Below are 54,929 nucleotides of genomic sequence, written 5' to 3'. Positions count from 1 at the left end.
CGCGCACCACACGAGGGGGGCGGCACACCGCCGTGAAGAGGATGTTCGTGGCTCCGGATCCGGGGCGTCTGAGACTCAGGAACGCGGCCCGCGCGGTGATCGGCGTCGCCGCCGCCGTCGCCCTCGCCGAACTGTGCGGTCTCTCCCTGAGCGCCTCCATCACCGGGGGACTGGCGGCCCTGCTCGCCCTCTTCACCGTCACCGACGCGACCGTCCGCCGCCAGGCCGTCACCACCGCCCTGCTCCCCGCCGCCGGATTCCCGGTCCTCACCCTCGCCACCGCCCTGCACGGGCTGACCCCCGCCCGCGACGCGGCCTTCGTGCTCGTCGTCTTCTGCGGGGTCTACGCCCGCCGCTGGGGCCCGCGCGGACACGCGCTCGGGATCTTCGCGTTCATGAACTTCTTCATCACGCAGTTCCTGCACGCCGTCCCCGCCCAGCTCCCGGAGCTGTTCGCGGCCGTGGGCCTGGCCCTGGTCGCCGCCGGCGCCGTACGGTTCCTGCTCTGGCCCATCGAGCGGCGCACCCCGCCGCCCGCCGCCCCGGCACCGCTGCCCGGCCGGGGCCTGGCCCGGCCCACCACCCGCCAGGCCTTCCAGGCCACCGCCGCCTGCGCCGTCGCCCTCGCCATCGGCCAGGCGCTCTCCGAGGACCGCTGGTACTGGGCCGTCGGCACCGCCTGGTGGATCTTCGTCAACACCGCCTCGCGCGGCGAGACGCTCGTCCGGGGCTTCCGCCGGGTGCTCGGCACCGTCATCGGCGTGGCCGCGGGCGTACTGATCGCCATCCCGCTGAACGGCGCGCCCGCGCCCACCGCCGTCCTGGTCGCCGCCTGCGTCTTCGCGATCTTCTACACGGCCGCCGTCTCCTACAGCTGGATGATCCTGGCGGTCACCCTCATGGCGGGACTGCTGTACGGCCTGCTGGGCGTGCTGGACCCCGGCCTGCTCGTGCTGCGCCTGGAGGAGACGGCCGTCGGCGCGGTGTGCGCCGCCCTGGCCGTGGTCCTCGTGCTGCCGGTCACCACCCACGCCACGAACGACGCCTGGATCCAGCGCGCCCTGCACTGCGTGCACGCGGCCACCGCCCAGGCCGCCGCCCGCCTGGCCGGCTCCCCGACGGCCGACCCGGCGCCCCACGCCGCCGAGCTGGAGACCCTGCTGGCGCGGGTCCGGATGGCGCTCGCGCCGCTGGTCCACCCGCTCAGCCCGTTCCGCGCGCGCAAGGCCCGCGCCGGACAGGTCATCGCGCTGCTGGACGACTGCGCCCGCGAGGTGCGCGGCCTGGTGGCCGTCGCCGCCGACCCGGACGCGAGCCACGACGCCCGCCTCGCCGCGGCCTGCTGGCGCGTCGAGGCGGCGGTGGAGGCGCTGACCGCCGAGGAGCGGGGCGCGAGCGGGCCCGCCACGGCCCGTGAGACCGTGGCGCACACCGCCGCCTCCGGGCCCGCGCTCGCCCACCTGCACGGCCTGGAGCGGGCCCTCGCCGAACTCGCCGCCCCGCTGGGCAGCGACCCGCGGGCGCCGTTCGTCGTCAGCGCCTGACCAGCCCCCGCGCCGACAGCGCCAGCCCCGCCGGCAGCCGGCCGGCGGAGTGCACCACGCCGAGGGTCTGGGTGGCCCGGGTCAGCGCCACGTACAGGTCGCTGGGCGGGAAGTCGGCCGGCTCCACCACGACCACCGTGTCGAACTCCAGCCCCTTGGCCTGGCGCGGATCCAGCAGGACGACCTCCCGGGTCAGATCCGGCTCCGCGCCCTCCCGTACGCCCGGCAGTACGGCGGCCAGCGCGGCGTGCAGCGCCCGCGGCGCGATCACCGCGAGCCGCCCCTCCGCCGGCCGTTCCCGCTCCACGGCCTCCGCGACCGCCCCGGCCGGATCCCCGGTGGCGCGCGCCCACGGCCGTACCCCGGTCGTCCGTACCGAACGCGGCGGTTCGAAGCCGGGATCGCGCTCCCGCAGCACGGCCGCCGCCACCTCCATGATCTCGGCCGGCGTGCGGTAGTTCACCCCCAGCCGGACCAGCTCCCAGCGCTCGCCCACGTACGGGGAGAGGATCCGCTCCCAGGAGCCGCAGCCCGCCTCGTCGGCGGTCTGCGCGGGATCGCCCACCAGCGTCATCGACCGGGTGGGGCAGCGCCGCATCAGCAGCCGCCACGCCATCTCCGACAGCTCCTGCGCCTCGTCCACGATCACGTGCCCGAAGGCCCAGGTGCGGTCGGCCGCCGCCCGCTCGGCGGCGCTGCGGTGGTCGGCCTCCTCCTGGCGCTCGGCCATCCGCTCGGCGTCGATGATGTCGTGGGCCGCGAGGAACTCGTTCTCCTCGTCCTCGAACTCGTACGACTGCGAGCCCTCCGACAGGTCCAGCACCCCCTGCGCGTACGCGATGCGCTGCTGCCGCTCCCGTTCCTCGGCGGCGCGCCGGGCGCTGTCGTCCTCCCCGAGCAGCTCGGCCGCCTCGTCCAGGAGCGGCACGTCGGCCGGGGTCCAGTCCGGCCGCGCCGAGGGCGCGCGCCGGATCAGCCCCGCCTCGTGCGCGGACAGGTGCGTGGGGTCCGCCAGGAAGTCGCCGACCAGCTGCTCGGGGGTGAGCGAGGGCCACAGCGAGTCGATCGCCGCGTGCACGGCGGGGCTCATCGCGATCTCCTTGCCGAGCTGGGCCACGTCGTCCGACCCGAGCAGGTTCGGCCCGCCGTACGGATCGGCGCCCAGCCGGTCGGCGAGCTGCTCGGTGAGCGCGTCGATGATCCGGAAGGCGAAGGTGGGGCGCGCCTGGTTGTGCGGCAGCCCGGTGGCGCGGGCCCGGTCCCGCGCCTCGTACGCCATCGTGCGGTCCAGCAGCAGGGTCCCGTAATCGTCGTGGTCGATCTCCAGCGCGGGCTCGGGGACCGTGTCGTACTCCTCCCCGGTGCCCGCCGGCACGGTCTCCGGCAGGGCCTGCCGGTCGGCCACGACCCGGGCGAGGACCTCCGCCATCGCGGCCCGCCCCTTCACCGCGGCGGCCCCGGGCCGGTCGGTGCCGGTGGCGTGCACGCCCGGGAAGAGCTCGCCGGGGGTGGCGAGCAGTACGCCCGTCTCGCCGAGGGCCGGGAGCACCTCGCCGATGTATCCGAGGAAGGCCGGTCCCGGCCCGACGATCAGCACCCCGCGCTTGGCGAGCAGTTCCCGGTGGGCGTACAGCAGGTACGCGGCGCGGTGCAGCGCGACCGCGGTCTTCCCGGTGCCGGGTCCGCCCTCCACGACCAGCACCCCCCGGTGCGGGGAACGGATGATCCGGTCCTGCTCGGCCTGGATGGTGCGCACGATGTCGTGCATGCGACCGGTCCGGGCGGCGTCGAGCGCGGCGAGCAGCACGGCGTCCGCGTCGGCGCCCTCGTGCCCGGTGCGCTCCGCGTCGGTCAGGTCGAGGATCTCGTCGTGCAGGGCGGTGACCTCGCGTCCCCGGCTGCTGATGTGCCGGCGGCGGCGCAGCCCCATGGGGGTGTGGCCGGTGGCGAGGTAGAACGGGCGGGCCACCTCCGCGCGCCAGTCGAGCACCAGCGGTGTGCGTTCCGCGTCGTCCGCGCGGATTCCGATCCGGCCGATGTGGTGGTCACGGCCGTCGGAGAACTCCAGACGGCCGAAACAGAGGCCGTTCTCGCCCGTATTCAGCGCGGAAAGCAGGCCGGACTGCTCGGCGACCAGGACATCGCGTTCGAGGCGCGCCTGATACCCGCTCCCCACGTCGCGCAATGCCCCTTCGACCGCACGTTCGGCCTGGTCGCGCAGGTCGTCGAGGCGCCGATAGAGATCGGTGACGAATTGCTGCTCTTTTCGGAATTCCTCGGTTGACAATTACACTCCCACCGCGATACAGTGTCCTCGTAAGGTTCCTCGTGGCTTCGTTTTCCGCGAAGTCACGAACCAGCAAATATACTCTCTTGCATCCCTCGGCAGCGAATTCGGCCGGGGGATTTTTTGCGTACGGTGGATCCCATGACCACCGCACACGGCTCCGCCGACGGAATCGTCTACCGCCTCGCCCGCCCCGAGGACGCGGGCGCCATCGAGGCCCTGGACAGCTCCTTCACCACCGCCACGGTCTTCGAGGTGGCCGCCGCCGAGGACGGCTTCGGCTTCCGGCTCCGCGAGGTCCCCGTGGAGCCGCCCCTGTACAAGGTGTTCCCGCCCGAGGAGCACGACGAGCAGGGCTTCGGCGGCGCCGCGGGCCGGGACGCGGACGCGCGCACCTATGTGGCCCTCGACGGCGGCGAGGTGTGCGGGTTCGCGGCCGTCGGCTACGCCGCGTGGAACCGGCGCCTCACGATCGAGGACATCGAGGTCGCGCCCGGCCGGCGGGGCCGCGGCATCGGCCGCGCGCTCATGGAGTGCGCGGCGGAGTACGCCCGTGAACGGGGCGCGGAGCACCTGTGGTTGGAGGTCAGTTCGGTCAACGCCCCCGCCGTGCACGCCTACCGGCGGATGGGCTTCGAGTTCTGCGGCCTCGACACCATGCTGTACGGCGGTACGCCCGCGGCCGGCGAGCAGGCGCTCTACATGAGCCGCCCCTGCCGCTGAACCCGCGCCTGCGCCGGATCGTACGCCCCAACTCCCCCTGTCCGCAGGCCGATCGTCGAAGATCACTCAGAGGAGTGTTCCGACCCCTCCTGCCGCACATCGCTGACCTGCGGCATGTACAACGGGTAATTGTTTACTGCACATTCATCCGGCACGTACAGGGTGGATCTGGTCGGACAGGGGGTAACCGCCCGGAATGGAAATTCTTCAACAGCGCTCCACCACCGCTCAGGTGTGGGAAGCGGCCGAGGAGTTCATCCGACTCTTCCACCGGGAGACCAAGGGCGCGGGCGATCCGCGCGCCCGGCTCGCCGCCGTCAGGGCCGAACTGGCCCTGACCGGCACCTACGTGCACACCCCCGAGGAGCTGGCCCACGGGGCCCGCGTGGCCTGGCGCAACAGCAACCGCTGCATAGGCAGGCTCTACTGGAACTCGCTGCGGGTCCGCGACCGCCGCGGGCTCACCGACGCCGACCGCATCGCCGCCGAGTGCTTCGACCACCTGCGCGAGGCGACCAACGGCGGCAGGATCAGACCCACGATCACGGTCTTCGCCCCGGACACCCCGGGCCGACCCGGCCCGCTGATCTGGAGCGAGCAGCTCATCAGGTACGCCGGGTACGGCGACCACCCCTCCATAACCGTCGGCGACGCCCGCAACGCCCCGCTCACCGAGGCCCTGCTCCGGCTCGGCTGGGCCGGCGGCTCCGGCAGCCCCTTCGACCTCCTCCCGCTGGTGGTCCAGGGCGTCGACGACAAACCCCGCTGGTTCGACATGCCCGCGGACGCCGTCCTGGAGGTGCCGATCGACCACCCCGACGGCGACGGCTGGGCGGACTGGGGGCTGCGCTGGCACGCCGTACCCGCCATCTCCAACATGTGCCTGGAGATCGGCGGCATCCACTACCCGGCCGCGCCCTTCAACGGCTGGTACATGGGCACCGAGATCGGCGCGCGCAACCTCGCCGACACCGATCGGTACAACCTCCTGCCGGCCGTGGCCCGCCGCCTCGGTCTGGACACCTCCACTGAGCGTTCCCTCTGGAAGGACCGCGCGCTCGTCGAGCTCAACCGGGCGGTCCTGCACTCCTTCGACCGCGCCGGCGTCGCCATCGCCGACCACCACTCCGAGTCCCGCCGGTTCCTGTCCCACATGGAGCGCGAGGAGCGCAAGGGACGCGAGGTGGGCGCGGACTGGTCCTGGATCGTGCCGCCGATCTCCGGCTCCGCCACCCCGGTCTTCCACCGCACCTACGAGGACAGCCCGAGCAGCACCGCGTACGTCCACCACCCCGGCGCGCAGGAACGGGCCCAGGGGCGGGATTTGGTCTAGACCTTCTGTTACCGTCGGCTCCGAACGGATCCGAGAGCGGTGAGAGGGGCCTCGTGTGGGCGGCGCTGACAGTACGGACCATCACGGCGAACACCGGGCCTACATCGGCTCGTTCACCTCGGGGGGCGGCCGCGGTGTCACCACCGCGGCCGTGGATCCGGTGACCGGAGCGCTGACCGCGCTCTCGGTCGCCGCCACCGAAGACCCCTCGTACCTCGCTCTCGCCCGGGACACCGGCGTGCTCTACGCGGTGAACGAGACCGAGGAGGGCGCGGTGACCGCCTTCCGGACGACCGCCGACGGCCTCGCCCCCCTCGGCGCGGCCTTCCGCGTCGGCGGCTCCGGCCCCACCCACCTCAGCCTCGGCGGAGGCCGGCTGCTCACCGCCAACTACACCTCCGGCAGCGTCAGCAGCCTCCCGCTCGCCGCCGACGGCAGTCCGGCCGGGCCCGCCCACGTCCTCCCGCACGAGGGGAGCGGCCCCGACGCCGACCGCCAGGAGCGGCCGCACGCCCACCAGGTGCTGCCCGACCCGACCGGCCGCTGGGTCCTCAGCGTGGACCTCGGCACCGACTCGGTGCGGATCTGCGCGCCGGACCCGGCCACCGGTGCACTGCGGGTGCACTCCGAGACCGCGCTGCGCGCCGGGACCGGGCCCCGCCACCTCGTGTTCCATCCGGAGGGCGCCGTGCTCTACGTCCTGCACGAGCTGGAGCCGCAGGTGACCGTCTGCCGCTGGAACGGAGCGTCCGGGCAACTGGAACCGGTCCGCGAGGTTCCGGTCGCCTCCACGGGCGCCTCAGGGGCCGTACGGGCCTACCCCTCGGCGGTCGTCGCCTCGCCGGACGGGCGGTTCGTCTGGGTGGCCGTCCGCGGCGCCGATGTCATCACCACGTTCTCCCTGGCCGACGGCCCCGAGGAGCCGCGGCTCACCGGCGCCGTGGACTGCGGCGGCGACTGGCCGCGCGATCTCGCCGCAGACCCCTCGGGGCGTCGGCTCTACGCGGCCAACGAGCGCTCCGGCGACGTCACCTGGTTCGACGTGGACCCGCTGACCGGGCGGCCGCACCGGGCCGGCTCGCTGGCCGTACCCGCGGCGACCTGCGTGGTCCTCGGCTGACACGCGTACGGGCCTCCGTACCGGACATCCGCAGGGGTTGTCCGTACGGGGCCACGGGGAAGGCCCCCGGCGAGCCCTGGAGACCAGGGTCGGCGAGGGCCTTCTCCGTCACGGACGGACGGTTCAGTGGGCAGCGGCGCCCTGGGCGATCCCGAGGGCCGCGGCGTACTGGGCGACGGCCAGCTTGCCGAGCGCCGGGTAGGCCCCGAGCACCTCGGCGGTGGCGCAGTCGGCTTCCTTGCAAGCGGTGTCCAGCAGTCCGTCGGCCGCCTCCGGGCCGATCAGGTACGGGGCGAGCGCGAGCTGCGTGGAGCCCTCGCCGCGCAGCTGCTCGGCGACGGCGGCCACCGAGCCCTCCTGGTCCAGCGCGGCCGCCATCACGGGCACGGCGAGCCGGGCGGCGAGCAGCATGCCCGTGATCCCGGCGGCCTGCACGGCCTCCTCGCCACCGGTGGTGGCCAGGACGATGCCGTCGGCGGCGGTGGTCACGGTGAAGAGCCGGGCGCGGTCGGCGCGGGCCAGGCCGGCCTCGGACAGCCGCACGTGCAGGCCCTCGGCGAGCAGCGGGTGCGGGCCGAGCACGTCGGCCAGCTCGGCGGCGGCCGAGGAGTCCATCAGCGCCTGGCGGATCCGGCGGAGCAGATCTCCGTCCGGACCGGCGAGCAGCGGCACGACCACGGCGTCCGGGCCGGTCGGCGCGGGCACCTCGTGGCCGGCGGCGCGGGCGAACTCCGCGCGCGCGGCACGCTCGGTCGCGACGGCGGTCAGTACGCCGGACAGGGACGGGAACTCGGAGGCGTCGTCACCCTCGAGGAAACCGATGCGGGCGTCGAGGCCCGGCAGCTCGGAGCGGCCGATGCTGATGATCTCTTCCGCCAGCTGCCGCGAGGCGGCCGAGGGGGCACCGGGCACGGCGAGCACCAGCGCGGGCGCGCCCTCGGGCGCCGCCGCGGGCTCGGGCCGGCGGTGCCGTCCGGTCTGGCGGGGTCGCGGCATTCGTACGGGCAGGCCATTTGCGGGCCCAGTGGGGGAGCTCATGGCGCCGCATGCTACTGGCTTATCGGAACAAGGTGTTCGGGCAGGGCCTTCTCAGGCGGCATCTGTCCGCATTTATCCGATGAAGAGCAGATACCGTCAACTGACCGACGGTAGGCGCCCGGCCACCCTGTTGGACCAGTAGAGTGACACAGCGTGGCACCACGACCTTTGAATGAACTCGTTGAAGCAGGCTGGGCGAAGGCCCTGGAACCCGTGTCCGGACACATCGCGGCCATGGGGAACTTCCTCCGCGAGGAGATCGCCGCGGGCCGGACCTACCTGCCGGCGGGCGCGCACGTACTGCGCGCCTTCCAGCAGCCGTTCGACGACGTCCGCGTCCTGATCGTCGGACAGGACCCCTACCCCACACCGGGGATGGCCATCGGCCTGAGCTTCGCCGTCGCGCCGGAGGTGCGCAGGCTGCCCGGCAGCCTGGAGAACATCTTCCGGGAGATGAACTCCGACCTGGGACTTCCCCGGCCGTCCAACGGGGACCTCACCCCGTGGACCCGGCAGGGCGTGCTGCTGCTCAACCGGGCCCTGACGACGGCACCCGGAAAGCCGGCCGCGCACCGCGGCAAGGGCTGGGAGGAAGTGACCGAGCAGGCGATCCGGGCACTCGTCGCCCGGGGCACGCCCCTCGTGTCGATCCTGTGGGGCCGCGACGCGCGCAACCTGCGGCCGCTGCTCGGAGACCTGCCCGCCGTCGAGTCGGCGCACCCCTCGCCGATGTCGGCGGACCGCGGCTTCTTCGGCTCGCGCCCCTTCAGCCAGGCGAACGACCTACTGGCCCGCCAGGGCACCCAGCCGGTCGACTGGCGGCTGCCCTAGGGGGCTGGGGGGCCTGCCGATCGGGCCGGCGTTGGGCTGCCCGGCCCTGTCCGCATCCGTTCCGGGCGTGAACGGGGAAGGATGGGCGAAGGGGACCCGTCCGGCGCCCGCCGGCCGCCGTCCCGGGACGCAACGATCGGAGCACAGGCCGTGAGCACGCATCCCCGGAACCCGACCCCCACCCCCACTCCCGCCCCGGTCACCGGACTGCGCTGCCTGGTCACCGGCGCGGGCGGCTACATCGGGGGCCGGCTCGTCCCCGAGCTGCTCGACGCCGGACACCGCGTGCGCTGCCTGGCCCGCACCCCGGCCCACCTCAGGGACCACCCGTGGGCCGGCCGGGCCGAGGTGGTCCGCGGTGACGTCACCGACGCGGAGAGCCTGCGTCCCGCCCTGCGCGACGTGGACGTCGCCTACTACCTGGTGCACTCCCTGGGAGCCGGGCGCGACTTCGAGGAGACCGACCGGCGCGCGGCCACGACCTTCGCCGCCGAGGCCCGCGCCGCCGGGGTCGGCCGCATCGTCTACCTCGGCGGCCTCACCCCGCGCGACGTGCCCGAGGAGGAACTCTCCCCGCACTTGCGCTCGCGGGCCGAGGTCGGCCGGATCCTGCTCGCCTCCGGCGTGCCCACGACCGTACTGCGCGCGGCCGTCGTCATCGGCTCCGGATCGGCCTCGTTCGAAATGCTCCGCTACCTCACCGAACGGCTCCCCGTGATGGTGACGCCGAGCTGGGTCGGCACCCGCGTCCAGCCCATCGCCGTACGGGACGTGCTGCGCTACCTCGTCGGCAGCGCCCGCATGCCGCAGGACGTCAGCCGGGTCTTCGACATCGGCGGCCCCGACCTGCTCACGTACCGGGACATGATGATGCGCTACGCGACCGTCGCCGGACTGCCCAGGCGGCTCATCCTGCCCGTCCCCATGCTCACCCCGCGCCTGTCCAGCCACTGGATCGGCCTGGTCACGCCCGTGCCCGCCGCCCTCGCGCGGCCGCTCGCCGAATCGCTGAAGTACGAGGTCGTCTGCGCGGAACACGACATCCGCCGGTACGTGCCCGACGCGCCGGGGACGCCCGTGCCCTTCGACCGCGCGCTCACGCTCGCCCTGGAACGGGTCAAGGAGGCACGCGTCACCACCCGCTGGTCCAACGCCTCACTGCCCGGCGCCCCGAGCGACCCCCTGCCCACCGACCCCGACTGGGCGGGCGGCAGCCTCTACACCGACGAGCGCGAGCAGTCCGTCCCGGCGACCCCGCACCAGCTGTGGCGGGTCATCGAGGGGGTGGGCGGGACGAACGGCTGGTACTCCTTCCCGCTGGCCTGGGCGGTACGGGGCCAGCTCGACCGGCTCGTCGGCGGCGTGGGGCTGCGCCGGGGCCGACGCGACGCCGACCGGCTGAGGGTCGGCGACACGCTCGACTTCTGGCGGGTCGAGGAGATCGAGCGGGGACGCCTCCTGCGGCTGCGCGCGGAGATGCGGCTCCCCGGACTCGCCTGGCTGGAGATGCGCGTCGAACGCGACGCCACGGGCGGCACGCTCTACCGCCAGCGGGCCCTCTTCCACCCGCGCGGCCTGGCGGGACAGCTGTACTGGTGGAGCGTGGCGCCGTTCCACGCCGTCGTCTTCGGCGGCATGGCGCGGAACATCGCGCGCACCGCCGAACAGACGGCGGACGAACCGGTGCGGGAGAGCGCTGTGGGAACAGCGGGGCCCGTGGTGCATCCGGGAGGCGACGGCGGGCGGAAGTGAGGGCGGCAAGTCCGCACGCAGCCCACCCGCCGCCGCCGCGCGCGCCCGCCGGGTGGCCGATCGCCGGGAGTGGCGCCATGAACTCCGTCGTCCTTTTCACCTCCGACCTCCGCCTGCACGACCACCCTGCCCTGCGCGCCGCCCTGGCGGCGGCGCACGACGTGGTGCCGCTGTTCGTCCGGGACCCCGCCGTGGACCGCTCGGGGTTCGCGGCACCCAACCGGCTCGCCTTCCTCGCCGACTGCCTCGCCGACCTCGACGCCGGCCTGCACGACCGCGGCGGCCGGCTCGTCGTGCGCACCGGGGACACGGTCGCCGAGCTGCACGCCGTGGCGCGGCAGGCCGATGCGGACGAGGTGCACATGGCGGCCGGGTGCTCCCGCTTCGCCCGCGACCGCGAGGCACGGCTGAGGCACGCCCTGGAGTCCGACGGCCGCCGCCTCTACGTACACGACGGGGTGACCACGGCCGTGCCGCCCGGCGCCGTCACCCCGCAGGGATCCGACCACTTCGCCGTCTTCACCCCGTACTTCAGGCGCTGGGCCGCCGAGTCGCTGCGTACGCCCCTCGCCGCCCCCCGGGCCGTTCGGGTGGTCCGCGGGGTGCGCTCCGAGGCGCTGCCGTCGCGGGCCTCCGCGGGGGACGTGTCCGAGGGTCTCCCCACGGGTGGGGAGCGGGAGGGCCGCCGGCGGCTCGGCAGCTGGCTGTCGCGGCTCGCCGACACCTACGAGGAACGCCACGACGACCTCGCGGGCGACGCCACCTCCCACCTGTCCGCGTACCTCCACTTCGGCGCCTTGTCGGCCACCGAGGCCGTCCACCGGGCCAAGGCCCGCGGCGGCGCGGGCGCCGGCGCCTTCGTACGGCAGCTGTGCTGGCGGGACTTCCACCACCAGGTGCTCGCCGCCCGGCCGGAGACGGCCACCGCGGACTACCGGCCCCGGCAGGACCACTGGCGGCGGGGCGCCGAGGCGGAGGCCGACCTCCGCGCCTGGCGGGAGGGACGGACCGGCTACCCGGTGGTGGACGCCGCCATGCGGCAACTGGCCCACGAGGGCTGGATGCACAACCGGGGACGCCTGATCGCCGCGTCCTTCCTCACGAAGACGCTGTACGTCGACTGGCGCGAGGGCGCCCGCCACTTCCTGGACCTCCTCGTGGACGGCGACGTGGCGAACAACCAGCTCAACTGGCAGTGGGTGGCGGGCACGGGGACCGACACCCGGCCCAACCGGGTCCTCAACCCCGTCCTCCAGGGCCGGAGGTACGACCCCCACGGGGCCTACGTCCGCCGCTGGGTCCCCGAGCTCGCGGGCCTGCCCGCCGGGACGATCCACGAGCCGTGGAAGCTCACCGGCCCGGAGCGGGACGCCTGCGCGTACCCCGACCCGATCGTGACCCTCGCCGACGGCCTGGCCCGCTTCCGCCACGCCCGGGGCCGGGACTGACCCGCCCTGCCCGTCGGCCGCGCCGGAGCGCAGGACGACGCACGAACGATGCGAGTTGAAGCGTCTCCTTCCCGCGCCGGAGCCTGAGGGGGCGGGAGCGGCCGAGCTCCCGGCAGCGGCGAGGAGGCGGAGTCGTCATGAGCGCAGCAGCCGGCACGACCGAGGCGCTTTCGGCCGGGGTCCCGGCCGGGGGTTCGGGCGCGCTCCGGGAGCCGCTGTCGGACGAGGAGATCGGCCGCGGGATCGGGCGGGGCGACGCGGACTGCTTCGCCCTGGCCCACCGGCGCTGGAGCCGCCTCGTGCACCACCTGGCCGCCCGCACCCTCGGCGACGCCCGGGAGGCCGAGGACGTCACCCAGCAGGTCTTCCTCGCGGCGTGGTCCGGCCGCGCCGGCTACCGCCCCGAGCGCGGGCCCGTCCCCGCCTGGCTGGTCGGCATCGCCCGCCGGAAGATCGCCGACGCACTCACCGCCCGGACGCGCAGGCTCGACCTGGCCGCCGCGGCCGGAGCGGCCCTGCCACCGGCCGCCCCGGCGCCCGACGGGTGCGAGCGGGCCCTCGACCGGCTCCTCGTCACCCGTGAACTCGCGCGCCTTCCGCGCGTCCAGCGCGAGGTGCTGGCCCTCACCTTCTACGCCGACCTGACCCAGGTCCAGATCGCCCACCGCACGGGCCTGCCGCTGGGCACGGTCAAGAGCCATGCCCGGCGCGGCCTCCAGCGGCTGCGCCTAGCCGCCTTTGTAGAGGCGGGAGACGAGGTCGAGCGCCTCCCGCAGACCACCGGGGCGCAGCGCGCCGGGACCCGGGGCGCGGCCCGCCCAGCCCGGGCCGGCGAGCACCATCACGGGGTGCGTCCGCGCCCCCTTGACCCCGAAGGCGCTCTCGGCGACGTACCGGGCCAGCGCGTGGTCGGCGGTGGACCGGGCCTGGGACCAGAGCACGACGGCGGCCGGTCCCGTGCGCCGCACGGCGGCGTCCAGCGCCTCGGCGGGGACGGCCGCGCCGAACATCCGGGCCGGCAGGCCGCGTTCGCCGAGCCCCGCCGCCAGCGCCTCCAGGGGCAGCGTGTGCTGCTCGGCCGGAACGCAGGCCAGCAGCACCGGGGGAGCGGAGGTCCGCCGTGCGGGGGCGGGCGGCACGCGCCGCAGCGCGGTGGAGACGTGCCAGGACAGCAGGTGCTCCACCTCGACGTAACGGTCGCCGGAGGACTGCCACTTGCGCCCCACGGCGTGCAGGGTCGGCACCATCACCTCCTCCCAGACGGTGACGAGCCCGTGGCCCGCCATGAGGTCGCCCAGCAGCGTGTCCAGGGCCGGGCCGTCGAGGCGTACGGCGGCGCGGGCCAGCCCCCGGCTCTCCCGGAGCACGTCCCGCTCGTCCGGCCCGTCCTGCCCGCGCGGTACGGCGCCGGGGCGCACGAGCCCGTCGGCCGGTCCGGGCGGGCGGGGCGGCCCGGACCGGCCCACCGGACCCGCCCCGGGCTCCTGACCCGCGACCGCGCCGGGGCGCCCGCCCCGGACCGCACTGACCGCCCGCGCCGCCTCGGCGGGCGGCACACCGGAGGCGGTGAGCCGGCACATCTCCTCCAGCATCGCGATGTCCCCGGAGGTCCAGCGGCGGTGCCGCCCGTCCTCGCGCGCCGCCGGGCCGATGCCGTAACGCTGGTCCCAGGACCGCAGCGTGGTCGGCGACACGCCCAGGTGGCGGGCCACCGCGCCCGTCGTGATGCCAAGTGTCGTCTCGGACATGCCCTCACCGTACGACGCACGAACGACGCGGGTTCACCATCACCCGCCGATGGTCGCCGCCCGTACGCACAGCACGTCCGGGAGGTGCTCGGCCAGCAGCTGCCAGCTCTCGCCGTCGTCGTGGCTGGCGTACAGCTCGCCGTTGCGGTTGCCGAAGTAGATGCCCGCGGGGTTCGCGTCGTCCGTGCACAGCGCGTCCCGCAGGACCGTGCCGTAGTGGTCCCCGGAGGGCAGTCCCTTCGAGAGCGGCTCCCAGCTCTCGCCCGCGTCCCGGGTGCGGAAGACCCGGCACCGGTGCTCGGCCGGGACGCGGTCGGAGTCGGCGTTGAGCGGGAAGACGTAGGCGGTGTCCGGCCGGTGCGGGTGCGCGGCCACCGCGAAGCCGAAGTCGGAGGGGAGCCCGCCGCCGATGTCGGTCCACCGGCCCCCCGCGTCGTCGCTGCGGTAGACGCCCCAGTGGTTCTGCAGGTAGAGCCGGTCGGTGTCCCCGGCGTCCTGGGCGATCTTGTGCACGCACTGGCCGTACTCGGGGTTCGGGTCCGGCAGGAACACCGCGGAGACCCCGTCGTTGGACGGGGTCCAGCTGGCCCCGCCGTCCTTCGTCCGGAACACGCCGGCGGTGGAGACGGCCACCGTCACCGCGTCCGGGTCGCCGGGATGGGTGATCACCGTGTGCAGACCCTCACCGCCACCGCCCGGGACCCAGTCGCCGCGGCTCGGGTGCTCCCACAGCGGGCGGACCAGCTCGAAGGACTCGCCCCGGTCCGTCGAGCGGAACAGCGCGGCCGGCTCCGTCCCCGCGTACACCACGTCCGGGGCCTCGGGCCCGGCCGGCTGGAGCTGCCAGACCCGCTCCAGCGAGGCGCCCGTGTCCTTGGGGAACTTCACGGCGGCCGTGGCGGGTTCGCGCCAGGTGGCCCCGAGGTCGTCGGAGCTGAAGACGGACGGCCCCCAGTGCGTGCTGTCCCCGCCGACCAGCAGCCGGGGCGCCGGCCCCCGCCGGTCGACGGCGACCGCGTAGACGGCCTGGGCGTTGAAATGCGGCCCGTCGAACCTCCACGGGCCGTCCCCTCTCCGACGGCCGACGAAGAGTCCCTTCCGGGTTCCCACGAGCAACAGCACATCAGGCATGGCCGGCACCTCCGGACCTCGTGAAGCGTCTTTCCGGCCAGTCTGCACCCACCCTCTGACAGCGGCCCGGCGGACGGCACCGACCCTTTCCATAGCTGATCGATACCGATCATTTACTCTCCGGAAATCGTTGCTACTTGAACGTAGGCGTTCGGAGTGGGTTGACTTCAAGCCACTGCATTGCTGCCGTCGCCGCACGCGAGAGGACCTACGTGGCCACCGAGCACCTGTCACCGCTCGACCTCGCCTTCTGGCGGATCGAATCCGCCGCCCATCCCATGCACCTCGGCGCCCTCGCCGTCTTCTCCGCAGCCGGGTCCGCCGCCGGACCCGGCGGCGCCGACCCCGGAGCCGCCGAGCGCGCCGCCGCACTGCTCGCCGCCCGCTGCGCCACCGTGCCGGGCCTGCGTCGCCGGATCCGCGACGTGCTGCTGCCGGTCGGCGCGGCCGCCTGGTCGCCGGACCCCGGTTTCGACCCGGCGCGGCACGTCTTCCTCGTACGGACCGACGCGGCGGACCCGCACACCGCCGCCGGCCCGCTGATGGCCCGGCCCCTGGACCGGGAGCTGCCGCCCTGGGAGGCCCACGTGCTGGCCGGGCCGGACCCGGACTCCTTCGCGGTGCTCTTCAAGTTCCACCACGCCCTCGCCGACGGCCTGGGCGCGCTGGCCCTGGCGGCCGCGCTCTTCGACGAGGGGCCGGCCCCGCGCACCCCGGCCCGCCCGGTCCCCGAGCAGCGGGCCGGCTCGGCCCTGCGCCGGCTCCCCGGAACCCTGGCCGCCCGGGTCCAGGACGTCGGCCAGGCCCTGGAGATCGGGGCCGCCGTGGCCCGCGCCGGGCTGCCGCTCGGCGTCCCCGCGGCCCTCACCGCGGACCCGGCCGGTCCGGGGACCCGGGCCGTCGCGGGCCTCGCCCTCGACCTGGACGAGGTCAACCTGGTCCGCAAGGCCGCCGGCGGCACCGTCAACGACGTGCTGATCTCCGTGGTCGCGGGGGCGCTGCGGCGCTGGCTGGAGGAGCGGGGCGATCCCGCGCCGACAGGGCCCGGCCCGCGCGCGCTGATTCCCGTGTCCCGCCGGGGCCGGCGCGGGGCCGGCGGCGGGAACCGGCTCTCCGGCTACCTGCTGCGGCTGCCGCTGGCCGAGCGCGACCCGCTGCTGCGCCTGGACCGGGTCCGCGCGGCGATGGACCGCAACAAGGACGCCGGGCCCGCGCGCGGCGCCGGGGCCGTCGCCCTGCTCGCCGACCACGTCCACCCGCTGGGTCACCGGCTCGGCGGCCCGCTGGTGGCGCAGGCCGCCCGGCTGCTCTTCGACATCCTGGTCACCAGCGTCCCGCTGCCCGGCTTCACCTTCAGCCTCGGCGGCAGCCGGGTCCGCGAGGTCTACCCGCTCGCCCCGCTGGCCTGCGGACAGTCGCTGGCCGTCGCGGTGTCGACGTACAAGGGGACCGTCCACTACGGGCTGGTCGCCGACGCGGCGGCCGTCCCGGACCTGGGGGCCCTGGCGGGAGCGCTGCGCGCGGAGCTCGACGCGCTTGTACGAGAGGTCTCGTAGTACGAAGGAATTCGTAGTACGGTGAGTCTCGAACTCAGCCGCCGATCCCCGGCGCGCCCGGTGACCCCTGGAGCCCTGATGAGTGCTGCCCCCGCCGCCCCTGCCGCCTTCGCCGCCCTGTTCACCCCGTACGGCCTCCGCTCGGTCACCGTCCCGAACCGCGTGTGGATGGCGGCCATGTGCCAGTACAGCGCCGAGGCGTCCGGCCCGAACGCGGGCGTGGCGAACGACTGGCACTTCGCGCACTACGCCGCCCGCGCCGTCGGCGGCACCGGCCTGATCATCCAGGAGGCCACCGCGGTCTCCCCGGAAGGCCGGATCACCCCCTACGACCTCGGCATCTGGAACGACACCCAGGTCGAGGCGCTGCGCCGGATCACCTCCTTCCTCAAGGCCCAGGGGACCGTCCCCGGCATCCAGATCGCGCACGCGGGCCGCAAGGGCTCGACGGACCGCACCTGGAAGGGCGGCGGCGCGGTCGGACCCGAGGCGCACGGCTGGCAGCCCGTCGCCCCGAGCGCCGTCCCGTTCGGCGAGGGCAGCCACGTGCCGCACGAGCTGACGGTCGACGAGATCGCGGAGATCACCGCGCAGTTCGCGGCCGCCACCGAGCGCGCGCTCGCGGCGGGCTACGAGGTCGTCGAGATCCACGGCGCGCACGGCTACCTCATCGGGGAGTTCCTCTCCCCGCACAGCAACAAGCGGACCGACGCCTACGGCGGCTCCTTCGAGAACCGGACCCGCTTCGCCCTCGAAGTCGTCGACGCCGTACGGGCCGTGTGGCCCGAGGAGCTCCCGCTGTTCTTCCGGATCTCCGCCACCGACTGGCTGGAGGAGGGCGGCTGGACCGCCGACGAGACGGTACGGCTGGCCCGGCTGCTCCAGGAGCACGGCGTGGACCTCCTCGACGTCTCCACCGGCGGCCTCGCCCCCGGCGTGTCGATCCCGGTCGGCCCGGGCTACCAGGTGCCCTTCGCCGCCCGGGTCAAGGAGGAGACGACCCTCCCCGTCGCCGCCGTCGGCCTGATCACCGAACCGGAGCAGGCCGAGAAGATCCTGGCCAACGGCGAGGCCGACGCGGTCCTGCTGGCCCGGGAGCTGCTGCGCGACCCGTACTGGGCCCGCCGCGCGGCCGCCGAGCTGGGCGCGGAGATCCGTACGCCCGAGCCGTACCACCGCTCCTGGTGACGACGGTGCCGCTCCTCCGCCCGCGGCGGAGGGGCCGCACCCCGTTCCCGCCGATTTCCGCGCGTGCCCCGACTTCTTCGACGACTCTCGTACGATGGGGGCCCGCAGCAAGCCGAGTGAGTGGAGCAGGGACATGACGGAACGGGACGCCGGCCGTACCCTCGCCCACCCGGAAGCGGCCGAGATCAGGCTGGAGGGCGTGCTGCACGCGCTCTCCGACCCGGTCCGGCTCTCCATCGTCCTGGACCTGGCCGCCTCGGCTGCGGACCTGGCCTGCTCGTACTTCGACCTGCCGGTCACCAAGTCCACGACCACCCACCACTTCCGCGTCCTGCGGGAGAGCGGAGTCGTGCGCCAGACCTACCGCGGCACCACCAAGCTCAACGCCCTGCGCCGCGAGGACCTGGAGGCCCTCTTCCCCGGCCTCCTGGACAGCGTCCTCACGGCCGCCGAAGCCGAGTCGGCACGGCTCACCGGCTAGCCGTGGGTGTGTTCTCGGCGGTCGCCGTCACGCCTTCGGCGATGTTCTCCTCCGTCAGTACCAGTGGGCCGAACACCGGGTTCAGGGGCAGGTCGTAGCCGGGCGAGGCCTGGGTCTCCAGCCAGTAGTAGACGCCTGTCGGCAGGGTGCGGGTGCACGTGCCGTCGGCTGCCGTGGTGCAGGAGGAGCCGATCGGGGTGTCCGGGTTGCCGCCGGTGGTCTGGAGCCCCGGGATGCCGTTGGTCTCCTCCCAGAGCTCGAAGACGGCGCCGCCCAGCGGGTCGCCGGTCTGCCCGTCCTCCTTGATCACCGTGACCTCGCCGAGGAGGATGCCGGGGCCCTCGCAGACGGGAGGCCCCGCATCGCACTGGGGCGGGGGGCACCACCCCGGGCCGCCGGGAGCGGAGGTGGACGCGACGCCCGAGCCGTGGCCGCCGGCCAGGGCGTGGTCCGGGCAGGGGGCGGTACTCCCGGCAGCCCGGTTCCCGATGCCCGGGGGGTTCCGGACGGCCGCGCCCGCCCCGGCCGCCGCGGCGTACGACGGCGTCGAAACCAGCAGCGCCGTCATCGCCGTCCCGAGGACCCAGGGCCGCCACCGGTCCCGTGACCGGCGCAATCCGTTCGGTTCCATGACACTCCATCCGCATGCTGCTCTGGGGCTTCGGTCCAGCGACATGATCGGCCCGCGCACGAGGGCCGGCCCGGCGACACTCGCACATGCGGGCATTCCGGCCGGACGACCACCCGGACGTACTCACGCGGAGGGACGGCGCTCTGCTAGGTCGTGGCGTCCCAGCGGTGGAGCAGTCCGCCGTCCGGGCCGAAGACGTCCATGCGGTAGCCGTGCGGCAGTGTGACGCCCTCGCTGAGCGTCAGGTACGCGGTGATGGACGCCGCCTGCCGCTTGAACCGGGCGTCGTCCGTGTCCGGGTCGTGGGTGTGGACGACGAACAGGGGCGATGCCCCGTCCGGCCCCGGCACCTGCTCGATGCCGTACACGTCGGCGTCCCCGCCCGCCTGCCGGTAGCGCTCGGCGAGGGCCGCCGCATCCCGGGGAGCGGCCGTACTCGTCACGGTGGGGCCCGGCGCGGGTGCGGCGGCGGCCCGGTCGGCGCCCTCGTCCGAGCACCCCGACAGGGCGGCGCAGGCCGCGACGGTCACCGCAAGTACCAGAGTTCTTCCGCGCATCACCGCAGCACTCTAATGCGCGACGCCCCCTACGGGAGCCCCGCGGCGCCCAACAGCCCCGCCCAGTCGGGGATCTTGACGGAGCGGCGGCCCAGGGAGCGGCCCAGATCGGACTCGGCCGTCTCGATGGCCTGCCAGCCCGGCCATTCCACCGGACGCAGACCCGCCGCCCGCAGGGCGTCCAGCGGGTCCCCGGGCAGCTCCCGCCGGGCCAGCACCGCCGCGTCCTGGAGCAGGGAGGACACGGTCTCCTTCGCGCACGGCCGGTTCGTGCCGATCACCCCGGTCGGGCCGCGCTTGATCCAGCCCGCCACGTACTCGCCGACCGAGGCCCGGCCCGCGCGGACCACCCGGCCCGCCGCGTGCGGGACCGTCCCCTTCGCGGGGTCGAACGGCAGCCCGGCCAGCGGGACGCCCTTGTACCCCACCGAGCGCAGCACCAACTGCGCCTCGACGTCCTCGTGGACGCCCGTACCGGTCACCCCGCCGTGCCCGTCCGGGGCGGTCCGCTCGAAGCGCATCCCGGTGACCCGCCCGTCGGGCCCGCCGAGGATCTCCACCGGACGCAGGTAGAACCGCAGCGCGATGCGGCGCGGCTCCGCGCCCGGATCCGCCTCCGCCCAGCCGCGCAGCACCTCCAGGTTCCGCCGCGCCACCGCCGGTAGCGCCGCGGCCGCGCCCGGATCCGTGTACACGGGGTCGAGCGCCAGTTCGGCGCGGTCCGCCCGGACGTCCACCCCCGGCAGAGTGCCCAGCTCGCGCAGCTCCTTGGTGGTGAACCGGCCTTGCGAGGGGCCGCGCCGGGCCACCATCGTCACCGTGCGCACCCCGCTGTCCGCGAGCGCGCCGAGCGCCGGCTGCGGCATGTCCGTCGGCGCCAGTTCCGCCGTGCCGCGGGCCAGGATCCGGGTCACGTCCACCGCGACGTTGCCCGCTCCGACGACCACCGCCGCATCCACCCCGGGCAGGTCGAAGACCTCGTCGACGGCATCGGGGTGGCCGCTGTACCAGGACACGAAGGCCGTCGCGGAGTGCACCCCGGCCAGCTCCTCACCGGGGATCCCCAGCAGCCGGTCCCGCGCCGCGCCCACGCAGTACACCACCGCGTGGTACAGCTCCAGGAGCCGCTCCGTGGACAGCTCCGCCCCGCCGACCTCGACGTTCCCGAGGAAGCGGATCCGCTCGTCCTCCAGGACGGTGCGCAGGCTGCCCTGCAGCGACTTGATCTTCTCGTGGTCCGGGGCGACCCCGTACCGTACGAGCCCGTACGGGGCGGGCAGCCGGTCCAGCACGTCGACACGGACCCCTGGCACCTCGCGCTGCTGGACCAGCGTCTGGGCCGCGTAGACCCCGCTGGGGCCCGATCCGACGACGGCGACACGAAGCACGGCGGAGCTCCTCCCGCAGGTGGTCCCAGCATGACACCGGGCCCCTCCGCCGTCAGCCCATCGCGCGCATCCGGTGGATCTCGGCGCTCTGCGTGGCCACCACCTCGGTGGCCATCTCCTCGACCGCCACGTTGTTGCCGGCGGCCAGCACCTCGCCGGCCATCTTCACGGCGCCCTCGTGGTGGGCCGTCATCAGTGTCAGGAAGAGCCGGTCGAAATCGGTTCCCCTCGCCCCGGTCAGCTCCTTGAGCTGCTGCTCCGTCGCCATGCCCGGCATGGCGACGTGGTCGTGCCCGCCGTCGTGTCCGCCGGATTCCCCCGACGGGGCCGGATGGACGGTCAGCCACTTCTCCATCGCCCCGATTTCGGGCCGCTGGGCGGCCGAGATCCGGTCCGCCAGCCGTTTGACCCCGTCCGCTCCGGCCCGCTCCGGGGCCAGCGCGCTCATCGTCAGCGCCTGCCGGTGGTGCTCGGTCATCCGCTGCACGTAGGCGCGGTCGGCGGCGTTCGGGCTGTCGTCGGGCTTCGCCTTCGCGGCCTGCTCGGGGGTGAGCGTGCGCGCCTTCTCGCCCGGCCGGCCCGGGGCGACGACCACGGCCCCTCCGTCCGCCGCCCGGTCCGCTCCCTCGTCCCCGCCCTGGCAGCCGGCGAGCGTCAGCAGGAGGCCGGCGGTCGCGACCGCCGCGGCGGAGCGGCGGACCAGCGCACGTAACGCCTCACGGCCCCGGAGGTCTTTTGCCATGTCCATGAAGGGAAGATACTGCCGGGGTCCTGGTTCCGTTCCCTCGTGAGCGGAACCGATCTGGCTCCCATCGGAGGGCACAGTGACCTCGCTACACACCAGGAGAGTGCGGAACAGGAGGGTGGGGGTGGCCGTCGCGGCGGCCGGGCTCCTCGCCACGCTCCTGGCAGCCGGACCGGCGTCGGCCACTCCCGACCCGGGTGACTTAACACCCGGCAGCGGCAGCCGGCAGAGCGCGAACTCCGTCGAAGGCGGGGAACCGGCTCCGGGCGACATCCCCGGCCAGGACGAGATCGTGCACAGCCGCAACATCAAGCACCTGGCCAACATCCCCAGCACCGATCCCGCGAACATCAACTCCGACCTGGCCTTCCAGGGCAGGTACGCCTACGCGGGCAGCTACAGCGGCTTCACGATCTACGACATCGCCAACCCGAAGGCGTCGAAGACCGTCTCCCAGGTGCTCTGCCCCGGCGGCCAGAACGACGTCTCCGTCCACGGGGACCTGCTCTTCCTCTCCACCGACTCCTCGCGCAGCGACGACTCCTGCAACAGCGTCTCGCAGCCCGCGACGGAGAAGTCCTCGTGGGAGGGCATCAAGATCTTCGACATCAAGGACAAGAAGAACCCCAAGTACATCAAGTCCGTCGAGACCGCCTGCGGTTCCCACACCCACACCCTCGTGCCGGGCGACAAGGACATCTACCTCTACGTCGCCTCGTACTCCCCGAACGAGGCCTTCCCCGACTGCAAGCCGCCGCACGACGGCATCTCCGTGGTGAAGGTCCCGAAGAAGGCGCCGACGAAGGCCGCGGTCGTCGCCTTCCCGATCCTCTTCCCGGACGGCGGCAACCCGGGCGGACCCACCAACCCCGGCGTCTCCAAGACCACCGGTTGCCACGACATCACCGTGCTGCCGTCGAAGAAGCTCGCCGCCGGTGCCTGCATGGGCGACGGCATCCTCTTCGACATCAGCAGGCCCGAGCAGCCGAGGGTCATCGACCGGGTGCAGGACAACGTGAACTTCGCGTTCTGGCACTCGGCCACCTTCAACGAGCGGGCGAACAAGGTGGTGTTCACCGACGAGCTCGGCGGCGGTTCCGGGGCCACCTGCAACGAGGCCACCGGCCCCGACCGGGGCGCCGACGGGGTCTACGACATCACCGGCCGCGGTGACCAGCGCAAGCTCGTCTTCCGCAGCTACTTCAAGATCCCGCGCCACCAGGCCGACACCGAGAACTGCGTGGCCCACAACGGCTCGCTGGTCCCGGTCGGCGGCGGCCGCGACATCATGGTGCAGGCCTGGTACCAGGGCGGCGTGTCCGTATGGGAGTTCACCGACTCCGCCAAGCCCAGGGAGATCGCGTACTTCGAGCGCGGTCCGCTGACGACGGACCGGCTCGGACTGGGCGGGTCCTGGTCGGCGTACTACTACAACGGGCACATCTACTCGAACGACATCGCCAAGGGCCTCGACGTGTTGCGGCTCGACGACTGGCGCACCGACAGCGCCAAGTGGGTGTGGATGGACCGGCTCAACGTGCAGAGCCAGCCCGAGTACCGCTGACGCCTTGGTCCTAAGGGTGTGAGGGAAACGTTCCGCCGGGCGGCCCGCCGCCCGGCGGAACGCCGAGCTCCCAGTCCAGCCCGTAGCGCTGGAACAGCTCGGCCCGCAGCCGGGCCTGCGGCATCGGCGCGCCCGGCAGCAGGATCGCCACGACCGCGCCCATCAGCAGCGCCCGCAGCAGCGGATAGTCCGCGTCCACGTCCGTCGAGCCGTACCGGGCGACGGTGTCCCGCAGCAGCTCGGCCAGCCGCTGCTGCTCCGGACACTGCACGAAGCCCTCGGCCGCGAGGATGCCCGCCATGTGGGTCCGCATCAGCAGCGGCTCGTCCCGGGCCAGCCCGAGGATCGCGTCGATGGCGCGCGCGAGCCGCTCCCGCCCGTCGTCGGTACGGGGCTCCCGCTCCAGCGCCGCGTGCAGCGTGAGGTGCATCAGCCGGTGCACCGCGGACTGCAGCAACTGCCGCTTGCCCGGGAAGTAGTACGAGACCAGGCCGCGGGCGGTGCCCGCCCGGTCGGCGATGTCGCCGAGGGTCGTGGCCTCGTAGCCGCGCTCGGCGACGAGTTCGACGGTGGACCGGAGCAGCCGCTCCCGGGAACGTCTGCGCAATTCTTCATTGACCGATGCGCTGCGCGGGACCATGCTTACTCCTGCGTTGACTGGCTCAGAGCCAATATACTCAGCGCACGGGGTCGCCTGCTCTGGGTGAAACGGGGGATCGCCCAGAGCAGGTACCCCACACCCTTCACCGGCCCACCGCGCCGGACCCGCGCCGACGGCCGGATCCGGCCGTCGCGAGGGCCACCACGACCACGCCCAGCAGCCACCCCGCCAGCACGTCGGACGCCCAGTGCACCCCGAGGTACACCCGGGTGAAGCCGACCCCGAGCACCGAGACCGCGGCCACCGCCCAGCCGGCGGCCGGCGCCCACGCCGGGAGCGGACGGGCGAGAGGCGGGGGGAGCGCGCGGGAGCCCGGTCGGGAGCCCGGCCGGGGGAGCAGCCACAGGAGCATCCCGCACACCACCGTCGCCGTCATGGCGTGCCCCGACGGGTAGGCCGCGTACTGCGCCGAGTCCACCGGATCCGGCCACACCGGACGCTCCCGGCCCACCAGCGCCTTCAGCCCCTGCTGCACCGCCGTGGCCACCACGGCGGCCAGCGCCACCCGAAGGGCCCGCTCCCGGTCGCCGCGCCACCACAGCAGGCCACAGGCGACGGCGGCCAGCGCCCGCATGGTCCAGGGGTCCCACACCCAGTCCGAGAGCACCCGTATGACCTGGGTGACGCCGGGGTGGGTGACGGCGTGGGCGTGCAGGTCCCCGGCGACCCGGCCGTCGAAGGAGAACAGCGGCCGCCACCGCGCCACCACCAGAGCCGACAGGACCGACACGAGCAGCGCGGCGAGGATGCCCGCCCACCGAAGGGGGTTGTTCCGCATGAGTGGATCCTCGCATCGGCCCACGGATCGCCGGGCCGCGGCACGGGCGGACGACGGAGGCGTACCAGGCAGGCGCACCAGGCGGCCGCACTACGCAGGCGCAGTGCGCGGGCGCGCTACGCCAGTGCGCTCAGCCCCGGCACGAACGCCACCAGCAGCGGGATCGCCGGGACCAGCGTGGCCAGCGCCGTCAGGCGCAGCCGGCGGCCCGCCGACAGCCGGGGCGCGGCCGCGAGCAGCCGCCGCACCCGCTGCGGGACGTGGGCCTGCTGGGTGGAGGCCCCGAACACCCCCCGGTCCTCGTTGAGTCCGACCAGCGCCAGCGCGATCGTCAGCCGGCCGAACCGCCGCGAGGCCACGTCGTCGGCGGCCATCTCCACCAGCCGGTGCATCTCCGCCTCGAAGGCCGCGAAGACCGGCACCTGCGGGAAGCCCCGGGACAGCGCCCGCGAACAGTGCAGCAGCCAGTCGTGCCGGGCCGCCGCGTGCCCCTGCTCGTGCGCCATGACGGCGTCCAGCTGGCTGCCCTTCAGCCGGCCCAGCGCCGCCGTGGTGACCACCAGCTGCGGGGCCGCTCCCGGGAGCCACCAGGCGTCCGGCCGCGGGCCCTCCAGGACGACGAGCCGCGCACCCGAGGGGTCCTCCCCGGGCAGCAGTGGAGCCCGCACCAGCAGCTCGCTGCCCTGCGCGCGCCGCCGGGCCCGCGCCCGCAGCACCTCACCGGTCAGCATCGCCCCGGTCCACAGCGCACCGGCGGCCAGCCCGAGCGCGGTGACCGCGGCCCAGGGCCCGCCGGACGCGCCCAGGGCGTACGCGTCGACCACCCCGTGCGGGGCGGCGGCGAACAGCCGGCCCCGGACCGCCTGCCAGGCGGCCGCCGCGCTCAGCAGCATCGACAGTCCGAAGCACAGGAGCACCGCGCCGACCACGCACTGCCACGCCCACAGCGCCACGACGGGTTCTCGCTCGGGCCATCGGGCCCGGGCCAGCAGACGGGGGGCGAGCACCGCGGTCAGGGCGCCGAGCATCAGGAGAGCGGCGGGGACCATCATGTCCGCCAGCCTATGAGCGCGGGACTACCTGCGGGTACGGCCTCGGGGCATTGGTGACGCAGGACACGTCCGCGAGCCCCGTCACATCGTCAGCAACATGGCCAACATGCCGATGCCCATGGCCAGTCGGCAGGCGCGGATCAGCTCGCCCGGTCCGCCCCCGCCCACGGCGGCCTGTTGTCCGGCCGGTCCGGCCGCGGTGACCAGCCGGGTGCCGCCGAGCACCACGTACCCGGAGTAGTAGAGCAGGAGCGCCCCGGTCAGCAGCGGCGGCCCGGCGCCCTGCCCGTGCCCGTGGCCGCCCCCGGAGAGCGCCGTCAGGGTCATGTAGACCATCGTCAGGGAGCCCACCAGGTGGTGCGTGTGGTGCGCCCCGTCCCGCAGCAGCCACAGGGCGTGCAGGGCCGCGCCGCAGAACACGACCGCGAGGACGGGAGCCCGCCACCCGTCGCCGTGCGCGAGGGGCACCGCCATCAGCGCCATGCCGAAGCCCATCACCGCCTCCGCGGCGGCCGCGCCGCCCGACGCGCGCACCCGCCGGAGGCAGTACGCACCGCTCACCGCGCACAACAGGACGAGCAGCCAGGCGGACACGGAAACGGACACGGAGTCGGAAACGGAGGTGGCGGAACCGTGCACGGCGGAACCTCCCGGTTCGTCGGCGTCACGGGGAGAGATGCCCCTCTCACACGGCGCTCACGCGGACCCGGGTTACGCTCTCCCTGCCGCAGCAGGCATGTCATATGCCACCGCATCGAACGGAGCGCCCGATGTCGACCGCCCAGTCCGCCGCCCTCAGTTTCCGCAGCGCCGTGGAGACGGACGTACCCGAACTGGTGGTGCTCGTCGAGTCCGCGTACCGCGGGGACGCCAGCCGGGCCGGCTGGACCACCGAGGCCGACTACCTGGACGGCCAGCGCACGGACCCGGACGGGGTCCGGGGCGTCATCGAAAGCCCCGACAGCGTCCTGCTCGTCGTCGAGCGCGCGGGCGAGCTCGTCGCCTGCTGCCAGCTCGAACACCGCGGGGACCACGCCTACTTCGGCATGTTCGCCGTCCGCCCCGGGCTCCAGGGCGCCGGTCTCGGCAAGGAGATCCTGGCCGAGGCCGAGCGCCGCGCCCGCGAGACGTGGGGTGCGAAGGAGATGCGGATGACGGTGGTGAACGTACGGGAGGAGCTCATCGCCTACTACGTGCGCCGCGGCTACCTGCGCACCGGCGAGCTGAGCCCCTTCCCCTACGGTGACGAGCGCTTCGGCGTCCCGCTCCGCGACGACCTCGCCTTCGAGCTGCTCGTCAAGGCGCTCTGACGCCTCCTCAGGGCGGCTGAGCGTCAGGCGGTGAACCGGCCCGTGCTGCGGATCTCCGGGAGGTCCGTGGCCGCGCCGTTCAGCCCGAGCGCCCGCGCCAGCCGCAGCTGATCCAGGGTGTTGACCGCCCGGGCGGTCACCCGCAGCCCGGCCGCGTGCGCCGACTGCACCGTCTCCAGGGACAGCAGGTGGATGTCCGCTGCGATGGTCGCGGCGCCCACGGCCAGGGCCCGGTCCACGATGCCCCCGGTACCGCCGCCGGGAACCGCGTAGAGCGTGGTCCGTACGCCGGGCACCAGCCGGGCCACCTCGGCGAGCACCGCCTCGTCGGCGGAGGCCACGTCCACCCGGCCGGTCAGGTCGCGCCGCAGGATCAGCTCCGCCAGCACGCCGGCCGTCACCCGGTCCCGTACGGACACCTGGAGCGGCACCCGGACCGCGTCCAGGACCTCCTCCAGGACCGGCACGCGCTCGCCCTGACCGGCGTCGAGCTCGCGCAGCTCGGCCAGGGTCAGATCGGCGACGGCCCCCGAGCCGTCGGTGGTCCGGTCCACGTCGGAGTCGTGCACGGCGACGAGGGCGCCGTCCTTGCTCAGCCGGAGATCCAGGGCGATGACGTCCATGCCGGAACGTTCCGCTCGAACGAACGACCGCAGGGTGTTCTCCGGTTCGACACCCATGACCCCGCGGTGACCGATGGTGAGGAAAGTCAAGGTTCTCTCGCTTCCGTCGACGGCGGCTCCCCGCGCGGTCGCGGTGTCCCTACCGGCCGCGCGCGATGAGGTCGCATGCTAGTGCGCCGAGGGTGCGAAGGGACCGTGCGTGCACCGCCCCGAAAGGGCGTTCAGGCCGCTTCCCGCCAGGGTTGTGCGCCCCCCGGCGGCCGGCGCCGGGCCCGTCGCGTCACCCGGGCGTGGGCGCGTCCCCGTCACCTTGACGACCTGCGGCGTCGGCCTCCGGGCCGGGCTCGGAGCCGGGCCTGGGGCGGCCGGCCGGTTCGGCCTCCGCGAGCCCCGCCAGGTCGTCGAGCAGCGCCTCGGCCAGCTCCAGTTCGGCCAGGTGCTGCCGTTCGCTCCAGCGCAGCGCGAGGGCGGGGAAGGCCCATTCCGGTACGCCGCTCGCCTGCTCCATGGCCTCCCGTACGGCGGCCAGCTCGTCCCGGGTGCGCTCCACGTGCTCGCCGACCATCGCGCGCAGCCGCTCCGGCTCGGCCAGGTGCCCGAGCCAGATCCGCAGCAGCAGCCCGTGCTTGAGCACCGGCGGTCCCGCCTCGGCGGTGTCGGCGGCCCAGCCCGCCAGGGCCTCGCGGCCCGCGTCCGTGATGGCGTACCGCCGCTTGGCCCGCGCCTCCTCGGGTCCCGAGCGCGCGGAGGCCGCGTAGCCCAGTTCCTCCAGACGGCGCAGCTCCGCGTAGATCTGGCTGATGGCGGGCGACCAGTAGAAGAAGCGCAGGGAGGAGTCCGCCCACTTCTTCAGCTCGTAGCCCGTCCGCTCCCCGGGGAAGGAGAGCAGGCCGAGCACGGCCCACGCGGTCGGCGGAAGCTCTTGCTTCTTCGCTTCCTGACTACTAGTCATATTACTAATTGAAGTGAGACCGGGCATGCGACGCAACCCTGGGGGCACAGTGAAATTCTCCGTGATCTTCGAAGCACAGCTTGCCGACCCGACGGTGGAACGGGAGCACCAGGTCATCCGCGACTGCGTCGAGCAGGCGGTGCTCGCCGAACGCATGGGATTCGACCGGATCTGGGCCGTGGAGCACCACTCCTTGAAGTGGTACGCCCATATGAGTGCTCCCGAGATCTTCCTGACCTGGGTCGCGGCCAGAACGAACACCATACGCATCGGGCACGGCGTCGTGTGCATGCCCTTCAACTTCAACCACCCGGTGCGGGTCGCCGAGCGGGCCGCCATGCTCGACCTGCTCTCGGGAGGGCGGCTCGACCTCGGAGCCGGGCGCGGCGGCACCGAGCAGGAGACCTCGCTGTGCGGGGTGGACCGGGACCGCACCACGGCGGAGGTGGAGGAGGCCCTGCGCGTCATCGGGAGGGCCTGGCAGGAGGAGGAGCTGGAGTACCACGGGGAGCTGATCGACATCGACCCGCACCCGATCCTGCCGCGGCCGAAGCAGACCCCGCATCCGCCGCTGTTCCTGGCGTGCAGCCGCGGCGAGACCCTGGTCCAGGCCGCCGAGCTGGGGATCGGGGCACTGGTGATGGGCTTCGCCGGACCGGAGTCCATCGCGCGGATGCGCTCCGTCTACGACGCCGCGATCGCCGGCCGGGACGGCAGCCGGTTCGTGTCCACCGTGGTCAACGACCACTTCTCCGTGCTCTGCCCGACCATCGTGCTCGACGACCGGGAGGAGGCGCGCCGGATCGGCGTCCGCGGCCAGCGGTTCTTCGCCCAGTCCATCGGCCACTGGTACGGCGGCGCGGGCGTCCCGGACGAGGCCGTCGTCGCGGGCGCCGACGAGGCCGAGGAGATGCGCAGGGCCGCCGAGCAGGTGGTGGCCCGGCTGCACCAGCTGGAGATCCCGGTCCGGCCGACCTCGACGGCCACCTTCAACGCCGACCACGCCTACGGCGGCGCCGACGACGCCATCGCGTACGTGGAGCGGCTCAGGGAGGCCGGCGCCGACGAGATCATGTGCCTGATTCAGATGGGCACGGTGGGGCAGGAGGCTTGTCTGGAGACCCTGCGGCAGTGGGGAGAGAAGGTCATTCCGTACTTCCGGGGCGTGTGATGTCGCCCTCGGCGGTGCGCCCGGTCCCGTCGGTCGCCGCCGCTCCGGAGAGCGGCCACCGGGCCGAAAATCGTTGGCGCGACTGGGGCGGAGTGGATAATTCCAGGCCGACGAACGGGAAGACTTCCGGTGAAGCAGGGGGTATCGCAGGATAATTTCCCGAACTCCCTCTTGAATGGAAGAGCCTCGCGCGCATACGCTGCCTTGACGTGAGGTTCTCCTGTGGAGGAAGTGACATGACGGAAACTCTTGTGCCGGGTACCGGCGGGGCCGTGATAACCGCCGAGGCGCGGGTGGTCGACCACCCGGCGTGGCCCGAGCTCAAGGCCGCCGTGGAGGAGATCCGCCCGTGGCAGTCCAAGGACGGGTCCATCGACTTCGAGGCCGAGGGTGCGCCCGCCCGGCACACCGCCGAGGCCGCGGTCGGTCGCGTGATCCGCGCCGTCGAGACGCTCACCCCGCTCCTCCCGCACGCCACCGCGTACCACGAGGTGCTCGTCGCCGACCTGCGCAAGTGGGCCGCGGCCGACTTCCGGGTGCCGGACTTCCTCGACTCGCTGCTGGCCTTCCACCCGGCCGCCGAGCGCGCCGACGGGCTCCAGCACCTCGTCGTCTTCCCGATGTACACGCAGAACGGCAACCCGGACCGCAATCTGGAAGCCGTCGTGCTGAAGATGGTGTGGCCCGAGTGGCTCGCCGAGCTGGAGCGCACCCGGTACGACAACCCGCTCTTCCTCGGCATCACCTTCGAGGACTTCACTGCGGGCTACGACACCCACTCCGCCGTGCTCTTCCCGGAGACCATCGCCGTGCGCGAGGCCCCCGAGCGCTTCACCTGGGGCGGCATCTTCTGTGACCGCGAGGCCGCGCGCTTCCGCAAGGTCACCTCGGCCGCCGTCGACATCCTCGGCATGGAGCTGCCCGCCGACATCGCCGCCATGGTCACCGACCAGGAGCGCTGCGAGAAGGCCTTCGTCCTGTGGGACATGGTCCACGACCGCACCCACAGCCACGGCGACCTGCCGTTCGACCCCTTCATGATCAAGCAGCGCCAGCCGTTCTGGATGTACGGCCTGGAGGAGCTGCGCTGCGACCTCACCGCCTTCAAGGAGGCCGTGAAGCTGGAGTCCGAGGGCAACGAGCACGGCCGTGACGTGCAGTACGCCGTCCTCTTCGACCGGATGTTCCGCTTCCCGGTCTCCGGCGACCGCACCCGCAACTACGACGGCCTCGGCGGCCAGCTGCTCTTCGCGTACCTCCACAAGCACGACGTCGTGCGCTGGACGGACAACAAGCTGAAGATCGACTGGACGCGTGCCCCGCAGGTCACCAACCAGCTGTGCGCCGAGATCGAGGACCTCTACCGGGCCGGCATCGACCGCCCGAAGCTGGTGCACTGGTTCAAGGCATACGAGCTGGTCTCGACGTACCTCGCCCCGCACCCGGGCTCCAAGTGGGCCAAGGGCCCCGACGCCCTCGACATGACGCAGCCGCCGCGCAAGCTCGTGGACGACGTGCTTCCGGACGAGTTTCCCCTGAGCATGTTCTTTGAGGCGCTCGCCAAGAAGCTCAAGGGAGTGATCGCCTCCACCAAGGGCATCACCGCCCTGAACGCGGATCAGGCCGAGCGAGTCGCCGCGTGAGCGCTCGCCCACAGGAGGCTGCACAGATGAACGGCTCCGGGAACGGCAACGGAAAGCTGCACGGAGCGGTGGTGGCGGTGGCCGGGGCCGGCGGGCCCGCCGGCCGCGCCACCCTGCTCCGCCTCGCCGAGGCGGGTGCCGTGGTCGTCGCGTCCGACGCCAACCCGGCGCGGCTCGCGGAGGCCGTGGACGCGGCACGCTACGCCCACGGCGGCGCCACCATCACCGGTGACACCGTGGACCTGCTCGACCTGGGCGCCACCAAGGCCTGGGCAGAGCAGACCGAGAAGGAGTTCGGCCGGATCGACGGGCTGGTCCACCTCGTCGGCGGCTGGCGCGGCAGCAAGACCTTCACCGACGTGGACCTCGCGGACTGGGACTTCCTGGAGAAGCTCCTCATCCGCACCGTCCAGCACACCTCGCTGGCCTTCCACGACGGACTGCTGCGCAGCGACCGCGGCCGCTACGTCCTGGTCAGCCAGTCCGGCGCGCACAAGCCGGTCGCCAACAACGCCGCGTACAACGCGGGCAAGGCGGCGGCCGAGGCCTGGACCCTGGCCATGGCGGACTCCTTCCGCAAGGTGGGGGGTGACGAGGGCCCGGGCGCGGCAGCTGCGATCCTTGTCATCAAGGCACTGGTGCACGACGCGATGCGCGCCGAGCGTCCCAATGCGAAGTTCGCGGGTTTCACCGACGTGGCGGAGCTGGCCGAGGCCATCGCCGGCGTCTGGGAACGGCCCGCCACCGATGTGAACGGACAGCGTCTGTGGCTCACTCCGCAACCGTGAGAACCGATGCCGGCAAGACCGACGCCCGGCGCCACCACGATCCGGCGGTGCGCGGTTTCGCGAGCGACAACTACGCGGGCGTGCACCCCGAGGTGCTCGCCGCCGTCGCCCTGGCGAACGGCGGCCACCAGGTCTCGTACGGCGAAGACGAGTACACCGAACACCTGCAGAAGATCTTCCGCAGCCACTTCGGTCCGTACGCGGAGGCCTTCCCGGTCTTCAACGGCACGGGTGCCAACGTCGTCGCTCTGCAGGCCATGACGGACCGGTGGGGCGCCGTGATCTGCGCCAAGTCCGCCCACATCAACGTGGACGAGGGCGGCGCGCCGGAGCGGATGGCGGGCATCAAGCTGCTCGCCGTCCCCACTCCGGACGGCAAGCTCACCCCCGAGCTGATCGACCAGGAGGCCTGGGGCTTCGACGACGAGCACCGGGCGATGCCGCAGGTCGTCTCCATCACGCAGAACACCGAGCTCGGCACCGTCTACACGCCGGACGAGATCCGTGCCATCTGCGAGCACGCGCACGGCCTGGGCATGAAGGTGCACCTCGACGGTGCCCGGATAGCCAACGCCGCGGCCTCGCTGGACGTGCCGATGCGCACGTTCACGAACACCGTCGGCGTCGACGTGCTGTCGTACGGCGGCACCAAGAACGGCATGATGTTCGGCGAGGCCGTGGTCGTGCTCAACCCGGACGCGGTCCGGCAGATGAAGCACATCCGCAAGATGTCGATGCAGCTCGCGTCCAAGATGCGGTTCGTGTCGGTGCAGCTGGAGGCGCTGCTCGCCAAGGACCTGTGGCTGCGCAACGCCCGGCACGCCAATGCGATGGCGCAGCGGCTGGCCGCCGGCGTGCGCGAGACGGACGGGGTGGAGATCCTCTACCCGGTGCAGGCGAACGCGGTGTTCGCGCGGCTGCCGCACGAGGTGTCGCGGCGCCTGCAGAAGCGTTACCGCTTCTACTTCTGGGACGAGGCCGCCGGTGACGTCCGCTGGATGTGCGGTTTCGACACCCAGGAAGAGGACGTGGACGGCTTCCTGCAGGCCCTGAAGGAAGAGATGGCCCGCTAGAACCATTGAATGCATAGATATTCCCTCGACCGTAAATCTATTGATCTACGGTCGAGGGCTTGTCTATGCTCCGGGGCATGCAGCTGATCCAGCAGAACCCTGATATTCACGCCTATCTGGCGTCGGACGAGGCCATCGATCACTGGCACCCCCTCGTTCAGGAAACCGCCGACGCCCTCTGGTCTGCCACGGGCGACGCATACTCATACGCCAAGGCCGCCTTCGAGTTCGTCCGCGACGAGATCCCCCACTCGGCCGATTCCGGGGACGTGCGGGTCTCCTGGCGGGCCTCCGACGTCCTCGCCACGCGCAACGGCATCTGCTACGCCAAGTCCCACGCCCTCGCGGCCCTGCTGCGCGCCCAGGGCATCCCGGCGGCCCTCTGCTACCAGCGGCTGTCCGACGACGACGGGTCGAACCCGGTCGTCCACGGCCTGGTGGCCGTCCGGCTGCCCGGCGGCGACCGCTGGTCCCGCCTGGACCCGCGCGGCAACAAGCCCGGCGTGGACGCGCAGTTCAGCCTCGACCGCGAGCAACTGGCCTTCCCCGTGCGGCCGGAGCTCGGCGAGATCGATTACCCCGAACTGCATGCCGCCCCGCACCCGGCCGCGCTGGGCGCCCTTCAAGGCTCCGCGGCCCGCCCGGAGTTGTGGACGATGCTGCCGACGGCTCTCTGATGTGACCGGAAGGCCCCGACCCGCGCCGACAACCCCAACTGACCGGGTTTCGCCACCGGGTGGTGACGCATGCTGACCGTATGACTTGGCAGAGACTGGCTTGGATCTGCGGTGCGGTCTGGGTGCTCACCGCTGCGGGCCTCATCGTGTACTTCGTCACGGTCGGGCTCGACCAGGCGGACAAACTGGCGAGCAGCATCGGCCTCCCGGTCACCCTGCTCGGACTGGCGGGCCAGGTGTTCTCCCTGGTCATGGCGCACCGCGCCGCCGCGCCGCCCGCGCCCGGCACCGAATACGTCGGCGGGTCGAAGATCTCGGTCCGCCGGGTACGGGGCTCCTCGCGGGTGACGCTGAGGCGCCTCGGCCGGAACCGGCGGACCGCGCCGGTTCCCCCGCCGGCGCCCGGCTCCCACATCGAGGGGAACCACGTGCAGGTCGACGGCGCGGGCGAGTCAGTGATCGAGGAGCGGTGACCCCTCGGCGCGGCTGGCTCCCCCGGCCGGGGCAGCAGGTCACGGTGCACGGCAACATGACGGTCGTCGAGCGGGTCGGCAGCTCCGTCGTGCAGAACTTCGACCAGCCGCCCCTCTACCACCTGGGGCCCGCCACCCGGGCTCCCCTCGACGTCGACCGCGAGAAGGTGCGCGAGCATCCCAGCCAGCTGCTCAACCCCCGGTACCCGCAGCCGGAGTTCGTGGGCCGGGCCGCGCTGCTCGGGGACCTGCGGGAGTGGCGCGACGCCAAGGCCGCCTCCTCGGCGCTGCTGCTCCACGGGCCGGGCGGTCAGGGAAAGTCGCGCGTGGCCGAGGAGTTCGCGCGGGAGTCCCGGGAAGCGGGCTGGACCGTGTTCCAGGTGCGGCACGGGAGCGACCGCATGACCCGCTCGCACCCCCCGTCCCCCCTGCCGGAGGCCGACGGCGATTCCGACGGGCTCCTGCTGATCGTCGACTACGCCGATCGCTGGCCCGCCCGGGACCTGACCGACTTCATGACCGACTGCGCGGGGCAGGGCGACCCCGCGCTGCGGATGCTGTTCATCGCCCGCGCGGCCACCGGCTGGTGGAGCACGCCGTCCAAGCACCTGTGGGACCTCGGCGCGCAGGTCGAGGAACGCGAACTGCCCGCCCTGACCGAGGAGATCGACCGCGCCACCCTGTTCGCGGCGGCCCGCGACCACTTCGGCGCGGCGCTGGGCGTCACGGCCCCGCCCCGCACACCGCCCGAGCTGAGCGGCGACGGGTTCGCCACCGTACTGGCGGTGCACATGGCGGCGCTGGCCGAGGTGGACGCCGTGCGCCGGGGCCAGGATCCGCCGCGCAGCCCGGCCGAGATCTCCACGTACCTGCTCCTGCGCGAGCAGACGTACTGGGAGCAGCTGCGGGCCGCCGGCCAGGCGTCCATCCCGCCCGCCACGTTCGCCCGGACCGTGTACGCCGCCACGCTCACCGGGGCCCTGCCGTGGCCGCAGGCGCACGAGGTGCTCACGCGCCTCGACGTCAACCCCGGCGATCCGGGCCTGGCCCTCGACGACCACGGCGTCGCCTACCCGGCACGCGAGCAGGACACCGTACTCGAACCGCTGTACCCGGACCGGCTGGGCGAGGACTTCATCGCCCTCATGCTGCCGAACGGCCCGATGCGATCCGTGCTGAGCACGGCATGGACCACGCAGGCTCCGCAGCGGCTGTTCGCCTTCTCCGAAGAGTCCGCCGAGGGCCTGTCCTGGCCCAGGCGCGCGCTGATCACTCTGATCGAGACGGCCCAGCGCTGGGACCACGTCGCCGAAAGGCAGCTCGTACCGCTGCTCACGGCTCAGCCCACGCTGGTGCACCGGGCCGGATCAGCCGCGCTCTCCGCGCTCGTACGGATCCGGTCCGTGCCGCCGGAGCTCCTGGACGCGATCGAGTCGGGCCTGCCGTTCCGGAACCCGGAACTCGATGCCGGCGCCGCGGAGATCGCCCGGTACGTCACCCCGTTCCGTTTACGGCGTGCGGACGGGGACGCGGCAGCGCTGGCGGAGATCCACAGCGATCTCGCCCACCGCCTCTACACCAGCGGTGCGTACGCGGCGGCCGTCACCCGGATCGAGGCGTCCATCGGGCTCCTGGAGGAACTGGCCGGGCAGGGGGACCCCTACCCGGAACGGCTGGCCGCCTGCCTGGACTGGGCCGGAATCATGTACGAGTTCAAGGGTGACCACGCGCGGGCCCTGGAGTGCACCCGGCAATGTGCTGCGCTCTACCAGGAGCTGGCAGCACGCCACAAGGACGAGCCGGAGACGTGCGGCAGGTTCCAGCGCCGGCTGACCTACGTCCTGGCCAATCTCGCGGGCCGGGTGCTCCTCGGCCCCCCGGAGCGCCTCGAAGTGGCGCAGGAGGCGGTCGAGGCCTGCCGGGCACTCGTCCACGGCGACTTGGTCCCGCGCGACGTGGAGCTGGCCGGCGCCCTGCACAACCTGGGCACGGCGCTCCACCGGCTGGGGCGGCACGAGGAGTCGCTGGCACCGCTGAGGGAAGCGACCGCCATCCGCCGGGCGCAGGCCGCCGGGGACTTCGCCTTCTACGCCCAGTACCTGGAACAGCTGCTCGGCGTGCTCACCCACCAGCTCGCGCTCGTGGGCCGACGACGGGAGGCGTTCAGCGCCACGCAGGAACGCATCGGAGTCCTGCGCAGGCTGGCCGAGGCCGATCCCGGGCGCTTCGCCGGGGCGCTGGCGAGGGCGGAGCGGCAGCTGGAGGCTCTGCGCTGACCGGACGCGGCAGCGGCGACGGCCTCCGGGACCCGGCCGGGGTCCCGGAGGCCGTCACCGTACGGGAGGGCGCCCCGGGGTCAGCCCGCTTCGCGGACCTGGGCCGGGGTCGGGGCGGTGCCGCCCAGGTGGGCCGGCAGCCACCAGGAGTCCTCGGGGCCGCCGGGCTTGGCCGGGTAGGCGCGCTGGGCGGCGTCCAGCAGCTCCTGCACGCGCTCGCGCAGCCGGCGCGTGATGGCGCCGGCGTACTGGTCGGCGGGGGCCTCCATCGGCTCGCCCACGCGCATCGTCACCGGGATGTGGCTGCGCTTGAAGTTCTTCGGGCGGCCCTTGGTCCACAGCCGCTGGGTGCCCCAGAGCGCCACCGGGATCAGCGGGACCCCGGCCTCCTGCGCCATCCGGGCCGCGCCCGACTTGAAGCTCTTGAGCGTGAACGACTGGGAGATCGTGGCCTCCGGGAAGACGCCGATGATCTCGCCGGACCGCAGCGAGTCCAGGGCGTGCTGGTACGCGGACTCGCCCTGCTTGCGGTCGACGGGGATGTGCTTCATCGCGCGCATCAGCGGACCGGACACCTTGTGCCGGAACACCGACTCCTTCGCCATGAAGCGCACCAGGCGCTTCTGCGGCCGTGCCGTCAGGCCGGCGAAGATGAAGTCGAGGTATCCGATGTGGTTCGACACCAGGACCGCGCCGCCCTTGCGGGGGATGTTCTCGGTGCCCTTCATGTCGATCCGGATGTCGAGGGCACGGAAGAGTCCGTGCGCGGCGCCGATCACGGGAGGGTAGACGAGCTCAGCCATGGTGGGGAGACCCCGCTTTCTGCCTGGGGAGGTGCTCCCGGCCGGAAGTTACGGAAGCGTAGGTACGCGACCATGGGGATCGTGCCCCATACGAGGGCCGCTGGCCAGCCCAGAGGCCCGTGCCCGGAGAGATTCTCATCACGCCGGGAATGTCGCAGGTCTCCAGGGTGCTCCGATCCACGTACGCGCGTACGAGCATGACGTACGCGGACGAAGACGTCGACGGGAGCGCGGGTGCTCGGGCAGGAAGACGGCCGGGACGGTCGGGACGGCCGGCCGGTGGAACCGCCGGGGGACCGGCTGGGGGTCGCGGAGCTGGGCGCGGAGCCGGGGGAGCGGGCCACCCTGGTGCAGTTCTCCAGCGCCTTCTGCCAGCCCTGCCGGGCCACGCGGCGGATCCTCGCCGAGGTCGCGGCGATGGTCGAGGGGGTCGCTCACATCGAGATCGACGCCGAGGAGCGGTTGGACCTGGTGCGGACCCTCGGCATCGAGAAGACCCCGACCGTGCTCGTCCTCGACGCGGCGGGCCGGATCGTCCGACGGGCGGCCGGGATGCCGCGCAAGGTGGACGTGATCGCCGCACTGGGGGCCGCGGTATGACGGGCGGCGCGCGGCCCGGCCCGGTGGCCGGACCCGGTGCGGCGGCACCCGGCGCGCCGGTGCGCGCGCCCGCACGCAGCGTGACGCGCCTGACATCTGCCCGATCTCGCTTGACTGTGTCCACGGGAGATCGCCACGCTGGCGGCATGCGGTATGAACTCCTGCTCTACGGACGGGTCCATGTGGACCTCGTCCGCCACGCGAGCGCGCGCTGTCGGAATAGCTGAACGCCCCAGGCCCCCGATCTCCGACAGCGCCCGCGTCCCGCGGCAGAAGGCAGAACCCTGATGACTGCTCCGACGGTCCCGACGGTCCAGACCGCTCCGTCCCCCCGCACTGCCCGCTCTCCCCGTTCGGCAGGTTCCCCCGGTTCCGCCGGTTCCGCCGGTTCCCCGGCTTCCCCGGGCTCCGGTGACGGCCGTCCCGGCTCGCCCGACCTCCTGCGCTCGGTCTTCCGGCAGCACGCCGCCGGAGTCGCCGTGATCACCGCCCAGGACGGCGCGCGGCCGGTGGGCTTCACCGCGACCTCGCTCAACTCGGTCTCCGCCGACCCGCCGCTGCTGTCCTTCACGATCGGCACGGGGGCCTCCAGCTGGCCCGGGGTGCGCGACAGCGAGTACCTCGGCGTCCACATACTCGGCGAGCACCAACGGGCGCTGGCCGGGCTGTTCGCCCGGAGCGGAGCCGACCGTTTCGGCGGGGCCACCGGCTGGAACCCGGGGCCGCACGGGGTCCCGGTGCTCGACGGCGTACTGGCCTGGCTGGTCTGCCGGGTGGTGGCACGGGTGCCCGCCGGCGAACATCGTGTGATCATCGCTGAGGCGGTCGCGGGGGATCCCGCGGGCGAAGGCCGCCCGCTGCTGTACCACCAGGGGCGCTTCAACGCGTTGCGCGACTGAATCGTCCCTGCTTGGGAGGGGTCGGGCGGCGTTGGGCAGATCACAGTTCACCAGCCTTGCGACTTGGCGGCACCCACTGTGTACTGACGAGTAACATTCCCTTCGGAGCGCGGGCCGCCCCGACCGGGATCCGCCCGACAAGGCGCCTATGCTGCCTGCATAAGGCGGTACCAGAAAAGACGATGCGGTAGGAGAGCCGGCGTGAGCCTGAGGATCGTTGTCTGTGTGAAGTACGTGCCCGACGCCACTGGCGACCGGCAGTTCACCGAGGACTTGACCGTCAACCGTGACGACGTCGACGGCCTGCTGTCGGAGCTCGACGAGTACGCCGTCGAGCAGGCGCTGCAGATCGCCGACGAGGCCGACGATGCCGAGATCACCGTCCTGACGGTGGGCCCCGAGGACGCCAAGGACGCGCTGCGCAAGGCGCTGTCGATGGGCGCCGACAAGGCCATCCACGTCGAGGACGACGACCTGCACGGCTCCGACGTCATGGGCACCTCGCTGGTGCTCGCCAAGGCCATCGAGAAGGCCGGCTACGACCTGGTCATCACGGGCATGGCGTCGACCGACGGCACCATGGGCGTGCTCCCGGCGATCCTGGCCGAGCGCCTGGGCGTCCCGCAGGTCACCCTGCTCTCCGAGGTCAAGGTCGAGGACGGCACCGTGACCGGCCGCCGTGACGGCGACACCGCGAGCGAGCAGCTGGAGGCCTCCCTCCCCGCGCTCGTCTCGGTGACGGACCAGTCGGGCGAGGCCCGCTACCCGTCCTTCAAGGGCATCATGGCCGCCAAGAAGAAGCCGGTGGAGTCCTGGGACCTCTCCGACCTGGACCTGGAGTCCGACGAGGTCGGCCTCGAGGGCTCCTGGACCGCGGTCGACTCCGCGGCGCAGCGCCCGGCGCGCACCGCCGGCACGATCGTCAAGGACGAGGGCGAGGGCGGCAAGCAGCTGGCCGAGTTCCTGGCCGGCCAGAAGTTCATCTAAGAGCTTCGGCCAACCCCTCCATAGCCCCCAGACACTTCGCAATCGCAGGAGAGCAGTCCCATGGCTGAAGTTCTCGTCTACGTCGACCACGTGGACGGCGCCGTCCGCAAGCCCACCCTCGAGCTGCTGACGCTGGCCCGCCGCATCGGCGAGCCCGTCGCCGTCGCCCTGGGCGCCGGTGCCGACGCCACCGCCGCGGTGCTCGCCGAGCACGGCGCGGTCAAGGTCCTCACCGCCGACGCCCCCGAGTTCACCGAGTACCTCGTCGTACCGAAGGTGGACGCGCTCCAGGCCGCGTACGACGCCGTTTCCCCGGCCGCCGTGCTCGTCCCGTCCTCCGCCGAGGGCAAGGAGATCGCCGCGCGCCTGGCCGTCCGCATCGGCTCCGGCATCATCACCGACGCCATCGACCTGGAGGCGGGTGACGAGGGCCCGGTCGCGACGCAGTCCGCCTTCGCCGCGTCGTTCACCACCAAGTCCCGCGTCTCCAAGGGCACCCCGGTCATCACCGTGAAGCCGAACTCGGCCCCGGTCGAGGCCGCCCCGGCCGCCGGCGCCGTCGAGGCGCTCGCCGTCACCTTCGGCGCCCTGGCCACCGGTACCAAGGTCACCGCCCGCACGGCGCGCGAGTCGACCGGCCGTCCCGAGCTGACCGAGGCCGCGATCGTCGTCTCCGGCGGCCGTGGCGTCAACGGCGCCGAGAACTTCCACATCATCGAGGAGCTCGCGGACTCCCTCGGCGCGGCCGTCGGTGCCTCGCGCGCCGCCGTCGACGCCGGCTGGTACCCGCACTCCAACCAGGTCGGCCAGACCGGCAAGTCGGTCTCCCCGCAGCTGTACATCGCCTCCGGCATCTCGGGCGCGATCCAGCACCGGGCCGGCATGCAGACCTCGAAGACCATCGTCGCCATCAACAAGGACGCCGAGGCCCCGATCTTCGACCTCGTCGACTACGGCGTGGTCGGCGACCTCTTCGCGGTCGTCCCGCAGCTGACCGGCGAGATCCAGGCGCGCAAGGGCTGACCTGCGCTTCTCTTCGTAGCTTCGCTTCTTCGGGGCCGTGTGGTGTTTCTCACCGCACGGCCCCGAGTCGTTCGTCCCACGCGTCGGAGGGACCATTGACGGAGCGGAACCGCGTGACTAAATTCTGCTATGCGGATCTAAGCTTCCGTGAAGCGGAAAAGAGGAGAGTGCACGATGGGTCAGCAGGAGAAGGTGGCGACGAGCCTCGCAGGCGCGGTCAGCGAGGGCATCAGCGCCTCCCTCGCGCCGGTGGACGCGGAACTCGCGCGCCACTACCCGGGCGACCCCGGCACCCGTCAGCCCATCCACACGGTCTACGTCCCCGGTGACGTCTTCGCCGCGGACACCATCCGCTCCTGGGGCGACCAGGCCCTCGCCGCGCTCGACGAGCACGCCCCGGACGCCGCCACCTTCGCCAAGGTACTCGGCATCTCCGACGAGCTGGCCGTACCGGTTTACGACCGCGTCCGCGCCAAGCTGGCCAGCGAGCCCATCGAGGACCTCCGCGTCGACTTCGAGGACGGCTTCGGCGTCCGCTCCGACGAGGAGGAGGACCAGGCCGCGGCCCGCGCCGCCCGCCTGATCTCCGAGGCGTACTCCAACGGCACCAACGCCCCGTACATGGGCATCCGCATGAAGTGCATGGAGTCCAACGTCCGCGACCGCGGCATCCGCACCACCGACGTCTTCCTGTCCGGCCTGCTCGCCCACGGCGGACTCCCGGACAACCTCGTCCTGACCCTCCCCAAGGTCACGTACGCCGAGCAGGTCACCGCCTTCGTCAAGCTGCTGGAGGCCTTCGAGACGGCCCGCGGCCTGCGCCCGGGCCGGATCGGCTTCGAGATCCAGATCGAGACCAGCCAGTCCATCCTGGCCTCCGACGGCACCGCCACCGTCGCCCGCATGATCGAGGCCTCCCAGGGCCGCGCCACCGGCCTGCACTACGGCACCTTCGACTACAGCGCCTGCGTCGGCGTCTCCGCCGCGTACCAGTCGAGCGACCACCCCGCCGCCGACCACGCGAAGGCGATCATGCAGGTCGCGGCCGCCGGCACCGGGGTGCGCGTCTCCGACGGCTCCACGAACGTGCTGCCCATCGGCACCACCGAGCACGTCCACGAGGCCTGGAAGCTGCACTACGGCCTGACCCGGCGCGCCCTGGCCCGCGCCTACTACCAGGGCTGGGACATGCACCCGGCGCACCTGCCGACCCGCTACGCGGCCGTCTTCACCTTCTACCGCGAGGGCCTGGAGACCGCCGCCGCGCGCCTGAAGGCGTACGTCGCCAAGATCGAGGGCGACGTGATGGACGAGCCCGCCACGGCGAAGGCCCTGGCCGGCTACCTGGTCCGCGGCCTGGACTGCGGCGCGGTCGGCGCCGAGGAGGTCACCGCCCTCACCGGCCTGACCCGCGCGGAACTGGACGCCTTCGCCATCCCCCGCCGCTCGGCCACCCTGACGGCCACCGCCTGACCCCGACACAGGTGCGGGGCCCGGCCGGAGCGTCTTCGGCCGGGCCCCGCACCGCGTTTCACCGCGTTTCGGTCAGCCAGAGCCGCAGGGCGCCGTCGTCGCACGAGGCGGCCAGCAGACTCCCGTCGGGGGAGAAGGCCACCGAGGTGGCGCCGATCCGGCCGCCGTCCATCAGGCGTGCGAGGACCAGACCGTTGTAGCCCCACAGCCGCAGGGCGCCGATGTCGTCCACGGTGGCGTACAGCCGGCCGTTCGGCGAGCACGCCAGTCCCGTGATGCCCGTCCGGTGGCCCGACAGCAGCGCCCTCAGCGGCTTGCCGGTCCGCGGGTCCCACGCCGAGATGCCCGCCCCGTCCGCGTCGATGACGGTGATGCGTGTGCCGTCCGCCGTGAACGCGGCCCCGGGCCGTACCGCGCCCGGCCGGTCGGGGAACGGCGGGCAGGCGAGGCCACCGCCCTCGGCGTCCCACACGAGCACCCGCTCCCCGACGACGGCGAGCAGCCCGCCGTCCGGTGAGAACCGCACCTCGGTGTCGTGGGCCGGCCGGCCGGGATCGAAGGGACCGCCCAACTGTGCGAAGGTCGCACGGTCGTGCACGGTGACCGTGCCGTGGGTGTTGGTGAGTGCGACGAGCCGTCCGTCCGGTGAGTACGCCATGTGCCCGACCATCGACAGCCGGGACCGGTCCGCCGGCCCGGTCGGCGGCGCAAGCCCGTGCGAGGTCCAGATGCCCGGCAGGGCGCCGTCCGGGCCGAACTCCACCCCCCAGGCCGGCATCCCGAGGGGAACCGCGAGGTCGGCGACCTGCTGCCAGGCGGCCGGGTCCCACACGAGCAGCCGGTCCGCGTCGCTCACCGCGAGGATCAGCGAGCCGTCCGGCGAGAACCGCACCCCGTCCAGGGCAGGGCCGTTGCCCGCCGACGGCAGGAACATCGGGAGCGGCACGGCGCAGCGCTCGCGCAGGACGGCCGTCAGAGCCGCCGCCCCGCTGGACGCCGGGGCGGGCGCGGGCTCCGGGACCGGTCCCGCGCGGTGCAGCAGGACGGCCCGGTCGTCGCCCGCGGTGGCCAGCACCTTTCCGTCCGGGGAGAAGGCCACGGCGTTGACCGCGAGGCTGTGGCCGCCCACGGGCCGCCCGACGGGCGCACCCGTCGCGGTGTCCCACAGCCGGACGGTCCGGTCGCCCCCGGCGGTGGCGAGCAGCCGCCCGTCGGGGGAGAAGGCCACCGCGGTCACGGCGTCGTCGTGCCCGGCCAGTTCGGGCCCGTGCTGCCGGCCGGTGGCGGTGTTCCACAGCCGCGCCGTGGCGTCGTGGCTGCCGGTGGCCAGCAGCAGGCCGTCCGGCGCGTACGCCAGTGCCTCCACGTTGTCGCAGTGCCCGGCCATCGCCGGGCCGAAGAGCAGGCCGGTGGCGGTGTCCCACTGCTGTACGGAGGCGAACCCGTCGGTGGCGGCCAGCAGCCGGCCGTCCGGCGAGAGGGTGAGGACCTCCGAGATGCCTCCCCAGTCCGTCAGGCACGGTCCCACCGGGCGGTCGGCGTCCAGATCCCGCACGTGCACCTGGTCACCCTCGCCGCTGACGCCGAACAGCCGTCCGTCGGCCAGGAACCGCAGCCGGCCGAGGTCCCGGCCGGGCCGGGACCGGGGGCTGGGCAGCGAGTTCCCGGACACCGGGTCCCACAGCTTCACGACGCCGTCGTCGCGGAGCACGAGGATCCGGTCGCCGGCGGGGGAGAAGGCGACGTGGAGGGCGGGGGCGGAGGGCTGCTCCCAAGGGTCGCCGCCCCGTACGGCCTCCGCTCGGCCGTCCGAGACGCTCCACAACCGGACCGTGCCGTCGTTGCCCGCGGAGGCGAGGGTTCGGCCGTCGGGCGAGAAGGCCAGGTGCCACACCAGCCGGGTGTGCCCGACGAGCCGGTACGCGATCCGGAACTCCCCCGGGGCAGCCTCGCCCGGCGGTTCGGCCGCACCCGGTACGGGGACCAGGGCCGGGGAGGGATCCGGCGGGGCCGGAGCGGGAGCGCGGCGCCCGTACCCCGGGTCGAGGGCGGCGAGGTCGCGCCAGCGCCGGCGCCAGACCTCCAACTCGGGTGCGTTGTGCGGGGGTACGGGCTGCTCCCGGCCGAAGGCATCGTAGGCGTGGAGGATCCGGACCAAACCCATGAGCCGGTCCAGCCGCGGCAGCCGCTTGCCGCGGAACGCGTCGCTCTGGGTGGCCACCGGAAGGCGGATCCCCGTCTGCGACCTCGCCGCGCGGGCGGCGAGGTCGCGGTACGAGCGTTTGCCGCGGTCGATCCGCAGCCGGCACAAGTCCGCCGCGAACGCCGCGAGTTCATCCTCGAATACGGGTGCGTCTTCCATCAGGGGCCAGGTTAGGGCGGCACGGCACGGCTCCGCCGGACAATCCCGAACAGCGCGGAACGATCGCGGCGACGGCCGGTGTACGGCGTTGTCCGGCAGCGGTACGGGTTCGTTCGGCCCGTGCCGCGCGCCGGTCCGCGGCGCGCTGCAATGGGGGTATGACCACACCCCGGCACCCTGAATCCCGGCGCCCCGAACCGCCCTCCGCCGAGCCTCCCCTCCTCACCCTGCACACCGCCGTCGTGCTGCTCGGCGCCTTGCTCGTCGGCCTGGTCGCCGGCGGGCTGAGCCACCTCGGCGGGGTAGCGCCCGCACTGGCCGTGCTCGGGGGGCTCGGGGCCGCCGGTGCGGCCGTTCCCGTACTGCGGACCCTCATCCGCTGAACGGCGGGATTTCGCCCGAGCCGCGGGGGATCAGATGGGTCGGGAGTTCGGTGCGGGTCGTGGGGAGGGAGGCTCCCGACAGGCGCTGGAAGAGGCGGTCCGTGGCCACGCGGCCCAGGGTGGCCGGGTCCTGGGCCACCACCGTGATGCCGGGGCGGAGCAGGTCGGCCAGTTCGAAGTCGTCGAAGCCGACCAGGGCCACCGGGCGTTCCCGGGCCGCGAGGACGCGTACCACCGTGACCGTCACGCGGTTGTTGCCCGCGAAGACGGCCGTCACCGGATCCCGGCCCGTGAGCATCGCCCTCGTCGCCGTCGCCACCCGGTCGGGGGCCGTGGAGCCGAGGGAGACCCAGGAATCGGCCACCGGCAGGCCCGCGCCGGCCATGGCGGCGCGATAGCCGCGCAGGCGTTCCGTCGCCGTGTGGATGCGGGGGTGGTCGCCGATGAAGCCGATCCGGCGGTGGCCGCCCGCGATCAGGTGGGCGACGCCGTCACGGGCGCCGCCGAAGCTGTCCGAGAGGACGGCGTCCGCGTCGATCCGGCCCGCCGGGCGGTCCACGAACACCGTGGCCACACCGGCCCGCATCTCCGGCTCCAGGTAGCGGTGGTCGTCGCCGGCCGGGATCACGATCAGACCGTCCACCCGGCGCGCGCACAGGGCGAGCGCCAACTCCCGCTCCCGGTCCGGGTCCTCGGCGCTGGAGCCGTTGATGAGCAGCGCACCGTGCGCGCGGGCCACCTCCTCCACGGCCCGGTTCAGCGGACCGTAGAAGGGGTCGGCGAGGTCCTCCAGGATCAGGCCCACGGTGGCGGTACGCCCCTTGCGCAGGACGCGCGCGCTGTCGTTGCGGCGGAACCCCAGGGCGTCGATGGCCTCTTGGACCCGTTTCTCCGTCTCGGGGGTGACGCCCGGCTCGCCGTTGACCACCCGTGACACCGTCTTCAGGCCGACGCCCGCCTGGGCCGCCACGTCCTTCATCGTCGGCCGGTTGCCGTAGCGGGGATCGAACGGGCGGCGGTTGTGGGGCACGGTCGTGAATCCTCCGGAGTCTCGGGCAGGGCTGTGACCTTGAGGATAAGCACTCGGCCGATAGTGAGGTTTCCGTGGCAGGGTGGTGCGGGCAAGCCACTGGGGGCTCCGGACGAGCCATGGGGAGAGGGGTAGACGTGATTGTCTGGATCAACGGCACATTCAGCGCGGGAAAGACCAGCACGGCCCGCGAACTGGCCGGAATCCTGCCGGACAGCACCCTGTTCGACCCGGAGTTCATCGGCGACGCGCTGCGCGTGCTGCTGCCGGCCAAGCGGCTGGCGGAGGTCACCGACTACCAGGACCTGCCGAGCTGGCGGCGGCTGGTGGTGGACACGGCGGCGGCGATGCTCGCGGAGCTGGGCGGGGTGCTCGTCGTACCGATGACGCTGCTGCGCCAGGAGTACCGGGACGAGATCTTCGGCGGGCTGGCGGCGCGCCGGATACCGGTGAGACACGTGCTGCTCGCCCCTGCGGAAACGATCCTTCGCGAGCGGATCGCGACCCGGGAGGAACCGGGGGACCCCGACCAGGTCGACCTCCGCGTCCGCCAGTGGGCCTACGACCACATCCCCGTCTACCAGCAGGCCCTCGGCTGGCTCACCGGCGACGCGCACGTCATCGACAACAGCAGCCTGACCCCGCACGAGACGGCGCGGCGGATCGCCGAGGCCGTCCGCTCGGAGACCGCGCCGGTCTGCGACATCGTGCAGACCCCGGAGCCCACGCGGGAGACCGTGGCGGCCGGGGTGCTGCTCTTCGACGAGCAGGACCGGGTGCTGCTGGTGGATCCGACGTACAAGGCCGGCTGGGAGTTCCCGGGCGGCGTCGTCGAAGCGGGCGAGGCCCCCGCCTGCGCGGGCGTACGGGAGGTCGCGGAGGAGCTGGGCCTCGTACTGGACCGCGCGCCCGGCCTGCTTGTGGTCGACTGGGAGCCCCCGCAGCCGCCCGGGTACGGGGGACTGCGCCTGCTCTTCGACGGCGGCCGCCTCTCGCCGGAGGCGACGGCCCGGCTCCGGCTGCCGGGCCCCGAACTGCGGGCCTGGCGCTTCGTCACGGAGGCCGAAGCCGCCGACCTCCTCCCGCAGCACCGCCACGAACGCCTGCGCGGGGCTCTGCGCGCCCGGGAACGAGGCCGCCCCCTCTACCTGGAGGCGGGCACCCCGGTCGGCTGAGCCCTGAGCCCGGCGCCCTGAGCCCTGAGCCCTGAGCCCGAGGGCGGGAGAGCGAGCCGTCAGGCGGGAGTTCCGGCGGCCGCCTTGACCAGCGCGGTCGCCGTGTCCACCGTCAGCGGATCGCCGTGGCCGAAGCAGGCGATCGACGAGGAGAGCCCGGCCAGACGGTGGAAGGAGTCGATCGCCCGTCCCCGGTCCACGTTGAAGACGCCCAGCATCAGCGGGCCCACGGCGGCGATGCAGTCGCCGGTGAAGAGCACACCGTGGTCCGGGAGGTGGATCCCGATGCTGCCGTCCGTGTGCCCCGGGGCGTGCACGACGTACGCCCCGTCCCCGAAGCCCAGCGCGTCCCCGTCCTCCAGCTCGCGGTCGACCCGGGTGGGCGGGGCCTCGGGCACGGTCAGCCCGTGCGCGTACAGCGGGATCTCCCAGTCCGACAGCACCGGTTCGGGAACGGGCAGCTCGCCCCGGATCACCGGCGCGTCCAGCCGGTGCGCGAGCACCCGCGCGCCCCAGCGGGCGGCGAGCTCACCGGCCGCGCCGACGTGGTCGCGGTGGCAGTGGGTGAGGACGATCCGCTGCAGCCGCTCCGGGAGCAGCCCGAGGGAACGTATCGCCCCCTCGATCTCGGCGGCGGATTCCACGTTGCCCGCGTCGATCAGGGTGAGCGCTTCGCCGTCCTGCCAGAGGTACGCCTGGCCGATGGGGAAGCGGAGCATGTGAAGCCGGTCCGGAATTACCTCGACAAGATCCATGAGCCGACCGTACGCACGGCCGCCCGGCTCCGACCCGCGAATTCACCGGGAGCGAAGTACGCCCAGGGCGCACTCGGCCCTGGGCGTACCCGTACCCGCACGCGCACGGAGGTCAGACGCGCTTGGACTCCGCGTAGTTGACGAGGAACAGGGCCTCCGCCACCGACAGGCGCTCCAGCTCCTCCGGCGACACGCTCTCGTTGACCGCGTGGATCTGCGCCTCCGGCTCGCTCAGCCCGATCAGCAGCATCTCAGCCTCCGGGTACAGCGACGTCAGCGTGTTGCACAGCGGGATCGACCCGCCCATGCCGCTGATCTGCATCTCCTGGCCGGGGTACGCGGCCTCCAGCGCCGAGCGCATCGACGCGTACGCCGGGCTGTCGGTGTCCGCCTGGAACGGCTGGCCCTGGCCGACGACCTCGAGTTCGAGGCGCGCCTTCCACGGCGTGTGCGCCTCCAGGTGGGCCTGCAGCAGCTTGATGGCCTCCGCGGTGTCCACGCCCGGCGGCACGCGCAGGCTGATCAGCGCGCCGGCGCTCGCGTGCACCGAAGGCGTCGCGCCGACCACGGGCGGGCAGTCGATGCCGAGCACCGTCACGGCCGGGCGGGCCCACAGCCGGTCCGCGACCGAGCCCTCACCGATCAGCTCGACCCCGTCGAGGACCCTCGCGTCGGCGCGGAAGTCCGCCTCCGGGTACTGGAGCCCCTCCCACACCGCGTCCGAGGCGAGCCCGTCCACGGTCGTCGAACCGTCCGCCGCGCGCAGCGAGTCGAGTACGCGGATCAGTGCGGCCAGCGCGTCCGGGGCGGCGCCGCCGAACATCCCGGAGTGCAGGTTGCCGCCCAGCGTGTCGATCTTCACCTTGAGCAGGCACATGCCGCGCAGCGTGGCCGTCACCGTCGGCAGGCCGAGACGGAAGTTGCCCGCGTCGCCGATGACGATGGTGTCGGCGGTCAGCAGCTCCGGGTGCGCCTCGGCGTACTGCTGCAGGCCGCCGGTTCCCTGCTCCTCGGAGCCCTCGACGATCACCTTCACGGCCACCGGAACACCGCCGTTGGCCTTCAGCGCGCGCAGCGCCAGCAGGTGCATGATGAACCCGCCCTTGCAGTCGGCCGCACCGCGCCCGTACCAGCGGCCGTCGCGCTCGGTCAGCTCGAAGGCGGGGGAGATCCAGGCCGCGTCGTCCAGCGGCGGCTGGACGTCGTAGTGCGCGTACAGCAGTACGGTCGGCGCGCCCTCGGGGCCGGGCAGGTAGCCGTAGACGGACTGGGTGCCGTCGGGGGTGTCGAGCAGCGCCACGTCCTGGAAGCCTTCGACGCGCAGGGCGTCGGCCACCCAGTTCGCGGCGGCCTCGCTCTCGCTCTTGGGGAACTGTGCCCAGTCCGCGACCGACTGGAAGGCCACCAGCTCCGTCAGCTCCTGCTTGGCGCGGGGCATCAGCGAGGCGATGGTCTCGGCGATCGGATTCTGGGACATGGGCACGCTCCTTTTGGGTGCGACGTTGTTCTCCGTGTACGCCGCCCGCATCCGCGGGGTGTGCGTATGTCGGGTACGGCGAAAAAGACAGTTCCGATCCTCGCACAGCGGGGCGGGGCGTCGTCTCGCCGTAGGATTTCCTTGGCATCGGAGCAACCGGGTGATCAGGAGCAGCAACACATCGTGAGCAGCGACGACGACGTACGCGACGCAGGTGCAGACGCGGGTGCAGAAGCGGGTGCAGGCGCAGACGCAGGCGCGGGCACGGGGCAGGACGCGCAGGGGGCGGGCGACGAGGTGACCGGGGAGACCGGCGAGGTGTGGGACGTGGTCGTGGTCGGGGCCGGACCGGCCGGGTCCTCGGCGGCGCACGCGGCGGCGACGGCCGGGCGGCGCGTCCTGCTGCTGGAGAAGGCCGAACTGCCCCGCTACAAGACCTGCGGTGGCGGCATCATCGGCCCCTCGCGCGACGCCCTGCCCCCGGGCTTCGTGCTGCCCCTCAAGGACCGCATCCACGCGGTCACCTTTTCGATGGACGGGAAGCTGACCCGCACCCGGCGCTCGAAGCAGATGCTGTTCGGGCTCATCAACCGGCCCGAGTTCGACGCCGGCCTCGTCGCCGCCGCCGAGAAGGCCGGCGCCACCGTCCGTACGGGCACTGCCGTGGCCCGCGTCGAACAGCACGGGAGCGCCGTGCCCGACCGGCGCACCGTCGCCGTCGTGCTCGCCGACGGGGAGACCGTCCTGGCGCGCGCGGTGGTCGGCGCGGACGGCAGCGCGAGCCGGATCGGCGCGCACGTCGGCGTCGAGATGGACCAGGTGGACCTCGGCCTGGAGGCGGAGATCCCCGTGCCCGAGACGGTCGCGGAGGACTGGAAGGGGCGGGTGCTGATCGACTGGGGCCCGCTGCCCGGCAGTTACGGCTGGGTCTTCCCCAAGGGCGACACCCTCACCGTCGGGGTCATCTCGGCCAAGGGCGAGGGCGCCGCGACCAAGCGCTACCTGGACGACTTCATCGCCCGGCTCGGGCTCGCCGGCTTCGAACCGGCCGTCTCCTCCGGGCACCTGACGCGCTGCCGCAAGCCCGATTCGCCGCTCTCGCGCGGCCGGGTCCTGGTCGCGGGCGACGCGGCCGGGCTGCTGGAGCCGTGGACCCGGGAGGGCATCTCCTTCGCGCTGCGCTCGGGTCGGCTGGCGGGGGAGTGGGCGGTGAAGATCTCCGAGGCGCAGGACGCGGTGGACGCGCGCCGGCAGGCCCTCAACTACGCCTTCGCGGTGAAGGCCGGGCTTGGTGTGGAGATGGGCGTCGGAAAGCGGATGCTGACCGTCTTCGAGGCCCGGCCGCGGATGCTGCACGCGGCGATCACCGGCTTCCGTCCGGCGTGGCGGGCCTTCGCCCGCATCACCCGCGGTTCCACGACCCTGGCCGACATGGTGCGGACGTACCCGCTGGCCCGCAAGGCGCTGCACATGCTGGACGCCAGGCAGGCGGCGGCCGCCGCGAACGGCGGCCGGGGCCCGGACAAGGGCCAGGCCTAGGGCCGGGGCGTGGGTGCGGGCGGTGCTCAGGGAAATACGGGCCCGCCCGGCCCGGCCTGGTGGTGCGGCGTGAACCTGAACGAGACCGAACGGCCGGAGCCGCTCTGGCTGTGGCGGCACCGCCTGCGGGAACGGCTGGTCGAGCGGCTGCGCCGGCCGTTCGGCTGAGCGGTCGCGGCGGCCGGTGGCGGCTGCAGCGGTCTCGGTGGCCGAGTGCGCGGGGTCAGTGCGACACCGTGATCCGGAAGACCGGGTGGTCGGCGGCGGCCGCCTGGAGTTCCGCGTCGGAGGACTTCGCGGAGATGCCCTGGAAGAACCGGTCGACCTCCCAGCCCCACTTCTCCAGGTAGGTGCGCAGGACGGCGGCCTGCTGGACCGGGTCGGTCAGCTCGGTGGCGGTGAACGTCCGCACCTTGCGCCCCACGCGCAGCTCGCCGCCGCCCGCCACCCGCATGTTGCGGACCCACTGGGAGTGGCCGCGGGCCGAGACCAGGTACTGGGCGCCCTCGTACGTGTGCGGGTTGACCGGGATCCGCTGCATCTTGCCGGACGTGCGCCCGCGCACCGACATCTCGGCGCTGCCGGCCAGGCTGATGCCGAAGCGGGCCAGCTTGCCGAAGAAGGAGTTGAAGCGGGTGGCGAGCGGGCCGGCCTGGACGTAGTACGGGGTGGGCGCGTTCATGGTGACCTCCGGGGTCGGCTTCCGCTGGTGAGAGAGCACTGCTCTCCCTTGAGACCAGTGTGCACGGATCGGTGCACCAAAGCAAGAGCACTGCTCTCGAAGTAGAGCGGTGTCCCGTTTTCTGGGCAGTGCTCCAGATGCGTGGCACACTGACCCGCATGAACACCGTGCGAGGGGCCAGGGAACGGGCCCGCATCGAGGTCACCGCCGCCATCAAGGACGAGGCCCGCCGCATGCTCGCGGCCGAGGGCGCCGCCAAACTCTCCCTGCGCGCCGTAGCCCGCGAACTGGGCATGGTCTCCTCCGCCCTCTACCGCTACTTCCCCAGCCGCGACGAGCTGCTCACCGCGCTGATCATCGACGCGTACGACAGCGTCGGCGCCGCCGCCGAGCAGGCCGACGCCCGTGCCCTCGCCGCCGGATCACCGCCCCGCGCCCGCTGGACCGTCGTCTGCGAGGCCGTCCGCGCCTGGGCGCTGGAGCACCCGCACGAGTACGCCCTCATCTACGGTTCCCCGGTGCCCGGCTACAGCGCCCCCATGGACACCGTCGGCCCCGCCTCCCGGGTCGGCAACGCCTTCATCGGCATCCTCCGCACCGCCCACGAGGGGCGCGGCCTCGCCCTCCCGCCGCTGCCGCCCGCCCTGCGCCCCGAGGCGGACCGGATGACCGCCGACTTCGCCGAGGGCCTGCCCCCGCAGGTCACGGCGGCCCTGGTCGCCGCCTGGGCCCAGCTGGTCGGCCTCGTTTCCTTCGAGCTGTTCGGTCAGTTCAACCGTGTCGTCGAGGACCGCGCCGCCTTCTTCGCGCACGCCGCCGACCAACTGGCGCACGGGGTCGGCCTGCCCGCCGTGTGACGGGAGGGGGAGGAGGGGAGGAAGGGGGGAGGGGGACCGGGGACACGGCCGCTTCCGGAGATTCACATGATGAGGCGATGACTCGCTCTTCTGTTCCTCACACCAATGCGGGCGGTTCAGCCTTGAACGATGGGCCGCCCGTCTAGTGTTCCTGAGGTCGCCCCCCTGCCGCCGCCGGAGGAACGTTCATGCCTCGCGCCGTAAAGGCCTTGTATGCCGTCCTGGCCACCCTCTTACTGGCCGCGCCGGCGCCGGCCGTCACCGTGTCGGCGCGCGACGCGTCCGTGGTCACGGCCGACGCCCCGATGCCCACCCCGCCCCCCATGCCCCGGATGCCCGGCGTACGGGGCCTGGAGATCGGCGTTCCCGCGTACGTCTCGGCGAACGACCGCATGCTGACCGACCTCACCGCCACCGGTCCGGCCGCCTCCGTGGTCGTGCTGAACCCGGGCAACGGGGACGCCCCGTTCGACGCCCCCTGGCGTTCCCGCGCCGACGCACTGCGCAAACGCACCACCTCCACCGGCGAGAAGACCAAGGTGCTCGGCTACGTCCACACCGACCACGGCAACCGCGACATCGCCGCCGTCAAGGCCTCCGTCGACAACTACCTCAAGACCCCCGACGGCCGTCTCCACGTCGACGGCATCTTCTTCGACGTGGTCAGCCGCGACTGCGGCCCCGCCAACGCCACCCGCGACCACTACGCGGAACTGCGCCGGTACGTCCAGGACACCATGAACGCCGCCGACCCGGCCGCCCCCGACCTCGTCGTCAACAACCCCGGCACCGCCATAGCCGACTGCTACCTGGAACCGGGCCGCCGCACCGCGGACGTCTTCGTCACGTTCGAGGACACGTACGCCGCGTACACCGGCGCCGGCTGGCTCGGCGGCAACGTCTTCGACCCGCTCGCCGGCTACCGCTCCGGGGCCGAACTCGACCCGAGCGGAACGGCGTTCTGGCACCTGGTCCATGACGTCCCCGACGCCGAAGCCATGCGCGCCACCCTGCGCACCGCCTTCGACCGCGGCGCGGGCTACGCCTACGCCACCAGCACGGTCATGCCCAACCCCTGGAACACGGGCCCGACATGGAAGTACCGCGCCCAGACCACCTACGCGGCCACCCTCGGCTAGCCACGCCCCCGCGATATTCGGCGGCGGGACCCGTCGCCGGGTGGCAGTCTGGCCCGATGCCTCCCTGGACTCCGTCGGCCGCGCTGTCCGACAACCTTCGGTACCTGCTCAACGAGTGGGATCCGATCGGCGTCGCCGACCTGTCGCAGGACGAGTACGACTGCCTGCTCGTCCCCTTGTTCCAGCGTCTCCACCGCGGCACCACCCGGGCGGAGATCGGCGAGTTCCTCTGGTACGAGCTGGAGGACCACTTCGGTCTCGACCCCGCCGACCGCCGGACCGACGCCATGGCCGACCGGCTGGTCGCCTGGTGGTCCGCCGTGGGCCCGGCCGCCTAAGCCGTCCTGCCACCTAAGCCGCCCGGCCGTTCAGCGACCGTCGTTCTCCGGGCGGCGGGCGAAGTGCCACAGGACGTGGGCGATCCGCAGGAGGAAGACCGCGCCCGCCGCGATTCCTCCGGCCACCGTCAAGGCGTGGCCGACCGGGGAGGAGAGGGAGAACGCCAGCACGGGCCCGTACACCGCGCCGAAGACGAGGGCGGCCGCGAAGCCGGCGCTGACCAAGGCGTAGCCGATCTCGATCGTCATCGCGTCCCGGTCCGCCTGTGTACGCTGCTCCATGCGTGCAGTCTCACAGCGCGCACCGTGTGCCACAAGGAGGCCCGCGCCGCGCCGCCCGCGCCGCTCCCGCCGCGCCCGGTTCAGATTCCGGCCGTCTCGCTCCACAGCCGGGCCAGCGCCACGTCGCCCGTCACGCCCGGACCCGCCAGCGGAAGCCGGTTCCACAGGGCCGCGTACAGCCAGGCCGCCTCCCCGGTCAGTTCGCAGTCGGCCGCCTCGCCCGTGTCACCGAGGACCGTCCGGGCCGGCTCCGGCGACAGGTGCACGGTCCACACCGCGCCGGTGTCGGCGGCCCGGATCCGCACCACCCGCGGCTCCGGGGTGCGCACCCGGCTGCGCGGCCGCGCGTGGAAGCCGGTCAGCAGCTCGTCCACCCCGTCCTCCGCGAACTCCGGCTCCACCGGGGAGAACGCCACACCCCGCGCGGCTTCCGCGTCCATCCGGTGCACGGCCGTCTCGTGGGCCTGGCGCCGCGCCCAGAACGCGAGCGGCGACGGCGGGGCCGTCGGGAGGAAGGTCCAGCACTGCACGTCGGCCGGGCCCTCGGTCAGGGTGCGCACCAGGTCCGCGTGGCCCTGCCGGA

At 73.3% G+C, this 54,929-nt stretch carries 52 protein-coding genes and 1 pseudogene (1 of these 53 only partly in view); 31 read left to right on the top strand and 22 right to left on the bottom strand.

All coding sequences use genetic code 11. The features are described from left to right. Positions 1 to 41: 41 nt before the first annotated feature. Positions 42 to 1,544: an FUSC family protein gene (locus tag ACFYZ4_RS02405; protein WP_390782909.1), complete on the top strand. Its 1,503-nt coding sequence runs from the start codon at positions 42 to 44 to the stop codon at positions 1,542 to 1,544. Here ACFYZ4_RS02405 and ACFYZ4_RS02400 read toward each other — a convergent pair. After that, positions 1,534 to 3,831 carry a HelD family protein gene (locus ACFYZ4_RS02400; protein ID WP_390782763.1) on the bottom strand — a complete coding sequence of 766 codons (2,298 nt, stop codon included), beginning with the start codon at positions 3,829 to 3,831 and terminating at the stop codon, positions 1,534 to 1,536. The two genes, ACFYZ4_RS02405 and ACFYZ4_RS02400, sit on opposite strands and share 11 nt — an antisense overlap. A 141-nt stretch (positions 3,832 to 3,972) precedes the next feature. Here ACFYZ4_RS02400 and ACFYZ4_RS02395 point away from each other — a divergent pair, with 141 nt between their 5' ends. From ACFYZ4_RS02395 to ACFYZ4_RS02385, 3 genes are all read left to right on the top strand, one after another. Next, positions 3,973 to 4,554 carry a GNAT family N-acetyltransferase gene (locus ACFYZ4_RS02395; protein ID WP_390782762.1) on the top strand — a complete coding sequence of 194 codons (582 nt, stop codon included), beginning with the start codon at positions 3,973 to 3,975 and terminating at the stop codon, positions 4,552 to 4,554. A gap of 196 nt (positions 4,555 to 4,750) precedes the next feature. Next, positions 4,751 to 5,887, top strand: coding sequence for a nitric oxide synthase oxygenase (locus ACFYZ4_RS02390; RefSeq protein WP_390782761.1), 1,137 nt, complete (start codon positions 4,751 to 4,753; stop codon positions 5,885 to 5,887). A 55-nt stretch (positions 5,888 to 5,942) separates the two neighbouring features. After that, the gene (locus ACFYZ4_RS02385; RefSeq protein WP_390782760.1) at positions 5,943 to 7,007 is read left to right on the top strand and encodes a lactonase family protein; all 1,065 of its coding nucleotides are present in this window, start codon (positions 5,943 to 5,945) and stop codon (positions 7,005 to 7,007) included. Positions 7,008 to 7,130: 123 nt separating this feature from the next. On the opposite strand, the gene ACFYZ4_RS02380 is transcribed toward ACFYZ4_RS02385, so the two are convergent. Next, a complete protein-coding gene (locus tag ACFYZ4_RS02380; protein WP_351286883.1) occupies positions 7,131 to 8,045 on the bottom strand; it encodes a hypothetical protein in 915 nt (304 codons plus the stop codon). 153 nt (positions 8,046 to 8,198) lie between these two features. On the opposite strand from ACFYZ4_RS02380, the gene ACFYZ4_RS02375 reads away from it, so the two are divergent. The 4 genes and pseudogenes from ACFYZ4_RS02375 to ACFYZ4_RS02360 all read left to right on the top strand — a co-directional run. Then, positions 8,199 to 8,876: a uracil-DNA glycosylase gene (locus tag ACFYZ4_RS02375; RefSeq protein WP_384344976.1), complete on the top strand. Its 678-nt coding sequence runs from the start codon at positions 8,199 to 8,201 to the stop codon at positions 8,874 to 8,876. A gap of 81 nt (positions 8,877 to 8,957) precedes the next feature. Then, positions 8,958 to 10,628, top strand: a complete 1,671-nt coding sequence (locus ACFYZ4_RS02370; protein ID WP_390782759.1) for an SDR family oxidoreductase — start codon at positions 8,958 to 8,960, stop codon at positions 10,626 to 10,628. Positions 10,629 to 10,705: 77 nt separating this feature from the next. Next, the gene (locus ACFYZ4_RS02365; protein ID WP_390782758.1) at positions 10,706 to 12,076 is read left to right on the top strand and encodes a cryptochrome/photolyase family protein; all 1,371 of its coding nucleotides are present in this window, start codon (positions 10,706 to 10,708) and stop codon (positions 12,074 to 12,076) included. Positions 12,077 to 12,213: 137 nt separating this feature from the next. Beyond that, positions 12,214 to 12,804, top strand: a pseudogene (locus tag ACFYZ4_RS02360) (RNA polymerase sigma factor); the annotation flags it as partial. On the opposite strand, the gene ACFYZ4_RS02355 reads toward ACFYZ4_RS02360, so the two are convergent. After that, a complete protein-coding gene (locus tag ACFYZ4_RS02355) occupies positions 12,805 to 13,824 on the bottom strand; it encodes a MerR family transcriptional regulator (RefSeq protein ID WP_390782757.1) in 1,020 nt (339 codons plus the stop codon). A gap of 39 nt (positions 13,825 to 13,863) precedes the next feature. Then, complete coding sequence (locus ACFYZ4_RS02350) at positions 13,864 to 14,955, bottom strand: WD40/YVTN/BNR-like repeat-containing protein (protein ID WP_390782756.1); 1,092 nt, start codon at positions 14,953 to 14,955, stop codon at positions 13,864 to 13,866. A gap of 212 nt (positions 14,956 to 15,167) precedes the next feature. Between ACFYZ4_RS02350 and ACFYZ4_RS02345 the strand changes: the two genes are divergently transcribed. The 3 genes from ACFYZ4_RS02345 (at position 15,168) to ACFYZ4_RS02335 (ending at position 18,180) form a co-directional block, all read left to right on the top strand. Next, positions 15,168 to 16,511: a wax ester/triacylglycerol synthase family O-acyltransferase gene (locus ACFYZ4_RS02345; protein WP_390782755.1), complete on the top strand. Its 1,344-nt coding sequence runs from the start codon at positions 15,168 to 15,170 to the stop codon at positions 16,509 to 16,511. Between the two features lie 78 nt (positions 16,512 to 16,589). Then, entirely contained in the window at positions 16,590 to 17,699 is a 1,110-nt protein-coding gene (locus ACFYZ4_RS02340) for an NADH:flavin oxidoreductase/NADH oxidase (protein WP_390782754.1), read from the top strand. A 133-nt stretch (positions 17,700 to 17,832) separates the two neighbouring features. After that, positions 17,833 to 18,180 (top strand): helix-turn-helix transcriptional regulator, encoded by a 348-nt coding sequence (locus tag ACFYZ4_RS02335; RefSeq protein WP_351286869.1) that lies wholly within the window; start codon positions 17,833 to 17,835, stop codon positions 18,178 to 18,180. Here ACFYZ4_RS02335 and ACFYZ4_RS02330 read toward each other — a convergent pair. The 4 genes from ACFYZ4_RS02330 to ACFYZ4_RS02315 all read right to left on the bottom strand — a co-directional run bounded on the left by ACFYZ4_RS02330 (position 18,170) and on the right by ACFYZ4_RS02315 (position 21,504). Beyond that, positions 18,170 to 18,811 carry a prealbumin-like fold domain-containing protein gene (locus tag ACFYZ4_RS02330; protein ID WP_390782753.1) on the bottom strand — a complete coding sequence of 214 codons (642 nt, stop codon included), beginning with the start codon at positions 18,809 to 18,811 and terminating at the stop codon, positions 18,170 to 18,172. The two genes, ACFYZ4_RS02335 and ACFYZ4_RS02330, sit on opposite strands and share 11 nt — an antisense overlap. Positions 18,812 to 18,957: 146 nt before the next feature. After that, a complete protein-coding gene (locus ACFYZ4_RS02325; protein WP_351286867.1) occupies positions 18,958 to 19,368 on the bottom strand; it encodes a hypothetical protein in 411 nt (136 codons plus the stop codon). A 29-nt stretch (positions 19,369 to 19,397) separates the two neighbouring features. Next, on the bottom strand, positions 19,398 to 20,756 hold the full coding sequence (locus tag ACFYZ4_RS02320; protein ID WP_390782752.1) for an FAD-dependent oxidoreductase: 1,359 nt from the start codon (positions 20,754 to 20,756) through the stop codon (positions 19,398 to 19,400). Positions 20,757 to 20,808: 52 nt separating this feature from the next. After that, positions 20,809 to 21,504 carry a DUF305 domain-containing protein gene (locus tag ACFYZ4_RS02315; RefSeq protein WP_390782751.1) on the bottom strand — a complete coding sequence of 232 codons (696 nt, stop codon included), beginning with the start codon at positions 21,502 to 21,504 and terminating at the stop codon, positions 20,809 to 20,811. Between the two features lie 76 nt (positions 21,505 to 21,580). On the opposite strand from ACFYZ4_RS02315, the gene ACFYZ4_RS02310 reads away from it, so the two are divergent. After that, on the top strand, positions 21,581 to 23,065 hold the full coding sequence (locus ACFYZ4_RS02310) for an LVIVD repeat-containing protein (RefSeq protein ID WP_390782750.1): 1,485 nt from the start codon (positions 21,581 to 21,583) through the stop codon (positions 23,063 to 23,065). Between the two features lie 10 nt (positions 23,066 to 23,075). On the opposite strand, the gene ACFYZ4_RS02305 is transcribed toward ACFYZ4_RS02310, so the two are convergent. The 4 genes from ACFYZ4_RS02305 to ACFYZ4_RS02290 all read right to left on the bottom strand — a co-directional run bounded on the left by ACFYZ4_RS02305 (position 23,076) and on the right by ACFYZ4_RS02290 (position 26,162). Next, complete coding sequence (locus ACFYZ4_RS02305; RefSeq protein ID WP_390782749.1) at positions 23,076 to 23,705, bottom strand: TetR/AcrR family transcriptional regulator; 630 nt, start codon at positions 23,703 to 23,705, stop codon at positions 23,076 to 23,078. Positions 23,706 to 23,808: 103 nt separating this feature from the next. Continuing rightward, the gene (locus ACFYZ4_RS02300; RefSeq protein WP_384350795.1) at positions 23,809 to 24,504 is read right to left on the bottom strand and encodes a phosphatase PAP2 family protein; all 696 of its coding nucleotides are present in this window, start codon (positions 24,502 to 24,504) and stop codon (positions 23,809 to 23,811) included. A gap of 116 nt (positions 24,505 to 24,620) precedes the next feature. After that, the gene (locus tag ACFYZ4_RS02295) at positions 24,621 to 25,556 is read right to left on the bottom strand and encodes a M48 family metalloprotease (protein WP_351286858.1); all 936 of its coding nucleotides are present in this window, start codon (positions 25,554 to 25,556) and stop codon (positions 24,621 to 24,623) included. 81 nt (positions 25,557 to 25,637) lie between these two features. Further along, positions 25,638 to 26,162, bottom strand: coding sequence for a DUF5134 domain-containing protein (locus tag ACFYZ4_RS02290; RefSeq protein ID WP_390782748.1), 525 nt, complete (start codon positions 26,160 to 26,162; stop codon positions 25,638 to 25,640). A 164-nt stretch (positions 26,163 to 26,326) separates the two neighbouring features. On the opposite strand from ACFYZ4_RS02290, the gene ACFYZ4_RS02285 reads away from it, so the two are divergent. Then, positions 26,327 to 26,866 carry a GNAT family N-acetyltransferase gene (locus tag ACFYZ4_RS02285; protein WP_351286854.1) on the top strand — a complete coding sequence of 180 codons (540 nt, stop codon included), beginning with the start codon at positions 26,327 to 26,329 and terminating at the stop codon, positions 26,864 to 26,866. 23 nt (positions 26,867 to 26,889) lie between these two features. Here ACFYZ4_RS02285 and ACFYZ4_RS02280 read toward each other — a convergent pair whose 3' ends face one another. Together ACFYZ4_RS02280 and ACFYZ4_RS02275 are read right to left on the bottom strand one after the other, a co-directional pair. Then, positions 26,890 to 27,579 (bottom strand): glycerophosphodiester phosphodiesterase, encoded by a 690-nt coding sequence (locus tag ACFYZ4_RS02280; protein ID WP_390782747.1) that lies wholly within the window; start codon positions 27,577 to 27,579, stop codon positions 26,890 to 26,892. A gap of 190 nt (positions 27,580 to 27,769) precedes the next feature. Continuing rightward, positions 27,770 to 28,441 carry a PadR family transcriptional regulator gene (locus tag ACFYZ4_RS02275; protein ID WP_390782746.1) on the bottom strand — a complete coding sequence of 224 codons (672 nt, stop codon included), beginning with the start codon at positions 28,439 to 28,441 and terminating at the stop codon, positions 27,770 to 27,772. A gap of 49 nt (positions 28,442 to 28,490) precedes the next feature. On the opposite strand from ACFYZ4_RS02275, the gene ACFYZ4_RS02270 reads away from it, so the two are divergent. From ACFYZ4_RS02270 to ACFYZ4_RS02240, 7 genes are all read left to right on the top strand, one after another. Beyond that, a complete protein-coding gene (locus tag ACFYZ4_RS02270) occupies positions 28,491 to 29,612 on the top strand; it encodes an LLM class flavin-dependent oxidoreductase (protein ID WP_390782745.1) in 1,122 nt (373 codons plus the stop codon). Between the two features lie 236 nt (positions 29,613 to 29,848). Next, positions 29,849 to 31,255: a DUF6421 family protein gene (locus ACFYZ4_RS02265; protein ID WP_390782744.1), complete on the top strand. Its 1,407-nt coding sequence runs from the start codon at positions 29,849 to 29,851 to the stop codon at positions 31,253 to 31,255. Positions 31,256 to 31,281: 26 nt separating this feature from the next. Next, positions 31,282 to 32,043: an SDR family oxidoreductase gene (locus tag ACFYZ4_RS02260; RefSeq protein ID WP_351286847.1), complete on the top strand. Its 762-nt coding sequence runs from the start codon at positions 31,282 to 31,284 to the stop codon at positions 32,041 to 32,043. Further along, entirely contained in the window at positions 32,022 to 33,116 is a 1,095-nt protein-coding gene (locus tag ACFYZ4_RS02255) for a threonine aldolase family protein (RefSeq protein ID WP_384350815.1), read from the top strand. The genes ACFYZ4_RS02260 and ACFYZ4_RS02255 overlap by 22 nt, the downstream gene beginning before the upstream one ends. Positions 33,117 to 33,193: 77 nt before the next feature. Next, the gene (locus ACFYZ4_RS02250; RefSeq protein ID WP_390782743.1) at positions 33,194 to 33,793 is read left to right on the top strand and encodes a transglutaminase family protein; all 600 of its coding nucleotides are present in this window, start codon (positions 33,194 to 33,196) and stop codon (positions 33,791 to 33,793) included. Between the two features lie 80 nt (positions 33,794 to 33,873). After that, positions 33,874 to 34,266 (top strand): hypothetical protein, encoded by a 393-nt coding sequence (locus tag ACFYZ4_RS02245; protein WP_390782742.1) that lies wholly within the window; start codon positions 33,874 to 33,876, stop codon positions 34,264 to 34,266. Continuing rightward, entirely contained in the window at positions 34,263 to 36,542 is a 2,280-nt protein-coding gene (locus tag ACFYZ4_RS02240) for a hypothetical protein (protein WP_390782741.1), read from the top strand. Before ACFYZ4_RS02245 ends, ACFYZ4_RS02240 begins: the two co-directional genes overlap by 4 nt. Positions 36,543 to 36,622: 80 nt before the next feature. Here ACFYZ4_RS02240 and ACFYZ4_RS02235 read toward each other — a convergent pair whose 3' ends face one another. Further along, positions 36,623 to 37,345: a lysophospholipid acyltransferase family protein gene (locus ACFYZ4_RS02235; RefSeq protein WP_351286840.1), complete on the bottom strand. Its 723-nt coding sequence runs from the start codon at positions 37,343 to 37,345 to the stop codon at positions 36,623 to 36,625. Between the two features lie 234 nt (positions 37,346 to 37,579). On the opposite strand from ACFYZ4_RS02235, the gene ACFYZ4_RS02230 reads away from it, so the two are divergent. The 5 genes from ACFYZ4_RS02230 to ACFYZ4_RS02210 all read left to right on the top strand — a co-directional run bounded on the left by ACFYZ4_RS02230 (position 37,580) and on the right by ACFYZ4_RS02210 (position 42,327). Beyond that, positions 37,580 to 37,945, top strand: coding sequence for a TlpA family protein disulfide reductase (locus ACFYZ4_RS02230; protein WP_390782740.1), 366 nt, complete (start codon positions 37,580 to 37,582; stop codon positions 37,943 to 37,945). Positions 37,946 to 38,232: 287 nt separating this feature from the next. Beyond that, positions 38,233 to 38,844 (top strand): flavin reductase family protein, encoded by a 612-nt coding sequence (locus ACFYZ4_RS02225; protein ID WP_390782739.1) that lies wholly within the window; start codon positions 38,233 to 38,235, stop codon positions 38,842 to 38,844. Positions 38,845 to 39,045: 201 nt separating this feature from the next. Continuing rightward, a complete protein-coding gene (locus tag ACFYZ4_RS02220; protein WP_030012969.1) occupies positions 39,046 to 39,831 on the top strand; it encodes an electron transfer flavoprotein subunit beta/FixA family protein in 786 nt (261 codons plus the stop codon). A 60-nt stretch (positions 39,832 to 39,891) separates the two neighbouring features. Beyond that, on the top strand, positions 39,892 to 40,854 hold the full coding sequence (locus ACFYZ4_RS02215; protein ID WP_351286835.1) for an electron transfer flavoprotein subunit alpha/FixB family protein: 963 nt from the start codon (positions 39,892 to 39,894) through the stop codon (positions 40,852 to 40,854). A gap of 174 nt (positions 40,855 to 41,028) precedes the next feature. Further along, positions 41,029 to 42,327, top strand: coding sequence for a DUF6986 family protein (locus ACFYZ4_RS02210; protein ID WP_351286834.1), 1,299 nt, complete (start codon positions 41,029 to 41,031; stop codon positions 42,325 to 42,327). Positions 42,328 to 42,385: 58 nt separating this feature from the next. Here the strand turns inward: ACFYZ4_RS02210 and ACFYZ4_RS02205 are convergent, their stop codons facing one another. After that, positions 42,386 to 44,689, bottom strand: a complete 2,304-nt coding sequence (locus ACFYZ4_RS02205) for a WD40 repeat domain-containing protein (protein ID WP_390782738.1) — start codon at positions 44,687 to 44,689, stop codon at positions 42,386 to 42,388. Between the two features lie 158 nt (positions 44,690 to 44,847). Between ACFYZ4_RS02205 and ACFYZ4_RS02200 the strand changes: the two genes are divergently transcribed. Continuing rightward, positions 44,848 to 45,072, top strand: coding sequence for a hypothetical protein (locus ACFYZ4_RS02200; protein WP_390782737.1), 225 nt, complete (start codon positions 44,848 to 44,850; stop codon positions 45,070 to 45,072). Here the strand turns inward: ACFYZ4_RS02200 and ACFYZ4_RS02195 are convergent. After that, positions 45,062 to 46,051: a LacI family DNA-binding transcriptional regulator gene (locus ACFYZ4_RS02195; protein WP_390782908.1), complete on the bottom strand. Its 990-nt coding sequence runs from the start codon at positions 46,049 to 46,051 to the stop codon at positions 45,062 to 45,064. The genes ACFYZ4_RS02200 and ACFYZ4_RS02195 overlap by 11 nt on opposite strands. Before the next feature lie 188 nt (positions 46,052 to 46,239). Between ACFYZ4_RS02195 and ACFYZ4_RS02190 the strand changes: the two genes are divergently transcribed. After that, positions 46,240 to 47,277: an NUDIX domain-containing protein gene (locus tag ACFYZ4_RS02190; protein WP_351286828.1), complete on the top strand. Its 1,038-nt coding sequence runs from the start codon at positions 46,240 to 46,242 to the stop codon at positions 47,275 to 47,277. A 59-nt stretch (positions 47,278 to 47,336) separates the two neighbouring features. Here ACFYZ4_RS02190 and ACFYZ4_RS02185 read toward each other — a convergent pair whose 3' ends face one another. Then, the gene (locus tag ACFYZ4_RS02185; RefSeq protein WP_390782736.1) at positions 47,337 to 48,032 is read right to left on the bottom strand and encodes an MBL fold metallo-hydrolase; all 696 of its coding nucleotides are present in this window, start codon (positions 48,030 to 48,032) and stop codon (positions 47,337 to 47,339) included. 112 nt (positions 48,033 to 48,144) lie between these two features. Further along, the gene (locus ACFYZ4_RS02180; protein WP_351286825.1) at positions 48,145 to 49,509 is read right to left on the bottom strand and encodes a dipeptidase; all 1,365 of its coding nucleotides are present in this window, start codon (positions 49,507 to 49,509) and stop codon (positions 48,145 to 48,147) included. A 183-nt stretch (positions 49,510 to 49,692) separates the two neighbouring features. On the opposite strand from ACFYZ4_RS02180, the gene ACFYZ4_RS02175 reads away from it, so the two are divergent. Continuing rightward, positions 49,693 to 51,048, top strand: a complete 1,356-nt coding sequence (locus tag ACFYZ4_RS02175) for a geranylgeranyl reductase family protein (protein ID WP_390782735.1) — start codon at positions 49,693 to 49,695, stop codon at positions 51,046 to 51,048. Positions 51,049 to 51,271: 223 nt separating this feature from the next. On the opposite strand, the gene ACFYZ4_RS02170 is transcribed toward ACFYZ4_RS02175, so the two are convergent. Further along, entirely contained in the window at positions 51,272 to 51,730 is a 459-nt protein-coding gene (locus ACFYZ4_RS02170; protein WP_351286955.1) for a nitroreductase/quinone reductase family protein, read from the bottom strand. A gap of 158 nt (positions 51,731 to 51,888) precedes the next feature. Here ACFYZ4_RS02170 and ACFYZ4_RS02165 point away from each other — a divergent pair, with 158 nt between their 5' ends. The 3 genes from ACFYZ4_RS02165 to ACFYZ4_RS02155 all read left to right on the top strand — a co-directional run bounded on the left by ACFYZ4_RS02165 (position 51,889) and on the right by ACFYZ4_RS02155 (position 54,064). Next, complete coding sequence (locus ACFYZ4_RS02165; protein ID WP_351286824.1) at positions 51,889 to 52,587, top strand: TetR/AcrR family transcriptional regulator; 699 nt, start codon at positions 51,889 to 51,891, stop codon at positions 52,585 to 52,587. 188 nt (positions 52,588 to 52,775) lie between these two features. Continuing rightward, a complete protein-coding gene (locus ACFYZ4_RS02160) occupies positions 52,776 to 53,726 on the top strand; it encodes a spherulation-specific family 4 protein (protein ID WP_390782734.1) in 951 nt (316 codons plus the stop codon). Positions 53,727 to 53,782: 56 nt separating this feature from the next. Then, on the top strand, positions 53,783 to 54,064 hold the full coding sequence (locus ACFYZ4_RS02155) for a hypothetical protein (protein WP_351286820.1): 282 nt from the start codon (positions 53,783 to 53,785) through the stop codon (positions 54,062 to 54,064). A gap of 30 nt (positions 54,065 to 54,094) precedes the next feature. Here ACFYZ4_RS02155 and ACFYZ4_RS02150 read toward each other — a convergent pair whose 3' ends face one another. Both ACFYZ4_RS02150 and ACFYZ4_RS02145 read right to left on the bottom strand, forming a co-directional pair. Further along, entirely contained in the window at positions 54,095 to 54,346 is a 252-nt protein-coding gene (locus ACFYZ4_RS02150; protein ID WP_390782733.1) for a DUF6332 family protein, read from the bottom strand. An 80-nt stretch (positions 54,347 to 54,426) separates the two neighbouring features. After that, positions 54,427 to 54,929 carry the 3' portion of a maleylpyruvate isomerase family mycothiol-dependent enzyme gene (locus ACFYZ4_RS02145; RefSeq protein ID WP_390782732.1) on the bottom strand. Its footprint extends 241 nt past the window's final position, so only the last 503 of its 744 coding nucleotides appear in the window; its start codon lies off the right edge, out of view — the gene reads right to left on this strand; its stop codon occupies positions 54,427 to 54,429.

The organism is Streptomyces sp. NPDC001513, assembly GCF_042894695.1.
GTDB lineage: Bacteria > Actinomycetota > Actinomycetes > Streptomycetales > Streptomycetaceae > Streptomyces.
This window is presented reverse-complemented; position numbering and strand designations above follow the sequence as displayed.

Coding starts and splice junctions, on each gene's coding strand:
- ACFYZ4_RS02245 (WP_390782742.1), top strand. CDS start 33,874: ATGACTTGGCAGAGACTGGCTTGGATCTGCGGTGCGGTCTGGGTGCTC.
- ACFYZ4_RS02315 (WP_390782751.1), bottom strand. CDS start 21,504: ATGGACATGGCAAAAGACCTCCGGGGCCGTGAGGCGTTACGTGCGCTG.
- ACFYZ4_RS02265 (WP_390782744.1), top strand. CDS start 29,849: ATGACGGAAACTCTTGTGCCGGGTACCGGCGGGGCCGTGATAACCGCC.
- ACFYZ4_RS02355 (WP_390782757.1), bottom strand. CDS start 13,824: ATGTCCGAGACGACACTTGGCATCACGACGGGCGCGGTGGCCCGCCAC.
- ACFYZ4_RS02300 (WP_384350795.1), bottom strand. CDS start 24,504: ATGCGGAACAACCCCCTTCGGTGGGCGGGCATCCTCGCCGCGCTGCTC.
- ACFYZ4_RS02170 (WP_351286955.1), bottom strand. CDS start 51,730: ATGAACGCGCCCACCCCGTACTACGTCCAGGCCGGCCCGCTCGCCACC.
- ACFYZ4_RS02330 (WP_390782753.1), bottom strand. CDS start 18,811: ATGGAACCGAACGGATTGCGCCGGTCACGGGACCGGTGGCGGCCCTGG.
- ACFYZ4_RS02210 (WP_351286834.1), top strand. CDS start 41,029: ATGGGTCAGCAGGAGAAGGTGGCGACGAGCCTCGCAGGCGCGGTCAGC.
- ACFYZ4_RS02395 (WP_390782762.1), top strand. CDS start 3,973: ATGACCACCGCACACGGCTCCGCCGACGGAATCGTCTACCGCCTCGCC.
- ACFYZ4_RS02260 (WP_351286847.1), top strand. CDS start 31,282: ATGAACGGCTCCGGGAACGGCAACGGAAAGCTGCACGGAGCGGTGGTG.
- ACFYZ4_RS02200 (WP_390782737.1), top strand. CDS start 44,848: ATGACCACACCCCGGCACCCTGAATCCCGGCGCCCCGAACCGCCCTCC.
- ACFYZ4_RS02285 (WP_351286854.1), top strand. CDS start 26,327: ATGTCGACCGCCCAGTCCGCCGCCCTCAGTTTCCGCAGCGCCGTGGAG.
- ACFYZ4_RS02250 (WP_390782743.1), top strand. CDS start 33,194: ATGCAGCTGATCCAGCAGAACCCTGATATTCACGCCTATCTGGCGTCG.
- ACFYZ4_RS02235 (WP_351286840.1), bottom strand. CDS start 37,345: ATGGCTGAGCTCGTCTACCCTCCCGTGATCGGCGCCGCGCACGGACTC.
- ACFYZ4_RS02185 (WP_390782736.1), bottom strand. CDS start 48,032: ATGGATCTTGTCGAGGTAATTCCGGACCGGCTTCACATGCTCCGCTTC.
- ACFYZ4_RS02295 (WP_351286858.1), bottom strand. CDS start 25,556: ATGATGGTCCCCGCCGCTCTCCTGATGCTCGGCGCCCTGACCGCGGTG.
- ACFYZ4_RS02335 (WP_351286869.1), top strand. CDS start 17,833: ATGACGGAACGGGACGCCGGCCGTACCCTCGCCCACCCGGAAGCGGCC.
- ACFYZ4_RS02205 (WP_390782738.1), bottom strand. CDS start 44,689: ATGGAAGACGCACCCGTATTCGAGGATGAACTCGCGGCGTTCGCGGCG.
- ACFYZ4_RS02305 (WP_390782749.1), bottom strand. CDS start 23,705: ATGGTCCCGCGCAGCGCATCGGTCAATGAAGAATTGCGCAGACGTTCC.
- ACFYZ4_RS02365 (WP_390782758.1), top strand. CDS start 10,706: ATGAACTCCGTCGTCCTTTTCACCTCCGACCTCCGCCTGCACGACCAC.
- ACFYZ4_RS02390 (WP_390782761.1), top strand. CDS start 4,751: ATGGAAATTCTTCAACAGCGCTCCACCACCGCTCAGGTGTGGGAAGCG.
- ACFYZ4_RS02370 (WP_390782759.1), top strand. CDS start 8,958: ATGGGCGAAGGGGACCCGTCCGGCGCCCGCCGGCCGCCGTCCCGGGAC.
- ACFYZ4_RS02165 (WP_351286824.1), top strand. CDS start 51,889: ATGAACACCGTGCGAGGGGCCAGGGAACGGGCCCGCATCGAGGTCACC.
- ACFYZ4_RS02340 (WP_390782754.1), top strand. CDS start 16,590: ATGAGTGCTGCCCCCGCCGCCCCTGCCGCCTTCGCCGCCCTGTTCACC.
- ACFYZ4_RS02405 (WP_390782909.1), top strand. CDS start 42: ATGTTCGTGGCTCCGGATCCGGGGCGTCTGAGACTCAGGAACGCGGCC.
- ACFYZ4_RS02180 (WP_351286825.1), bottom strand. CDS start 49,509: ATGTCCCAGAATCCGATCGCCGAGACCATCGCCTCGCTGATGCCCCGC.
- ACFYZ4_RS02275 (WP_390782746.1), bottom strand. CDS start 28,441: ATGACTAGTAGTCAGGAAGCGAAGAAGCAAGAGCTTCCGCCGACCGCG.
- ACFYZ4_RS02155 (WP_351286820.1), top strand. CDS start 53,783: ATGCCTCCCTGGACTCCGTCGGCCGCGCTGTCCGACAACCTTCGGTAC.
- ACFYZ4_RS02350 (WP_390782756.1), bottom strand. CDS start 14,955: ATGCCTGATGTGCTGTTGCTCGTGGGAACCCGGAAGGGACTCTTCGTC.
- ACFYZ4_RS02325 (WP_351286867.1), bottom strand. CDS start 19,368: ATGCGCGGAAGAACTCTGGTACTTGCGGTGACCGTCGCGGCCTGCGCC.
- ACFYZ4_RS02380 (WP_351286883.1), bottom strand. CDS start 8,045: ATGAGCTCCCCCACTGGGCCCGCAAATGGCCTGCCCGTACGAATGCCG.
- ACFYZ4_RS02225 (WP_390782739.1), top strand. CDS start 38,233: ATGACTGCTCCGACGGTCCCGACGGTCCAGACCGCTCCGTCCCCCCGC.
- ACFYZ4_RS02150 (WP_390782733.1), bottom strand. CDS start 54,346: ATGGAGCAGCGTACACAGGCGGACCGGGACGCGATGACGATCGAGATC.
- ACFYZ4_RS02160 (WP_390782734.1), top strand. CDS start 52,776: ATGCCTCGCGCCGTAAAGGCCTTGTATGCCGTCCTGGCCACCCTCTTA.
- ACFYZ4_RS02215 (WP_351286835.1), top strand. CDS start 39,892: ATGGCTGAAGTTCTCGTCTACGTCGACCACGTGGACGGCGCCGTCCGC.
- ACFYZ4_RS02195 (WP_390782908.1), bottom strand. CDS start 46,051: ATGAAGGACGTGGCGGCCCAGGCGGGCGTCGGCCTGAAGACGGTGTCA.